The following is a 57,671-nucleotide window of genomic DNA, read 5'->3' as shown; positions in this document are numbered from 1 at the left end:
AAGGATTTGCGGAAGTCTTCCTGCAACCCCGTGTCGCCCAGACAAATGCCCGATAAGCGCGAAGGTTCGGCGATCACCGCACTTTGAATCACCGGCACCGGAATGCTGCGTGGCTGCCCGCGCAACACCGCAAACAGGCTCCGTCCGTCGCGCGTGCGCAACGGCCAACTGGCGCTGGCATTGACGCTGGCGCGGCCGAGCAATTCATCCAGCGAGCAATCGAAAAACGCCTCCACCGGCTTGCCCAGCAACCCACCGCGAATATGCCCCAGCAGGTTCAGCGCACTCTGGTTGACCGCGCTGATCCGCCCTTCCCCGTCAAACGCCAGCAACCCTTCGCTGAACAGCCCAACGGATTCGGCCTGAAGATGAAAACGCAGCAACCACTGATTGTCGAAGTAGCGCAGGAAATAGCAGCTTTCGATCATCTTCGCCGAAAGATTGACCAGGGCCATGGTGTGGAATTGGCTCTGACGCGAGACCTCGTGGCGCGCCGAGGACACGTCGAGCACCGCCAGCAGTTCGCCGTGTGGGTCGAACACCGGGCTCGCCGAGCAGGTCAGGCCGGTGTGACGGCCGCGAAAGTGCTCGTCCTGGTGGATGGTCAGGGACTGACGCTCCACCAGACAGGTGCCAATGCCGTTGGTGCCTTCGCAGGCTTCGCTCCAGTCAGCACCGAGCCAGAGGCCGGCGCGTTCGAAAATCTTCCGCTCGGCAGGCGCGGTGACGCAATTGAGGATCACGCCGCGGGCGTCGGTCAGCAGGACCGCGTGGCCGGCGCCGGAGAGTTGCTGATGAAGGCTGGTCATTTCGCTGCCGGCGATGTGCAGCACCTGCTGCAAGCGCTCGCGGCTTTCCAGGACGCGGCCATGTTCCAGCACCGTCGGGGCCATGGTCAGGGCCGGGTCGAGGTGATAGTCCTCAAGACAGCGCAGCCAGGAACGGGCGATCGACGGGTCGCTGCCGGGGCCGTGCAGGTGGGATTTTCCCTGAGTAACGGTCAGGACCTGCTGGGCATGGCGACTCAAATGGTTGTCGTGCATTTCTTATTGTTCTCCCCGAAAGGTGTACACGGCCCTGTAGGAGCTGCCGAAGGCTGCGATCTTTTGACTTTGATGGTTCGAGATCAAAAGATCGCAGCCTTTGGCAGCTCCTACGGTCCATCACAGGCACCGAGCATCCTCCAGCCATCCATGCTTTGCAATGCTGGCGAGACCGACCCGTCACACGTTGTGCCAGAAGCGGTACAAAGTGTCACGGGGACCGTACCGAAACCGTCACAGATGGAGTCCGCCGGTCCGACAAAAACCGCGTAAGGCCTTGATTTGCCTGACCTGCAAGGCAGTGGCCCGACCTTTGCTCTACGCTTATAGCAGGCGCACATGCGCTCTCCCTTATAAGCACAAAAGCCAAGGAGAAATCACCATGCGTTACGCTCACCCCGGTACTGAAGGCGCTATCGTTTCGTTCAAGAGCAAATACGGTAACTACATCGGCGGCGAGTTCGTCGCGCCTGTTAAAGGTCAGTACTTCACCAATACCTCGCCAGTGAATGGCCAACCGATTGCCGAATTCCCCCGCTCCACGGCCGAAGACATCGAAAAGGCCCTGGACGCTGCCCACGCGGCCGCCGATGCCTGGGGCGCCACGTCCGCCCAGGCTCGCTCGCTGGTGCTGCTGAAAATCGCCGACCGCATCGAACAGAACCTCGAAGTCCTGGCGATCACCGAATCCTGGGACAACGGCAAAGCCGTGCGTGAAACCCTCAACGCCGACATCCCGCTGGCGGCCGACCATTTCCGCTACTTCGCTGGCTGCATCCGCGCCCAGGAAGGCAGCGCTGCAGAGATCGACGGCAATACCGTGGCGTATCACATCCATGAACCGCTGGGCGTAGTCGGGCAGATCATTCCGTGGAACTTCCCGATCCTGATGGCTGCCTGGAAACTCGCCCCGGCCCTGGCGGCCGGTAACTGCGTGGTGCTCAAGCCTGCCGAGCAAACGCCGCTGGGCATCACCGTGCTGATGGAGCTGATCGGCGACCTGCTGCCACCCGGCGTGCTGAACGTGGTGCAAGGCTTCGGCAAAGAAGCCGGCGAAGCACTGGCCACCAGCAAACGCATCGCCAAGATCGCCTTCACCGGCTCGACCCCGGTCGGCTCGCACATCATGAAATGCGCCGCCGAAAACATCATTCCGTCCACCGTGGAGCTGGGTGGCAAGTCGCCGAACATCTTCTTCGCCGACATCATGCAAGCCGAAGAAACCTTCATCGAAAAAGCCGCCGAAGGCCTGGTGCTGGCGTTCTTCAACCAGGGCGAAGTCTGCACCTGCCCATCCCGCGCCTTGGTGCAAGAGTCGATCTACGACGACTTCATGAAAGTCGTGATGAAAAAAGTGTTGTCGATCAAACGTGGCGACCCGCTGGACACCGACACCATGGTCGGCGCCCAGGCGTCCGAGCAGCAATTCGACAAAATCCTTTCGTACCTGGAAATCGCCAAGGGCGAAGGCGCCGAGCTGTTGACCGGCGGCAAGGTGGAAAAACTCGAGGGCAATCTGTCGACCGGGTATTACATCCAGCCGACCCTGCTCAAGGGCACCAACAAAATGCGCGTGTTCCAGGAAGAAATCTTTGGCCCGGTGGTGAGCATCACCACCTTCAAGGACGAAGCCGAAGCCCTGGCCATTGCCAACGACACCGAGTTCGGCCTGGGTGCCGGCCTCTGGACCCGCGACATCAACCGCGCCTATCGCATGGGCCGCGCCATCAAGGCCGGTCGTGTGTGGACCAACTGCTATCACCTGTACCCGGCGCACGCCGCGTTCGGTGGCTACAAGAAGTCCGGCGTCGGTCGTGAAACCCACAAGATGATGCTCGATCACTATCAGCAGACCAAAAACCTGCTGGTGAGCTACGACATCAATCCGTTGGGCTTCTTCTAAAAAGCGTGGGCGATGCAGATGTCTCTGCGTCGCCCTTCAGATGGCCATCGCGAGCAGGCTCGCTCCCACATTGAATTTGGGTCAGCCCCCAAAAGTGGATTCACCACCTAACTCTGTGGGAGCGAGCCTGCTCGCGATGGCGTCCTCAATGACACACCAAACATCGCCCTGCCGCTCTGGCACGGGCTTTGCGTGCCCGTTCCACACGAAACGTCGTACCCGAAAGTCCAACAGATCAAAAAATAATAAAGACAGCGAGGACTTATGACTTCTACTACACAGCTCAAACCCACACTCGGCACCCTGCATTTATGGGGCATTGCCGTCGGCCTGGTGATTTCCGGTGAATATTTCGGCTGGAGTTACGGCTGGGGCACCGCAGGGACCCTGGGTTTCCTCGTCACCGCGTTAATGGTGGCGACGATGTACACCTGTTTCATCTTCAGCTTCACCGAATTGACTACCGCGATTCCCCACGCGGGCGGGCCGTTTGCCTACAGCCGGCGGGCCTTCGGTGAGAAAGGCGGACTGATCGCCGGCATCGCCACCCTGATTGAGTTCGTCTTTGCGCCCCCGGCGATTGCCATGGCCATCGGCGCCTACCTCAACGTGCAATACCCGGAACTGGACCCCAAGATCGCCGCCGTTGGCGCCTATTTCGTGTTCATGGGCTTGAATATCCTCGGCGTCAGCATCGCCGCGACGTTTGAACTGGTAGTCACCGTGCTGGCGGTCGCCGAATTGCTGGTGTTCATGGGCGTCGTTGCGCCGGGCTTCAGCTTCAGTAATTTCGCGCTTAACGGCTGGTCGGGCGCCAACGAGTTCACCATGGGCTCGATTCCCGGCATCTTTGCGGCGATCCCCTTCGCGATCTGGTTTTTCCTTGCGATTGAAGGCGCGGCGATGGCGGCCGAAGAAGCCAAGGACCCGAAACGTACGATTCCCAGGGCTTATGTCAGTGGCATTCTGACCCTGGTGTTCCTGGCCATCGGCGTAATGGTGATGGCGGGCGGCGTTGGCGACTGGCGTCAACTGTCGAACATCAACGATCCGTTGCCTCAGGCAATGAAAGCCGTAGTCGGCAACAATTCGAGCTGGATGCACATGCTGGTGTGGATCGGCCTGTTCGGTCTGGTGGCGAGTTTCCACGGGATCATTCTCGGCTACTCGCGGCAGTTCTTTGCGCTGGCCCGGGCCGGTTACCTGCCTCGCAGTCTGGCCAAGCTCTCGCGTTTCCAGACTCCGCACCGGGCGATCCTGGCCGGCGGCGTGATCGGCATCGCGGCGATCTACAGCGACGGCCTGGTCAACCTGCAAGGCATGACCCTGACGGCTGCAATGATCACCATGTCGGTATTCGGTGCCATCGTGATGTACATCATCAGTATGCTGAGTCTGTTCAAACTGCGTAAAACCGAGCCGAACCTTGAGCGCACCTTCCGCGCGCCGGGTTATCCGATCGTGCCGGGAATTGCGCTGTTTCTGGCGGTGGTGTGCCTGGTGGCGATGGCCTGGTTCAATACGCTGATCGGGTGCGTGTTCCTCGGCTTCATGGCGGTCGGTTACTTGTATTTCCAATTGACCGCCAAGCAGCGCTTCGACGCGCCGGCGGATGCGATGCTCGAAGGCGTCTGAGTTGCACCGGCGCCGGGCCTGTTGCCCGGCGCTTGCCATATTGAAGTGCACGTCGCCCCCTGTAGGAGCTGCCGAAGGCTGCGATCTTTTGATCTTGTTTTTAGGAGGCAAGATCAAAAGATCGCAGCCTTCGGCAGCTCCTACACATGTTAGCCGTGAGTTTGAGTCATAAATAGAATCAGGAGGACCCCGTCCCATGGCCGCATTTGCCCATTCCGTCGGCGCCCAGACCTATCGCTTCGAGAGTCTCAAGGACGTCATGGCCAAGGCCAGTCCGGCGCGCTCCGGGGATTTTCTCGCCGGCGTCGCCGCCCTCAACGATGGCGAGCGTGTGGCCGCGCAGATGGCCCTCGCCAACATCCCGCTCAGCCACTTCCTGCAAGAAGTACTCATTCCTTATGAGTCCGATGAAGTCACCCGACTAATCATCGACACTCACGACAAACAAGCCTTCGCCGCCGTCAGCCACCTCACCGTCGGCGGCTTTCGCGACTGGCTGCTCAGCGATGCCGCCGACGAACAGAGCCTGCGCGCCCTCGCGCCAGGCCTGACCCCGGAAATGGCCGCCGCCGTGTCGAAGATCATGCGCGTGCAGGATCTGGTGCTGGTCGCGCAGAAAATCCGCGTGGTCACCCAGTTCCGCGGCACGATGGGCCTGCGCGGCCGGCTATCCACCCGCCTGCAACCCAACCACCCCACCGACGAACCGGCCGGTATCGCCGCGAGCATTCTCGACGGCCTGCTGTACGGTAACGGGGACGCGATGATCGGCATCAACCCGGCCACCGATAGCATCGCCTCGATCTGCGCCATGCTGGAAATGCTCGACGCGATCATCCAGCGCTACGAAATTCCTACACAAGCCTGCGTGCTGACCCACGTCACGACCTCCATCGAGGCGATCAATCGCGGTGTTCCTCTGGACCTGGTGTTCCAGTCGATCGCCGGCACCGAAGCGGCGAACGCCAGTTTTGGTATCAACCTGAACGTGTTGCAAGAAGGCTACGACGCCGGATTGAGCCTGAATCGCGGCACGTTGGGGCAGAACCTGATGTATTTCGAAACCGGTCAGGGCAGCGCTTTGTCAGCCAACGCCCACCACGGCATCGATCAACAGACCTGCGAAACCCGCGCCTACGCCGTGGCGCGCCATTTCAAACCGTTTCTGGTGAACACCGTCGTAGGATTCATCGGCCCGGAATACCTCTACAACGGTAAACAGATCATCCGCGCCGGCCTCGAGGATCACTTCTGCGGCAAGCTCCTGGGCGTACCCATGGGTTGCGACATCTGTTACACCAACCACGCCGAAGCCGACCAGGACGATATGGACACCCTGCTGACCCTGTTGGGCGTGGCCGGGATCAACTTCATCATGGGCATCCCCGGCTCCGACGACATCATGCTCAACTACCAGACCACTTCGTTCCACGACGCGCTTTACGCCCGCCAGACGCTGGGCCTGAAACCGGCGCCGGAATTCGAACAATGGCTGGCGAGAATGGGCATTTTCACCCAGGCAGACGGCAAGATTCACTTCGGCGACAGCCTGCCACCGGCCTTCCGCCAAGCGATGGGGCAACTGGGATGAGTGTTGAAATGGATAAACCACCTGCTGATCCAGAGAACCCGTTACTGGAACTGCGTCGCCTGACACCGGCACGGATCGCTTTGGGTAGAACCGGCACCAGCATGCCGACCAGCGCGCAGCTGGATTTCCAGTACGCCCACGCTCAGGCACGGGATGCGGTGCACTTGCCGTTTGACCATACGGGGCTCAGCTCACAACTGGCTGAACGCGGGCGTGCCAGTTTGTTGCTACACAGCGCCGCTACGGACCGGAACAGTTATTTGCAACGCCCTGATTTGGGGCGAAAGCTCAATGATGAGTCGGCTCAGACACTGCGCGATTACGCATTGGCCAATCCTGGCGGTGTCGATCTGGCAATTGTCGTTGCCGATGGGTTGTCGGCGCTGGCCGTTCATCGCCATACCCTGCCGTTTCTGACGCGGATGGAAGATCAGATTGTGAATGACGGCTGGTCCGTCTCACCGGTCATTCTGGTGGAACAGGGTCGGGTCGCCGTAGCCGACGAGATCGGTGAGCTGCTGGGTGCGAAAATGGTGGTAATCCTGATCGGCGAACGCCCTGGCCTCAGCTCCCCGGACAGCCTGGGGCTGTATTTCACCTACAATCCAAAGGTCGGGCTGACGGATGCCTATCGCAACTGCATCTCCAACGTCCGACTCGAAGGCCTGAGTTACGGCATGGCGGCACACCGTTTGCTGTATTTGATGCGCGAGGCCTGTCGGCGGCAGTTGTCAGGGGTCAATCTGAAGGACGAAGCCCAGGTTCTGACACTGGAGTCGGACGCAGGAGCGGACATGAAAGGTAATTTCCTACTGAGTCTGCCGGATGCCTGAACCGTTTCCGCATTGCGTTTCTGATTCAGTTTCAGGCAGGATCGAAACACGGCTGCCCGAGTGAGAACCGTTCGCCGTCACAGTACGTGAAGACAGCCACTTGAAGACGAGACCTACCATGCGGATTATTCAAGCGACCCTCGAACACCTGGACCTGTTGACCCCGTTGTTCGTCAAATATCGCGAGTTTTATGGCTCCCTGGCTTATCCGGACTCGTCCCGGGCGTTCCTTGAAAAGCGCCTGCGTCGCAAGGAGTCGGTGATCTACCTGGCCCTGGCCGATGACGACAGCAACAAACTGATGGGTTTCTGTCAGTTGTATCCCAGCTTTTCGTCCCTTTCGCTGAAGCGTGTGTGGATCCTCAACGACATCTACGTCGCCGAAGAGGCCCGCCGCCAATTGGTCGCCGACAATCTCATCCGCACCGCGAAAAAAATGGCCAAGGAAACCAACGCGGTACGCATGCGCGTTTCCACCAGCAGCAATAACGAAGTCGCGCGCAAAACCTACGAATCCATCGGATTCAAGGAAGACACCGAGTTCAAGAACTACGTGTTGCCGATCAGCGACGAGCTCTGATCCGCCTCAATACCTGTGGGAGCGGGCTTGCTCGCGAAGGCGGCCGGACATTCACCATTGATGTCGACTGACAGTCCGCCTTCGCGAGCAAACCCGCTCCCACAGGTCCACACCAACCGTTGATCCTGTCGACATCCCCCGCTACAAACTCAACGCGTTTTTCACTTCTCAGCCCGTATAATGCCGAGCTTCCGCGCTTGTAAGAAAAACTACACCCGCTTGTAGGCTTACATGAAGTCATCCGCACGGGTCTGCTGAGTCGGACCATCACCACAGGTGCCCCCCATGGATTTCAACCCGCTCGACATTATTCTGCATCTCGATGTGTACCTCGATTTGCTGGTAAACAACTACGGGCCATGGATTTACGCCATTTTGTTCTTGGTGATCTTCTGCGAAACCGGCCTGGTGGTAATGCCATTCCTGCCGGGCGATTCCCTGCTGTTCATCGCTGGCGCAGTAGCCGCCGGCGGCGGCATGGACCCGGTGCTACTGGGTGGCCTGCTGATGCTGGCGGCAATCCTTGGCGACAGCACCAACTACCTGATCGGACGAACGGCCGGCGAGCGTTTATTCAGTAACCCGAACTCGAAAATCTTCCGCCGCGACTACCTGCAACAAACCCACGACTTCTACGACAAACACGGCGGCAAAACGGTGACGTTGGCGCGTTTCATGCCGATCATTCGCACCTTTGCACCGTTTGTCGCCGGCGTGGCCAAAATGCCCTACCCGCGTTTCTTCGCCTTCAGTGTTTTTGGCACGATCCTCTGGGTGGGCGGCCTGGTGACCCTCGGTTACTTCTTCGGCAACGTACCGTTCATCAAAAAGAACCTGTCGCTGCTGGTAGTGGGCATCATCCTGCTGTCGCTGGTACCGATGATCATCGGCATGATCCGCAGTCGCCTTGCTAACGCCGCGTCCAAAGCCCAATCGCGCTAACTCACGATGTGGTCCCTGAGCGCCTGGCATCGCCGGCGCACCTTGGCCAAACACCCGATTGCCGACGACATGTGGCAGCGGGTGCGTCATCACTTGAGTTTTCTCGATGGCCTCAGCGCCGCTGAAGACCGGTGGCTGCGCGAAGCCAGCGTGCTGTTCCTCCATGACAAACACCTGACCGCCCTGCCCGGTGTCGAACTCCACCAGGAGCAGCGCCTGCTGCTTGCCGCCCAGGCGCAATTGCCGTTGCTACATCTGGGCGATCTGAACTGGTATCAGGGTTTCCACGAAATCGTCCTCTATCCCGACGACTTCCTCAGCCCCCAGCGCCATCGCGACGCCAGCGGTGTCGAGCACGAATGGGACGGCGAACACAGCGGCGAAGCCTGGCAGCAAGGCCCGATCATCCTCGCGTGGCCCGGCGTGATGGCCAGTGGTGGCTGGGAAGGCTACAACCTGGTGATCCATGAGCTCGCGCATAAACTCGACATGCTCAACGGCGACGCCAACGGCCTGCCGCCGCTGCACGCCGACATGCGGGTCAGCGACTGGGCCAAGGTCATGCAAGAGGCCTACGACGACCTTGATCGGCAACTGGACCGCAATCCCGACGCTGACACCGCCATCGACCCGTACGCTGCGGAAAACCCGGCCGAATTCTTCGCGGTCACCAGCGAATACTTCTTCAGTGCCCCGGATTTGCTACACGAGGCGTATCCTCAGGTCTATGAGCAACTGAAGCTGTTTTATCGTCAGGACCCGCTAACCAGGCTTCGGCAACTTCTAGCCGAAGACCCGGTCTATCAGGCACGCGACTAAGGTCTACACGACCTCTGGTCCATAGCAACGGCGGCGGAATATGCCTATAATCGCCGCCACTTTTTGGTCAATCCGGCCAAGTGTTTTTGGTCAACTAACGGGGGCACCGCCCAATGAGCTACAGCAAGATTCCGGCTGGCAAAGACCTGCCGAACGACATCTACGTCGCGATCGAGATTCCGGCCAACCACGCCCCGATCAAATACGAAATCGACAAAGACAGCGATTGCCTGTTCGTTGACCGTTTCATGGCCACCCCGATGTTCTACCCGGCCAACTACGGCTTCATCCCGAACACCTTGGCTGACGACGGTGACCCCCTCGACGTGCTGGTCGTGACCCCTTACCCGGTTGCTCCAGGCTCGGTCATCCGCGCCCGTCCAATCGGCATCCTGCACATGACTGACGACGGCGGCGGCGATGCCAAAGTGGTTGCAGTACCACACGACAAGCTGTCCCAGCTGTACGTCGACGTGAAAGAGTGCAGCGACCTGCCTCCATTGCTGATTCAGCAAATCGAGCACTTCTTCGCGAACTACAAAGACCTCGAAAAAGGCAAATGGGTGAAGATCGAAGGTTGGGGCGACTCAGAAGCCGCTCGCACCGAGATCATGAAGTCGGTTGCTGCCTATAAAGGCTGATAGCCGCTTCTCATGAACGGCTATAACGAAGAACCCCGGTTGATCCGGGGTTTTTTGTGGGCGTTTGAATATCATGTTCAACAGCACATTTAACGGGTAGGCAAACCGGTTTTTTCTTGTTTAATTTTTACAAAAGACGTCTTACATCAGGACTTAAATTTCACGCCAGATTTGAACGTTTTGTTGAATCAAAGCCTTATGCCGCACGGCTAGACTCGTGTTTATGAAAAAGAACAAAACCTGCGGCCCACGATTCAGAATGCTCCTGAAAGAGTTAAAAATCACGACAACGAGATTTGCCGAATTCCTGGGTATTTCCGATCCTCAAACTGTCCATAACTGGTATACCCGCGGAGTTCCTGACTACCGCATGGAAGATGTCGCCAGAAGACTGTCCGTGAACACTGAATGGCTGAAAACCGGCGAAGGACCGCAAGACGCCAGGGAATTGCATCTGATCGACGCATCCGGCAACACCTTCGACGCCCAGTCAATCCGGGGCACCTATCGGGTCATCGACCCGGTCGATATCGAACTACCCTTTTACAAAGAAGCGGCCACTGCCCCCGGCTCCGACAAAACCCATGTCATCAAAGACCCCAGCGAATCGATCCGCCTGCCGCGCAGCGATCTTGATTCCCTGGAAATCAACCACGCCGATGCCATCTGCGCCCGCATGGTTGGCAACAGCATGGCCGAAAGAATTGAAGATGGCTCCATCGTCGCCATCGACCGCGGGCTCACGCAAATTGTCGACGGAGAGATTTACGCAATCGAGCACGACGGCATGTTGCGCATCAAATACCTGAGCCGGGTACCAGGCAACGCGATACGCATGCGCAGCCACAACAGCTCCGAATACCCGGATGAAGTCTTCAGACCTCCGCAAATCGAAGAACAAAACATAAGGGTGCTGGGATGGGTGTTCTGGTGGTCGACCCTGAATAAACGCAGGCCGCCCGTACCTTTTCTGTAAACACATAACGTTGTAGCAGCTGGCGGAGCCTGCGTTCGGCTGCGGAGCAGTCGTAAAACCATGCAACGTGGTGAATCAGACAGACCGTGCCTGCAGGATTCACGACTGCTCCGCAGCCGAACGCAGGCTTCGCCAGCTGCTACACGTAACCGCAATCGCTCTAGGTCGCACACCATGCTGGGAATTCCCCCAAAAAATCAGTATGCTGCGCCCCACATTTGCGCATAGACCCGCCTCGCGGCGGAGAATCGCACCGACAAGGCAGATGATTTTCTCGCCGAGTCCCACAGCCGGACGCAAGATCCGGGTGTACGTTTTGAAGGCTGGCGCGGTTTACCAAAAATGAACCAAGCCAGTCCCCGAGAAGCCGGCCACAAGCCGGCTTTTTAATGCCTGCGTTTTGAGTCAAGGTCACCATTCAAGCAATTGGTCAGCAACCTGCTGACCAATTTAATAGTCTCAGCACTGCTGAAACTATTTCCCTCACGGATAACTAAACCCCTTAACCAACGTCAATTCCCCCACCGCCCGCATCGGCACCAGAAACGTCTCCATCTTCTCGTTCGGCGTCCCTTCCTCCGTAATCACCGTTACCTGGGCGGTCGTCAGCGGCTGAACCGCCTCCTCCTGCCCCTCATCATCACTGCGATACCCGCCCCCAAAGTAGTTCACATAGACGAGGTATTGGCCTTTGATCGGCGCCGGCATGGCGAATATTTCCGGCCCATAGCCCGTCGTCACGTCAACATCGAGCGCCGCGCCATTGGGCGCAACACGATCGCCGTACCAGATGTGCGCGCCGTCGGGGGTGATGAGGTGCAAATCCAGATCCGTGCCATCGCTGTCCCAGGCCAACAAAACCCGCAACTTCGCCGGAGTGGCTCCGCCGCGGGCGTTGAGGAATTGCGTGCGATGCCGTTGCTGGCCATCGGGGCTGCGGACTTCGACGCTGTTGCTGCCATTGGGGAATGAGAACGGACGATCAAAGCGACCCGCGGGGTCAATCTTCAGTGGCATGCTGACGCCGTTGACGATCAACCGGCCCGGCTCACCAGACTTGGGCGTCGCGTTGATTTGCCCGGTGATGCGTGCAGTGTTGGCCTGCCCCACCGGGGTGTTCACCGAGGAGGCCGGGTAGTTGACGATCTGGCGAAAGTTTTCGCCTTCGCCTTCAGGCGCACCGGTGCGCCAGCCGCCAACGGGTGTATCGAGTTTGGCGGCGAACGTCGTCGGCCATACGCAAAAAGAGCAAAGGAACAGGAAGACCTGTGGATAACGGAGTTTCATGGCCTATTCCAGCAAGAGGTGGCGGGCGAGCCCTTCGATGTAGGTTTCATCCTGGCCGTTGGGGTGTGCTTCGAAGGCCAGGTGCAGGTATTCGTGGGTCAGGTCGAGGCGGTCTTGCAGCGACAACACGCCGCGCACGTAGAGGCGCTGGCGTTCGCGGTCGACATAGGGGCGGCCGAAGGCCAGACGGCAGACGGCGAAGGTGCTGACTTCGTTGTAGCCAACCTCGTTTTCCAACCGCGGACGCCAGCCGAGGCGTTGGTTCAGCAGCCAGTCTTGCGCGGCGGGGAGCGCTTCGCAGGAAGCGACTGGATTGTCCCAGCGGCTGAGGCTCGCGCGGGGGTAGGCGTGTAGCAGGATGGCGTCGTAGCGTTGGCCGGCGTTGGCTTGTTCGACGGCTTGCTGCCAGGAGAGCTTGTCCGGGCCGGGCTGGTCGGAGTGGTAGGTGACGGTGCTGCCGGCGAGGACCAGGTCGCTGGTCCAGGCGGCGATGTGGCGTGATTCGGCCGTGGCTGGACGTGGTGCGACGCGTTGCCGGCTGCTGCTGTCGTCGATGCTCAGGCAGTCGCCGTGGCGGGTGGCGTTTTGCAGCAGATACGTGCGGATGGCGATGGCCAGGGCTTTGGCGGCCTCGGCGGGTTCGGGTCTGGCTTCGCGTTGCAGGACGCGGGCGACGTATTCTTCGCGGTCCAGACGGGCGATCAGTGTGTCTTTCAGCAAAAACAGTTCGCCGTCGCTGTGGATATCGAGTTGGTTGCCGTTGGTGAATTCGACGCGGTAATCGCCCAGCAAGGGCCCGGACTCAACAACACGATCCCCCGCCAGAACGCGCCCGATGGGATAGCGTGAAAACAGCCCCACCTCGACACACCGTCCCGCATCCAAAGGCCAATCCACCGGCAACACCGAAGCCAACGCCCCACCGTAGTGACGCAAGACCATTTGACTGGTCCCACGCCCACCCGCCCAAACCGGCGTGCCATCCACTGTCCACCCGGCAAAACCACCCTGACGCGACGAAGGGTCCTGATCCCCCAACCAGCTCCAGGTTTTCACCCGCAACCGGCCACCGAGTTCGCCCACGACATTGCCGTCAGCCGCATTCAACACCACATCCAGCAACACCCGCCGCGCTTGATCCTGCGCCGGCATCACGGCCAGCATTCGCAGCAACTCAGTCACTGAAACTCGCGTGGAAGGCTGCAACGAAGCCAAATCCAGCAACCACTCCGGTGCCTGCCGCGCCTGCCAATACGTGCGCCAGTCAGCGCCAGCAATGCCCAACCGCTGCGGCTCAAAGTACAACCCGCACGACTTCACCAAGGCCTGATCGCGCTCAATCTTGCCGCCCGCCGTGCAGCAGTAAACTTCCTCTTTCGACTGACCGCGACATTCATAAGCCGGCTCATGGGCATTGGTATCCAACAGCCAGCCGTACACAAACAACTTCCACACACTGCCCAACGGCGTCTGCACATCAGCAGGCAACGGCTCGCGCGCGATCACCTGGGTCCGGCTCAACGACAGTAACTCACCTTTAAAAGCCAGCCGCAGCGGCTCCTCCTGCGCTGTCGCCAGCGCAGGAATCAAGCACAGCAGCCACCAGACCAGAGGTCGGGTCATGTCAGTTGACCGTGACCTGGCCGAGGGCCGGTTTTTGCTCTTGCGCCTGATGCTGTGGCGCATAGACCTGAGTGAAACGCACCGGCGGCAGGTTGAACTGGCCCTTCTGCGAGAAGCGCACCAAATGACGCAGACGCAATTCACCACTCAAGGCATCAACCGGAATGGCATAGGCCATCTGCCCCGGCTCGAAACGCGCCTTCTCCAAAGCGGACGGTTCAGTGCCGGCCTTGCCCATGAGCTTGATGCCCCACGTGGTGCGCTCGACATCGGCGCCCGGTGGCAGCGGCACTTCGAGCATGCCGTAGCGCAGCGGTTTCGCGGCTTTGCTGGTGATGATCACTTCGTCCAGATACAGGCTGTCGCTGGACAACGGATTGGTGCCGACCGCTTCCAGTTTGAAGGTGAAGGCTTCGTCGCCCGGCACCAGACGCGACAGGCGACGGGTGATGGTCACGGCCATCGGATCAACCAGCGGTTGTTTGGTCTGGAAGCTCAAAGCCGCTCGCAACGGACGCTCTTGCACTCCGGTCAGCGACAGCACTGCTGGCACTGGCGAAGCCCCCTGCCACGTCCAATAAGTCTCCCCGGTATCACCGTATTTTTTCTTCCAGCCTTCACCCGGTGCCAGTGCGACAGTGGGCGAAGCCTGCTCGATGCTGCGCTGCAACCAGGTCAGCGCCAATGCGCGTTCCAGGGTCGATTGCTGTGGCAACAGTCGTTGCAACAATGCTTGCGCGTGAGCCTGATCGAAGGCTTGCAGCGACAGGTTCAAGGCTTCGGCAAACGGCTGCGAGCTCACGGCCAGACGTTGTTGCGCATCCGCCAGTTGACGATTGAATGCATCCGGCAGAATCACCTTCGATTGCTTCGCCAACGACGCCGTCAGCGCACGAGCGGCCGCCAGACCCAACGCCGAATCCGGATCGCTCATGACGATGCTGTCTTCGCCATCGTCCATCAGGTTCGCCGCATTGCCTTCGCCCGCTTTCGACAGATCCTCCATCAAACCGCTGAGCAAGGTGTTCACCGGCAATTGCATCTGTTTGGCGAACGACAGAATCAACGCTCGCTGCAACAGCGGCGTGTTTTGGGCCTGCTTCGAATAGACCTCCAGCACTCGCTGCCAATGCTCCGGCGGCAGGCTCAGTTCCAAGGCTTTGCTGGCGTGCCAGTCGGCGTAGTAAGCGTAAGCAGTGAGGAACGCATCCGGTTCACCGTCCATGCCCCACCATGTGAAGCTCGCCGAAGGCCCCGCCATTTGCACCAGGCGCAGACGGCTGTTCTGCATGATCAGGCGCAAGCGATCGCGAATCTGCGGATTCGACGACAAGGTCGGATACGCGATGCTCAGCGGCAGCAAACGACTGGCCGTTTGTTCGACGCCGCCGTACGGATAACTCAACAGATCGTCGAGTGCCGAGCGGAACAGCGCTTGCGGACTGTCATCCAGACGCAGACGAATATCCGTCGCGTCCGCTGGCAGGGTCAGCGGCGTATCACCGCTAGCCACGTCCAGGCTTTGGCTCTGAGTCACCTGCCAACCTTCGCCGGTAGCGATCAGCCGCACAGCCAAGGCATCAGCCGTTTTTCCGTCCTGCACCAGCTCAGCCGCCCACTCGCCACTGGCCAACGCGAACGCTGGCAGCGCGATGTAGTTGATGCCGTTGTTCAGCGTCACGGGGACGCGTTGTTCGGCGCCAGCGTAATGAATCACCAGCTCAGCCTTGACCGGTTTCTCGGCCTGACTGAAAGCGAACACGCCGAGATCCGGTTTGTCGCCTGTGCGGAATTTGGTCGGGCCGCTCCACTTCAGGTACAGCGGTTTTTCCGAGCGTACGAATTGCTTCTTCTGCCCGACCTGACCGTCATCGGCGATGGCCCGGGCGGTGATGCGCCAGCGGGTCAGCGAGTCCGGCATCTTGAAGGTGAAACGGGTTTTGCCGCTGGCGTCGGTGATCAATTCCGGCTGCCACGCGGCAGTGTCGACGTCTTCACGACGCGGCCGCTCCAGCACTTTCACGCCCCGCTCGCTGCGATTGGCTTTGCCCGGCGCGCCAGGGCTGCCCGGCAATGCCACGTCGTAGCTGATGAACGACAGACTGGCGCTGGTGCGCACGTTGTTGCGGCGCGGGTGGTAGAAAAACTGGTCGATGGTCGGCGCGACTTCCGGTTGCAGCGCGTAGACCATTTCGTCCACCACGCTGACCGTCAGGTGCGCTGGAACAGGCTTGCCAGCGAACTGCGTGGTCAAGTCCACCGACACGGTATCGCCCGGCTGATACGCCTCTTTGTCCGTGGCAATCGCTACGTCGATTTGCGGCGCGATCACTTTGATACCGGCGTTCTGGAAGCTGTACTGACCGCCCTTGGTGTAGAGCACGGAGAACGTCAGGTTCGGCGCAAAATTGTCCTTCACCGGGATCCGCGCGCGGTATTGGGTCTCGCTGAGTTTTTCCATCTTCAGCCAGTCGCCGCCCTTGGACAGCAGCGCTGTGGCCTCGACCTTGTCGCGCTCCAGCGACAGCAGTGCATCGCTGATCGGCTCAGGGAACGTGATCAATGCCAGGGCTTCGTCGCCCGCCTTGTACTCGGGTTTATCGAGGACGATTTCCACGGTGCCCGGCACGGCTTTGACGCCGTCGCCCGTGACCGAATGACCGGTGGCGCCCACCACGCGGCCATGGTCATCCTTCAACGTCAGGTTGTAAGTACCCGGACGGTCGAAGGCCAAGGTGAAACCTTTGTCTTTCGCGGCGAGTTTGCCTTCGCCGGTGCTCTGGTCTTCCAGGCGCACCCAGCTATAACTGCTCGGCGTGACCGCTTTGCTTTGCTCGCTGCCGCCTTCATTCAAATAACTGAACGCAACCTTGTCGCCCACCGCGCTAAAACGCTGAGGCACGCGCAGGCTGAAACTCGCCGCGCCGCGATCGATGAGGATTTCCTTGGTGGTCTTGACCCGATACGCCGCGCCATCACTGGCGAACACGGTGAGCATGTAGCGACTCGGCTTCTCGGCCGCCGGCAGATCCAGCGTCGCGTTGCCCTTGGAGTCGGTGGTCAGTTCGGTGCTGGTCAGCTCAACCGGGAATTGCCCGAGGTATTGCAATTCGTTGTCGACCATCGACAGTTGTTGAGCGCGCAGGCTCAGGCTCAACTTGGCATTGGCCACCGGTTTACCGTCCGGGTACAGCAGCACGAGGCTGCCCTTCACGGGTTCGCCGGTGCGGTAATCCTGCTTGGCCAAATTCAGGGAAATTTCGAAGTGCGGCTTGATGTATTCGGCAACACGGAAGGCGCTGCTGTAGGCCTGATCCTTGTAGCTGAAACGCAGCTCGTAACCGCCCGCTACCGCGTTATCCGGCAACTGGAAACGGCCTTGAGTGCCGGCCTTGGAATCGAGTTTCAGCGCCAGCGATTGCAGCGCCGTGCCGGTGGCATCGAGCACGGTCACGTTGACGTCGGCTGCAGTCGGCAGCACAGAGTCGCGGGCGTTCTTGAACTCGCGACCAACGATTTTCAGCGACACCCAATCCCCCGGCCGATACAGCGGCCGGTCGGTGAAGGCATAGAGTTTGGTGTCGTAGATTTCGCTGTCGTAATAGAAGTTTTCGGAGACAAACACCCCGCCCTCTTCGTCCTCGCCAATCACGAACGAACGCTCAGGGCTGACGTGTTTCAGACGCAGCAAACCATCGGCATCGGTGGCGCCACTGCTCATCACGCCGAGGCCATCGGTCCACAGCACATTCACCTTCGGCACCGAACTGCCTTCGTGTTTGCGCGCGGCCCACACCAGCAATTCATCACCGGCAATCTTGCTCACGGCCACGGTGTTGGAGACGAAGACCATGGTGGTCGCACGGTACTTACCGATCAGCGCTTCCACCAGGTACAGACCCGGTTTCAGATTGCCCAACGGGATGTACACGTTGCCCGGTGCAACACTGACGAACTCACTGGAAGATCCGGCCAGGTTCACGCCTTCCGGTGGCTGGATCGGTTTGGCTTGCCACAGCGGATAGCGGAATTGGCTGACCACCGGCAAGCCCGGAATCAGCGCGAATTGCGGCTGAGCATCGTAGGGCGTTGGCGCGACCATCGCGGTGCCCATCTTCAGCTCAGGCACTTCTTCGGTGACTTGCTTACGCGATTCATAGGAGAACGCGCGCTGCATCACCCGACGGGATTTGCGGTACCAGTTGTCCCACAGGTACGCGAGGGTGTTCGACAGGCCTTCACCCTTGAACTGGCCGTCGCTGACCACGCGGTGCAGGTTCTTCTGACGCTTGAGGAAATCCAGCGGCTTGTCGATGCGGTACACGCGAATGTCGGCGCCGCCGTAAGGCTCCATGCGGAACCGACGATAATCGCGACCCGGCGCTTCGAGGCGAACCATCGCCTGTTCGTCGCTGGCAAAACTGCTGTCGGCCAGCAGGAAAAAGCTTTCACCGGCCACCGGCGTGTAGCCACTCGGCTCGACGGTGTCTTCGGCGTTGACCGCCGAAACAGGCAGCACCAAGACCAACAGCAGAGACAGAAAGCGCAGCATGCGGGCACCGATCATTGGGAGAGAAAATTCAGTCGATAGACGCCGATGAAGTTGGGGTTGGCTGCGTCGGGTATCCATCGGGTGTCCTTCCATGTCATGAGTTGCTGCAGGCTTGCGGAGCGCATGCCGTTGTCAGTCGGGGTGGTGGTGCCGGTGTGATAGGCGATGTAGCGGCCCATCCAGATCATCAGGTGCTGGTCATCGCCCTGATCGAAAAACATCAGGTCGCCGGGCCGGGCTTGCGCCAGATCGCGGCCGATCAAATGACTGTTGAACTGAATCAGTTTGATTGCGTTGACGTACGGCCCGACCTTGCCGCCGCCCTGCTGCCATTGCTGGGCGAGGCCGCGTTGGGCCTCGCTCAGTTGCAGCTCTGGCGGCAGATAACGGTTGGACAGGCCATTGCTGCGCAGCCATTTGTCGTCGTGGACTTTCAGCGCTTCGTTGGCGGCGAAACGGACCAGGCCGGCGCAGTCCTGCTGATACCAGCGCGGGCTCGGGCCTTGGGTCAGTTGTTCCTGGGCGATGCGCACGAACCAGGCGCGGAACACCTGGGATTGCTGCACGTCCAGCGGCGGCGCCTCAGTGGCAAAGGCTCGGGTGCCCAGTAGCAACGCCAGCAGGCCGAGGCCTCGGATAAGTGCTGTCACAGGGCTTTCCATTCCAGCGGCAGCCACTGCCAGTGGCCGTCGGGTTCGCTGCCTTCCGGCAAGGTCAGGGCGTATTTGCCGTAGCCGCCGAGCTTGCGCAGTTTCGGGATCAGGTAGGTCTGCGCGGCGTTGTAGAACACCGGCTCCATGTCCTGCGGCAGGCTATCGAGGGTTTCCTGTTGCATCAGTTGCGCCATCGAATCCGGACCGAAGTAGACCGGCATCAGCAGGTCTTTCGGCACCACGTCGGCCATCGGCGGGAAGCGTTTGTCGAGGGTGCCGAGGGCTTTGTCCACGAGCTTGTCGTCGAGGGAAAACAGCAGCGTCGAACCGTGGCGCGCCAGGCTGACTTTCATGAACGCCTTGCCGGTGATCGCGTCCGGTTGCTCGGCCTCTTTGGCCTTGTAAGGACCGAAGTTGGAGCTGACCTGACGCTGCCATTGGTGGGTTGGGCCTTCCTGTTTCTCGATCACCGGGAACGCGTGCTCTTCGACGTTGCCTTCGTAGGCGCCGACCATCGAGCCGAACAGGTTGCCCAGGTCGCCGTCGAGTTTGGCGCTGTCGTCATCGTTCAGGCTGGCCACCAACAGCGGCGTGTACAACCGCGAATCAGCGTACCAGCACAGGCCCGCGGCACCGGCCATGTGTTCGGTCAGGGCCTGAGCCACCGACTCTTCGGCACCGAGTTTCACCAGCAGCGGTTTTTGTTGTTCGGCGGCGAGCGGCAAGGCGACACAGGCACTGGCGCCCATCGGCATGGCTTGCCAGATCGGCTTGAAATCGAAGTCCGGCTGGTTGTCCAGTTCGTCCATGGCAAGGAAGCTGTGCCAGCCCTTGTCGTCCATGTCGAAACGCAGCCCGGCGAAGTTCGGGATGAAACGCTGATACCCCATGGCCAGAACGCTGGAATTGACCGACAGGCGTTGTTTCACCTCAGGCATGCGCGGTGGCAGGCCGAAGGCTTCGGGGAACAGTTTGTCGCCGTTGAGCAAGGCGGCGATGGCCTTGGTCGAAACGCTGCCCGGCTCTTCCGATAAGCCGCTTTCCGGATCGTAGAGTTTGGTCGGGTTGGACAGCACCACCAGTTTGTCGCCATGGGAGGCGAACACCAGGGCTTTGCTGGCGTTGTAGGTGAGTTGATAGAGCGCCACGTCGTCAGCGCCGACCTTCACGTCGCCGAGCTTGGTCAGCTGTGAATCATCCAGCGCCACTTTGGCCAGCGGCTCCAGCACCTTGGCCAGTCCACCGCGATCCATCACCAACAAAAAGTCTTTCAGGCGACCATCCGCCCCACGCCACAGCGCCACGTCTGCCGGTTGATCGAAGAGCTGCTCGATCAGGCTGTCCTGCAATTTCAGGTCATGTTCGTAAATGATCCGCCGCAGACTGCCGATCAAGCCGAGGCGATCGGCATGCGCTTCGTAATAGAAGACGAAATCTTCAGTCAGGGTTTCCTTGAGGAACGGCACCGCCAGCAAGTCCTTGGGCAACTGGCTCAAGGAGTGGGTTTCAAGCAGACCGTCCGGGCGGCTCATGCCCAGTTTGTCGCTGGCCAACTCCGCCGGCGGCGCCTTGGGTTTGTGCATGAACCAGCCCAACCCGGCCACGACGCCAGCCACCAGGACCAGCCCGACCAGCAGCGCCGGCCAGCGGCGAGGAGTTTTGGCTGCAGGCGTTTCGGCGGCCGGAGAAACAGTGTTATCGCTCATGTTCACAAAACCCGATGTCATCCGTGGAGCGGGATGCTTAATAGTTGAAAGTCTTGACCAGCAGCAGGTCACCGATGGCCCGCAGGGGCACGATGAAGGTCTCGCGTTTTTCGTCGACGGTGTTTTCGTTGAGCACCAGGTTGATCTGCGAGGTGATCACCTCGTTCTGGTTGCTGGTCTCATCGAAGTTATAGCCGCCACTGCCGAAGTTGCCCCAATAGTTCACGTAAACCAGATAGGTGCCATGCATCGGCGCGGTCATGGTGAACATTTCCGGGCCGGGGCCATCAACGCCGTCCGGGTCCAGACCGCCACCGTTGGTCAGCGCCGAGTGAGCCCAGAACGCGTGTTGGCCGTCGGGGGTAATGATGTGCAGATCGAGTTCGGCTTTCGGGTCATCCCAACCCAGCACCACGCGAATCCGCGCCGGGGTGCGCAGGTTGTTGGCTTCATAGAATTGAACGCGCTTGAGCGATTGGCCTTCGGAGCTGCGTACTTCAACGCTGTTGGAACCGGCGCCGAACGCATACGGCCGGGCGAAACGCCCTTGGTCGTCGGTGTACAGATTCAGAGGATTGCCGTTGACGGCCAGGGTGTGCGGCCCTCGCTGAGTGCCGATGTCCTTGAGCTGGCCCTGGATCATGGTGCGATTGCGCTGCACACCGCGATCGATCGGTGGCGTGGGATAGGCGACTTGAGGGTTTTCACTGCGGTCCAGCAGGCCGGAATAACGCCAGCCACCCACCGGTTCCGACACCTCGGCCGACGGCTCGGCCCAGGCAGAGGTCGCACAGACGAGCCCCATCAGCAATAGAAGAAATGAACGCATGTGACGCCTCCTGCCATGCATAACGAAACCTTGCGCCCGATCCTCGGCGCATTACAGATCCAGAAACTGCGTTTCGTCAGAAAGACCCATGACTATCGGGTCGTAGAAGGCGCGAAGATTAGCCATTCGGCGGTTTTTTAACAATCGGATACATCTATATTTGCGGTGGCAATCACGGTGATTGTTGGGCGTGAGCCGAATAGCGAGGTTATTCGGCTCACCAAATGAGCCGAATAAACCGTTCCGTTAAACCGTAATGCGATTTGTAGCAGCTGGCGAAGCCTGCGTCCGGCTCGGGCCGCGTTCGGACGCAGCAGTCGTAAAACCAGAACTCGCGGTACATCAGGCATACCGTGCACGCAGGATTGACGACTGCTGCGTCCGAACGCGGCCCGAGCCGGACGCAGGCTTCGCCAGCTGCTACATAGAGTGTGTTGCGGCTGAAATCAGTGGCCGAAACACCCCGCTGATTTGCCCATACCCCCCATGTCTGCTAGTGTCGCGCCGGTTTAACGTCAACCGGAAATAGCCGCCATGGCCCGCAAAAAAGCTGCACTGGATTTCGAACAATCTCTCGCTGACCTGCAAACGCTGGTGGAGCGTCTGGAGAACGGCGAATTGTCGCTGGAAGACTCGCTGACGGCTTTCGAGCAAGGCATCGGTCTGACCCGCGATTGCCAGGCGGCGCTGGCCCAGGCCGAGCAAAAGGTTCAGGTGCTGCTCGAGCGTGATGGCGAACTGGCCGAGGAACCCTTCGACGCGGATCAGCCAGAATGATTGCAGCGTATTCGGCGACCAGCCAGGCCCGCGTCAATGCTGCACTGGAAACCCTGTTCAACGCGCCGAGCCCTGAGCTCGCGCGTCTATACGAAGCCATGCGCTACAGCGTGATGAATGGCGGCAAACGGGTCCGCCCGCTGCTGGCCTACGCCGCGTGCGAAGCGCTGGGCGGCAAGGCCGAGGACGCCAACGGCGCGGCGTGCGCGGTGGAGCTGATTCACGCTTATTCCCTGGTGCACGACGATTTGCCGGCGATGGACGACGACGATCTGCGTCGCGGCCAGCCGACTACGCACAAAAAATTCGATGAAGCCTGCGCGATCCTTGCCGGTGACGGCTTGCAGAGCCTGGCCTTCAGCGCCCTGCTCGACCCGCGCCTGAGCACCTCGGACGCCGAAACCAAGCTGCAAATGGTCAGTGCCCTGGCGTTGGCGGCGGGCCCGGCGGGCATGGTCGGCGGTCAAGCCATCGACCTCGGCTCGGTTGGCCTCAAGCTTGATCAGAAAGCCCTCGAATACATGCACCGGCACAAGACCGGCGCGCTGATCGAGGTCAGCGTCAAACTCGGCGCCCTGGCCAGTGGTCGGGCCGAGAAAGATGAACTGAAGTCATTGCAGACTTATGCACAGGCCATCGGCCTGGCGTTTCAGGTGCAGGACGACATTCTCGACGTCGAAAGCGATACCGAAACCCTCGGCAAACGCCAGGGCGCCGACATCGCTCGCGATAAGCCGACCTACCCGGCCCTGCTCGGTCTCGATGCGGCCAAGGCTTACGCCCTGGAACTGCGCGATCAGGCCCTGCATGCGCTGCGACCGTTTGACGCGGCAGCCGAGCCATTACGCGATCTGGCCCGCTATATCGTCGAACGCCGCAGCTGACAGCGTATCCGCCAAAAAAGAGCAACGCGTGGGCAGGGGCCGATGCATCAGGTAAACTGCCGCCTCTTCTATACCTATAACGATTCGCCTGATGCCCACGACGTTTCATGAGATTCCCCGCAAACGCCCGACCACGCCCCTGCTCGACCGTGCCAACACGCCGGATGGGCTGCGGCGGTTAGGCGAAGCCGAGCTGGAAACCCTGGCCGATGAGTTGCGCCTGGAATTGCTCTACACGGTCGGTCAGACCGGTGGGCATTTCGGTGCCGGCCTGGGCGTCATCGAGCTGACCATCGCGCTGCATTACGTGTTCGACACCCCGGACGACCGGCTGGTGTGGGACGTGGGTCATCAGGCTTATCCGCACAAAATCCTCACCGGCCGTCGTGAGCGCATGGGCACCCTGCGCCAGAAGGACGGCGTCGCGGCCTTCCCGCGTCGTTCCGAGAGCGAGTACGACACCTTTGGTGTCGGCCACTCCAGCACCTCGATCAGCGCAGCGCTGGGCATGGCCATTGCCGCCCGCCTGCAGAACAGTGATCGCAAGGCGATTGCCGTGATCGGCGACGGCGCATTGACTGCCGGCATGGCCTTCGAGGCGCTGAACCATGCGCCGGAAGTGAACGCCAACATGCTGGTGATCCTCAACGACAATGACATGTCGATCTCGCGCAACGTCGGCGGGCTGTCGAACTATCTGGCGAAAATCCTTTCCAGCCGCACTTACGCGAGCATGCGCGAAGGCAGCAAAAAGGTCCTGTCGCGCCTGCCCGGCGCCTGGGAAATCGCCCGTCGCACCGAAGAATACGCCAAAGGCATGCTGGTTCCCGGCACGCTGTTTGAAGAGCTGGGCTGGAACTACATCGGCCCGATCGATGGCCACGACCTGCCGACCCTGATCGCCACCCTGCGCAACATGCGCGATCTGAAAGGCCCGCAGTTCCTGCACGTCGTCACCAAGAAAGGCAAAGGCTTCGCCCCGGCGGAAGTCGACCCGATCGGTTACCACGCGATCACCAAACTCGAACCGCTGAACGCTCCGGCCGCCGCGCCGAAGAAAGCTGGCGGACCGAAGTATTCCGGTGTGTTCGGTGAATGGCTGTGCGACATGGCCGCTGCTGATCCGCGCTTGGCCGGGATCACCCCGGCGATGAAGGAAGGCTCCGATCTGGTGGCCTTCAGCGAACGCTTCCCGCTGCGCTACTTCGACGTGGCGATTGCCGAGCAACACGCTGTGACCCTCGCTGCCGGCATGGCCTGCGAAGGCGCGAAACCGGTGGTGGCGATTTATTCGACGTTCCTGCAACGTGGCTACGACCAATTGATTCATGACGTCGCGGTGCAAAACCTCGATGTACTGTTCGCCATCGACCGCGCGGGTCTGGTGGGCGAGGACGGCCCGACTCACGCGGGCAGCTTCGACCTGTCGTTCCTGCGCTGCATCCCCGGCATGCTGGTGATGACCCCGAGCGACGAAAACGAACTGCGCAAAATGCTCACCACCGGCCACCTGTTCAACGGCCCGGCGGCGGTGCGTTATCCACGCGGCTCTGGCCCGAACGCGACGATCGAGAAAAACCTCGAGCCGATCGAAATCGGCAAAGGTGTGGTTCGTCGCCAGGGCAGCAAAGTCGCCCTGCTGGTGTTCGGCGTGCAACTGGCCGAGGCGCTGAAAGTCGCCGAGACGCTGGATGCAACCGTGGTCGACATGCGCTTCGTCAAACCGCTCGATGAAGCACTGGTTCGCGATATCGCCGGCAGCCACGAGCTGCTGGTGACCATCGAAGAGAACGCGATCATGGGCGGTGCCGGTGGCGCCGTCAGCGAGTTTCTCGCTCGCGAAAACATTCTCAAGTCGATGCTGCACCTGGGCTTGCCGGACAGTTACGTCGAGCACGCCAAGCCCGCGCAAATGCTGGCCGAATGCGGGCTGGATGAGGCCGGGATCGAAGCTTCGGTGCGTGAGCGTTTGCAACTGCTCAACATCTGACCTTCTGGCTACATACAAAACCCTGTGGGAGCGAGCCTGCTCGCGAATGCGGTCTGACAGTCAATTTAGATGTTGACTGACACACTGCCATCGCGAGCAGGCTCGCTCCCACAATGGTTTTTGTGCCTTTCAAAATTTTGTTCGCTTCAAAGCGCCAACGGGTTGCCCATGAAACTCTCTCCCCTCGCCCTGACGCTGACTATGCTGCCGGCCGGTCAACTGCTGGCCGACACCTTCGAACGCGATCAGGCCCTGAAGCTTCCCGACGTGCTGATCAGCGCCAACCGTCAGGTCGAAGCGCGCAATGACAGCAGCGCCGCCAACACCGTGTTCACCCGCGAAGACATTGATCGTCTGCAACCGAGCAGCGTCACTGACTTGCTACGTCGCGTGCCGGGCGTACAGGTCGGGCAAACTGGTGGGCGCGGGAGTCTGCCGGGGATTTACATTCGCGGCACCAAATCAGCCCAAAGCCTGGTGTTGGTCGACGGCCAACGCATCGGCAACTCCACCTCCGGCGATAGCAACCTGCAACACATCAACATCGAACAGGTCGAGCGCGTGGAAGTGTTGCGCGGCTCCCGCTCGGTGATTTATGGCAGCGACGCGATTGGTGGGGTGATCCAGATCTTCACTCGTCGCGGCGGCAAGCAAGGCCTGCAACCGCGAATGCACGTGGGCTTTGGCAGCAACCAGACCTGGGAACGCAGCCTCGGGCTGTCCGGCGGCGACGAGCAGACCCGATTCAACCTCGGCGCCAGCCTCGATGAATCCGCCGGAATCAATCGCACTCACGAGTCCTATCCCAGCGACGGCGATCATGACGAATACCGCAACAAATCGATGAGTTTGAGCCTGAGTCACGCCCTCACCGACGACATCGAAATCGGCGCCAACCTGCTAGATAACCGTGGCAAAAGTGAGTTCGACAATCCGTTTGGCCGCTTCGACATGGACACGTTCGAGTCAGTCCAGCAGCAGCCCTACAGCGACTTTGCGGTGAGCAGCGTCAGCAGCTACGTCGATGCACGTATCAATGACCTGTGGAAAACCCGCGTCGAGTTCGGCCACAGCGAAAACCGCGAGAAGACGCTCGACAAGCTCAGCGCGGAGCGCAGTGTGTTCAACACCTATCGCGACTCGGTGAACTGGCAGAACGACCTGACCCTCGACGAGCGCAACAGCCTGATCCTCGGCGGCGACTGGTACGAGGACCGGATCAACAGCAGCACGCCATTCGACGAGGACAGCCGCTGGAACCGTGCGGCGTTCATTCAACATCATTACCAGTCGGAGAGTTTCTCCACCGAACTGGGCCTGCGCCGTGATCAAAACCAGCAGTTCGGCGGCCAGAACAGCTGGAGCGGCACCTTCACCCTGCCGCTGAATCCGGACAACGATGTGCTGCTGACCTACAGCGAAGGCTTCCGCGCGCCGACGTTCAATGATCTGTATTACCCCGACTTCAGTAATCCAGACCTGAAACCTGAGACGTCGAAAAGCTATGAGCTGCAATGGCGCAGTCAACTGACCGACACCGCTCGCCTGGAAGCTTCTCTGTACCGAACGGACCTGGAAGACGCGATTATTTTCGGTAGCAACTCACGGCCGCAGAACGTCGCCTCGGCACGGATCAACGGATTCGAAGCGGCATTGAAACAGGAACTGTTCGGCTGGCAGAGCAACCTCGGCGTGGCGATCATCGACCCGCGGGATCGCGACAGCGGCCACACCCTGGCTCGGCGTGCGCGGCGGACCTTGAGCCTGGATCTGGATCGCCAGTTCGACCGGCTAGGGCTCGGCATCAGCTGGCAAGCGGTGAGCAGCAGCTATGACGATGAGAACAATCTGCAGCCGTTGGGCGGGTACGCGTTGCTGGGGTTGCGCAGCAGCTGGGAATTGAATCGTGAGATCAAGCTTGAGCTGAAGGTCGATAACCTGCTGGACAAGGGTTACAGCCGGGCGCTGTACAGCCATGACGACAGTCAGTATGGGTATCGTGAGGAAGGTCGGGTGTGGATGTTCGGGGTGACGTGGACGCCGGAGCTCTGATCTGAAACCAGCGGTGTTTGGGCTGGCCTCTTCGCGAGCAGGCTCGCTCCCACAGGGGGGGGGTGTGTCGCACAAAGATCCAATGTGGAAGCGGGCTTGCTCGCGAAGCAGGCACCTCGGTCTCAGCGCTCAGGCGCGATCAGCTGGCACAACTTGGCTGTCGCCTCGACCATCTGCCCGCTCGGCCGCTCCAACCCTTTATCCGTCACCAACAACAAACGCCTCTGCGCCACCGCTGCCACCTGCGGCCAGGTTTTCCAGGCATCGAGCTGCGCCTGATCACTGGCCAGAATCACCTCGGGATTACGCTGCAACACCGCTTCGACACTGACCTGCGGCGCTGGCAGCGTCAGGTCGGCAAACACATTGCGCGCTCCGCACACCTCAAGCGCATCGCTGATGATCTGCCCGCCGCCGACGGTGTACAGCGGTCGATCCCAGATCTGATAAAACACCTGCAATGGCTTGTCCCGTCGATAGCGCTGGCGCAGGTTATCCAGTTTCTGGCGTAAATCAGCCGCCAACGTTACGCCCCGCTCTGGCCGTCCAAGCTGGATGGCGATCGCTTCAATCTGCGCAGTGAGTTGTTCGAGGCTGTGAGGTTCGACCACGTAGGTGGGCATATTCAACCGTTTAAGCTGCTCACGCTGGGCCGGGCCGACGCTGCCGGGCCAGAGCAGCAACAGATCGGGCTTGAGGCTCAGCAAACGTTCCATATCCAACTGACCGTAGCGGCCAACGGAAGGAAGATCCTTTAGCGCGGCAGGACGCTCGCCCGCATCCAGCACACCGACCAACAAGTCGGCTGAACCCAGCTCTACAACGATTTCAGAAAGGGACGGCGCCAGGCTGACAACGCGTTCGACCGCAGCCGCCGGGACACTGATGGCCAGCAGCAAAACCGCCAGCCAGACGGGTCGCATCAGCCGAGTTGACGCGGAATACGATAGAGGTAGAAAAGCACCAGGGTCGACAACGCCAGCAGCATCAACGGTACGGCTTCGAGGCCGACGAATACCGCCAGCGCACCGATCCAGGCCGGCAAGCCGGCAGCCAGGAACGCCGTGCGGCGCTTGGCAGCCAGGGCGATCCAGGCGGCAGGCTCTTCAGGGGTGTCGAGGGCTTTTTGAGTGGCGATCAGTGCGTGTTTGTAGCCGCCAAAGAATTTCAGGCTGACAAACATCGACGCCACACCCGCAATGAACAACGGCATCGCCAGCACCGGCAGGATCGCCTCGCTCTGGCCAAATACGCCGTTGATCACAAACAGCGGCACCAAGGCCAGCGCCAGGTATTGCCACCAGTTGACGGACAGTCGCCGCCGCACCTGACCGCGAGTCACGCCCGGTCTGCCTCACCCTGATGCTCATTGCCCATCATGTGGTCGAGCTTGCTGGCCTTGGTAGCCAGGTAGAGTTTGTTGTGCGGATTATGGCCGGTGTGCAGCGGCACGCGCTCGGCGACCACGATGCCCATGTCGGTCAAGGCTTTGACCTTGCGTGGGTTGTTGGTCATCAATCGCAGGGATTTCACGCCCAGGTGCTCCAGCATCGGCAGGCACATGGCGTAGTCGCGTTGATCGGCGGCAAAACCCAACTGTTCGTTGGCTTCAACGGTATCGGCGCCGCCATCCTGCAATTCATAGGCGCGAATCTTGTTCAGCAGGCCAATGCCGCGACCTTCCTGACGCAAGTACAGCAACACACCACGACCTTCACGGGCGATAGCCTGCAAGGCAGCCTCGAGTTGCGAGCCGCAGTCGCAACGCTGGCTGAACAAGGCATCGCCGGTCAGGCATTCGGAATGCAACCGGCCGAGTACCGGGGCACCGTCGACGAACTCACCCAGGCTCAGCACAACGTGCTCGCGCCCGTTTTCTTCATCGAGAAAGCCGTGCATGGTGAATTGCGCAAAAGGCGTTGGCAGCTTGGAAGCGGCGACAAAAACGACAGGCACCGGTGTGCTCCTGATCAATAAGTACTGGAGATTCGCAGACGCGGCATTGTAACAGCACGTTCCGACAGACGCTTAGGCTGAATTATGGGGCATAACAATCAAAAAGTTAGATCTCAAGCCACCACAGCCCCCTGTGGGAGTGAGCCTGCTCGCGATAGCGGTCTGTCTTGAACCATTGATGTCGACTGATACACCGTCATCGCGAGCAGGCTCGCTCCCACAAGGTTAATCAAGCGCTACAGGGTTCGCGCTTAGTTCGGGTCAAACGGATAGGGTTGTTTCCAGCGCTCGAAGATCGGTTTCAGCTGGCCGTTTTTCACCAGTTGCTCCATGCGTTGGTCGAAAAGCACCATCAGTGTCCGGGCCTTGGCGGTCTTGGCAAAGCACAGATACAGCGGCAATTCCGCGATGTGAGTGCGACGGAACTGCGACGGATCCTTGGCCCATTTGAGGACATAGTCGACCTCGGTCAGTGCGTCGATGTAAAAGTCGGCGCGGTTGCGGGTCAACATCGACAAAATCCCGGTACGCCGCAGTACTTCGTTATAGCGGCGCACGTTGGGCAGGTAATCCTGGTAGTCGTAGCCGCGAACCCAGGCCAGTCGATAGTTGCCCAGGGTTTCCGGGGTCGGTGCGGGGTTGCTGGCCAGCCCTAGGGCATAGATGTGATCGGTATCGAAGTTCCAGCGCGGATAGAGCAGATCGCTGGACTCATCAAGATAGGAGCCGACACAGGCATCCACTTCGCCGCGCTGGGCCAGGCCCATGGAGCGCACGTACGGTTCGCTGCGGATGTCCAGTTTGACCCCCGCTGGCTCGAAGACTTCCCGCAACACGTCCCAGCCCAGACCGTGACCATCGGCGGCGGTGTAGTCTTCCCAGTCTTCGCTGGCCAGATGAATCACCGACGGCGTTGTACCCTCGTCACTCGCCTGGGCGAGCGAGCAAAATATCGCGAAAACCATCACAGCCAACCAGCGTCGAGCCATCCCTAGTCCCCTGTTTTGCCCGTCAGGCAAAAATCCATACCAGCCCCTGCATCGCCAACCACGCAAACACCCCGGCCAACACGTCATCGAGCATGATCCCGACGCCGCCATGCACATGCCGGTCGATCCAGCGAATCGGCCACGGCTTGAGGATGTCGAAGAAGCGGAACATCAAAAATCCCGCCAGCAACCAGTACCAACCTTCTGGCACCAGCCACAAGGTGATCCACATCCCGACCATTTCATCCCAGACGATGCCTTCGTGGTCGTGCACCCGCAAATCGTCGGCGACCTTGCCGCACAGCCAGAAGCCAAACAGCATGGTGATGCCGAGCATCAGCCAGTAACCCCAATCGGGCAGCATCTGCCACAACGGGATAAAGGGTAGCGCAACTAACGAACCCCAGGTGCCCGGTGCTTTTGGCAAAGTGCCCGAGCCGAAGCCGAACGCCAGGAAGTGCCACGGATTGCGCCAGACCGACGGCGGTACGAATTCCGCCGGAACCTGTTTGGGATGATCTGTCACGGTGTCTCCCGAAAATGTTGATAGCCCCGGGTTTGCGGGGTGATGTCTTGTCCATCGGCGTCCAGCAGCACCACGCCCTGCCCCGTCACTACACGCCCAACCACATGGATCGGCCAGCCGTCGCTCAACAATTGCGGCAACTCGACGGACGGCAAGGTAAAGGCCAGCACGTAATCATCACCGCCGCTCAGGGCCGCGATTTCTGCACCCGATTGACCGAGGAAGGCGACCAAAGCGTTCGACAATGGCAGCGTGTCCCGTTCAACCTGAATGCCGACCTGTGACGCAAGGGCAATATGCCCGCAGTCCGCGAGCAGGCCGTCGGAGATGTCCAGCGCCGAGGTGGCTTTACCGCGCAGCGCCATTCCCAGCCCAAGCTGCGGCTGCGGCGACCAGTAATGCGCCAGCAGCGGATCGGCGATGGCGGCTTCAGCCGTCCGCTGACCGAGCACCAGCGGCAATGCCCCCGCCGCGTTGCCAAGCTCACCGCCAACGCACAGCAAGTCGCCAGGCTGCGCACCGCTGCGGGTCAACGCCAAACCTGTCGGCACACGACCGAACACGGTCATCGTCAGGCTCAATGGCCCACGGGTGGTATCACCGCCCACCAGCGCCACACCGCAGCGCTGCGCCATGAGGTTCAAACCACGGGCGTAGGCGTCCAGCCAATCGGCGGTCACCGTCGGCAAGGTCAGGGCAAGGGTAAAGGCAATGGGGGTGGCGCCCATGGCAGCCAGATCGCTGACAGCCACGGCCAGCGAGCGCTGACCGAGCAGAAACGGGTCGCAAGGATCTGCGAAATGCACACCGGCAACCAGTGTGTCGGTGGAAATGGCCAACTGCTCCCCGGGGGGAACAGCCAGCAAGGCGCAATCATCGCCAATCCCAAGGGCAACGCCCTCGCCGCCTTGCGCACAGGGCGCGGCGGCGAAGAAATTGCGGATCAGCTCAAACTCGCCCATTGGGTGTCCTGTCTCACCAATACTGTTCATTTTTTAGCGGCGGCTGGTGTCGCCATACTGCGTTGCCGCTCCTCGCCATAGCCAGCTATGACTCGTCGCGGCGCCTTGTCTGGCAACACCAGCCACTCGCTAAAAAACGAACGTATCGGCGAGACAGGACACTGCAAACGCCGATCAGCGCTTGAACGCCTTCACTTCAGCTTCACGCAGACGCGGGGCCAGCTTGTCGAGTACACCGTTGACGAACTTGTGGCCGTCGGTGGAACCGAAGACTTTCGCCAGCTCGATACCTTCGTTGATCACAACGCGGTACGGCACGTCGACGCGCTTGAGCAGTTCCCAGGTCGACAGGCGCAGAACGGCCAGTTCAACCGGGTCCAGCTCTTCGATGGTGATGTCCAGGCACGGCGTCAGTGCAGCGTCGATTTCCGGCTTGTGAGCCGGAACGCCGTGCAGGATATCGTGAAAGTAAGCGGCATCGACATCGCTGAAATCGTTATCGACCCGAAACTGCGCTTCGATCTCGTTCAAAGATTGCTTGGCCATGTGCCATTGGTACAACGCCTGAGTCGCGAGCTGACGGGCTTCGCGACGCTTGACGCTTTTCGATGGCTTGCCGGCATCCGCAGGCTTTGGATCGCGCGGGTTGAAACGATCGCTTTCGTCGCTAATCACTTGGCCTCCAACTGCGCCAGCAGGCTGACCATTTCCAGAGCGGACAGGGCAGCTTCAGCACCTTTGTTACCGGCCTTGGTGCCGGAACGTTCGATGGCTTGCTCGATGGAATCAACGGTCAGCACGCCAAATGCGACTGGAACGCCGAACTCCATGGACACCTGGGACAGGCCTTTGGTGCATTCGCCAGCCACGTATTCGAAGTGCGGAGTACCGCCACGAATGACCGCGCCCAAGGCGATGATTGCCGCGTACTCGCCCTTCTGAGCGACTTTCTGCGCAACCAGCGGGATTTCGAAGGCGCCAGGTGCGCGGATGATGGTGATGTCGCTTTCGCTCACGCCGTGGCGAACCAGGGCATCAACTGCACCGCTGACCAGACTTTCAACGACGAAGCTGTTGAAACGGCCTACTACCAAAGCGTAGCGGCCTTTAGGGGCGATGAAGGTACCTTCGATGGTCTTCAGGGTCATTCGTTAGATCTCTTAAAGAGCCGGGACGCGCTTTCTACGCGTCCCTCAGTGATGTGTTAACCGCGAATCAAGGACTGGAAACAACCGGTCATTATTCGGAGGGCACGTATTCTACAACTTCCAGATCGAAACCGGATATCGCATTAAATTTCATTGGCGCACTCATCAGGCGCATTTTGCGCACGCCCAGGTCCCGAAGGATCTGCGAACCGGCACCGACGATGCTGTAAGTGGTCGGTTTTTTCGCCGGTACGTGCTCCGCGGTTTCGCGGATATGCGCCAGCAACACGTCGCCATCGAGCGGGTGGCCGAGCAACAGCACCACGCCGCTGCCAGCCTCGGCAACCGCGGCCATCGCGGCGCGCAGACTCCAGCGACCAGGCTGCTTGACCATCAACAGGTCGCGCAGCGGGTCCATGTTGTGCACGCGAACCAGGGTCGGCTCTTCGGCGCACACGGTGCCCAGGGTCAGGGCCATGTGCACGTCGCCTTCCACGGAATCACGATAGGTCACCAGGTTGAATTGGCCCAGTTCGCTGTCCAGTGGCTGCTCGGCAATCCGCTGAACGGTACGTTCGTGGATCATCCGGTAGTGAATCAGGTCGGCGATGGTGCCGATCTTGATGTTGTGTTCGGCAGCAAACGCTTCCAGTTCCGCGCGGCGGGACATGGTGCCGTCGTCGTTCATCACTTCGCAGATCACGCCGCTCGGTTCGAAACCGGCCATGCGCGCCAGGTCGCAGGCGGCTTCAGTGTGACCGGCGCGAGCGAGGGTGCCACCGGCCTGGGCCATCAGCGGGAAGATGTGGCCGGGGCTGACGATGTCTTCAGCCTTGGCGTCTTTTGCGGCAGCGGCCTGCACGGTGCGCGCACGGTCGGCAGCGGAAATGCCGGTGGTCACGCCGGTGGCTGCTTCGATGGACACGGTGAACTTGGTGCCGAAACCGGAACCGTTGCGCGGCGCCATCAAGGGCAGCTTCAGCAGTTCGCAGCGCTCGCGGCTCATCGGCATGCAGATCAGGCCACGGGCGTGCTTGGCCATGAAGTTGATGTGTTCAGGCTGGCAGCACTCGGCGGCCATGATCAGGTCACCTTCGTTCTCGCGGTCTTCGTCATCCATGAGGATGACCATCTTGCCTTGGCGGATGTCTTCAACCAGTTCTTCGATGCTATTGAGCGCCACAAGGCACCCCCTTGGGTCAGGATTTGAGGTAGCCGTTGGCGGCCAGAAAGCTTTCGGTGATGTTACTGGACGTAGGCTCTGCAGCCTTATCGCCCAACAACAGGCGTTCCAGATAACGTGCCAGCAAGTCAACTTCAAGATTCACCCGGCGACCTGGCTGGTAAGACGCCATGATGGTTTCGCTCAGGGTGTGCGGAATGATCGTCAGCAAGAACTCGGCGCCATCGACCGCGTTCACGGTCAGGCTGGTGCCGTCGACGGTGATCGAGCCTTTATGGGCGATGTACTTGGCCAGCTCTTTGGGGGCGCGGATGCGGAACTCCACCGCGCGAGCATTCTCGGTGCGGGCGACCACTTCGCCCACGCCATCGACGTGACCACTGACCAGATGCCCGCCGAGGCGAGTGGTCGGAGTCAGGGCTTTTTCCAGGTTGACCGGACTGCCGCTTTTCAGATCATTCATCGCGGTGCAGTCGAGGGTTTCGCGACTGACGTCCGCCGCAAAGCCGTTGCCTGGCAACTCAACTGCGGTCAGGCACACGCCGTTGACCGCGATGCTGTCGCCCAGTTTGACGTCGCTCAGGTCGAGCTTGCCGGTTTCTACGTGTACCCGCACATCTCCGCCTTTTGGGGTCAATGCACGAATACTGCCGATGGATTCGATGATGCCGGTAAACATGGAGTCCTCCTCGAGAACAGGGCCGTCGCGTGGCGCAGGCCCGGAATTATACGCTCGCCGCTGGCGAAGGAATGGCGATGACTCGCCAGTCATCGCCAACAGCGCGAATTTCGGTGATTTTGAGTTCAGGCGCATCCTTCATTTGCGCGAGCGGCCAATCCAGCAACGGACGCGCAGACGAACCTAAAAACTTGCCAGCGATGAAAATCTGGAACTCGTCCACCAGCCCTTGCTGAGCGAAAGCCCCGGCCAGACGCGGTCCCGCTTCAACCAGCACCTCGTTGACCCCACGGGTGGCGAGTTCGACCAGCAGTTTGCGCAGGTCGACCAAGCCGTCCTCGCCCGCGACAATCAAGCATTCCGGACCGTTGGCGTATTGCTCCTCGATCGCCATGCACGTGGCGACCAATGCAGGCCCGGCCTTGAAGAACGGCGCGTCCAGCGGCACGCGCAGACGACCGTCGATCAACACACGCAGCGGCGGACGGCTCATGGCCAAGGCAGTTTGCTCAGGATCCAGGCCCAACTCATCGGCACGCACGGTGAGACGGGCGTTGTCTGCCAGCACCGTGTCGGCGCCGGTCAACACTACGCTGGCCTGAGCGCGCAGGCGTTGCACCGCCGAACGCGCCGCGGGACCGGTGATCCATTGGCTTTCGCCGCTTTCCATCGCCGTACGACCGTCGAGGCTCATGGCCAACTTGACCCGCACGAACGGCAAGCCGTGCTCCATGCGCTTGAGGAAACCTTCATTGAGCTTGCGCGCTTCGCCTTCCAGCACGCCGCTTTCGGTAGCGATACCGGCCTGGGTCAGGCGCTGCATGCCACGACCGGCAACCGACGGGTTCGGGTCTTGCATCGCCGCCACTACCCGAGCCACACCCGCATGTACCAGCGCATCCGCACAAGGCGGCGTACGTCCGTGGTGGCTGCAAGGTTCGAGGGTCACGTAAGCGGTGGCGCCTCGAGCCTTATCGCCGGCAGCGCGCAGGGCGTGGACTTCGGCATGGGGTTCGCCGGTGCGCACGTGCCAGCCTTCGCCGACAATTTGCCCGTCACGCACGATCACGCAGCCCACCCGAGGGTTGGGGTGTGTCGTGTAATGACCTTTGCGCGCCAGTTCCAGGGCACGGGCCATGTAATGGGCGTCGAGGATGGCAAGTTCTACAGAGGTGGTCATTCTTTCACCGGCTCTCTGGCCAGGCGATCGATCTCTTCGCGGAACTCGTTGAGGTCCTGGAAGCGCCGATACACGGAGGCGAAACGAATGTAGGCGACTTCGTCGAGCTTTTGCAGCTCGGCCATCACCAGTTCACCGACGACGAGGGATTTAACCTCTCGCTCACCGGTGGCGCGCAGTTTGTGTTTGATGTGCACCAGCGACGATTCCAGGCGCTCGACACTCACCGGGCGCTTCTCCAGCGCACGCTGCATGCCGGCGCGGAGTTTTTCTTCGTCGAACGGCTGGCGGCTGCCGTCGGTTTTGATCAGGCGCGGCAACACCAGTTCGGCCGTCTCGAACGTCGTGAAACGCTCGCCGCAGGCCAGGCATTCGCGCCGGCGGCGCACCTGTTCGCCCTCGGCGACCAGACGCGAGTCGATGACCTTGGTGTCGTTGGCACCGCAGAAGGGACAGTGCATGGTGGCAGGCAACAAAAAAAGGGAGGGCCATGGTAGCGCATCCCCGTGGCAAGACAAGCCATAGGGTTTGCGGTATACAGACGGGCTATAGAGCTAGATCCATGGATTTCACCTTGCTGGAGCCGAAAATGTCCCTAAGACCGCTCGTTTTGCTCAGTCTTTTCAGCCTGCTGGTGGCCTGTAGCAGCGATGCGCCCAAGCCCCAGCCACCGACGCCAGGGCCTGCCCCGCAGGCGGCACAGAAGAAAGCCAAGGAGTCGGCCAACCTCGGCCCGCTGCCCGCCTATCAGCGTGAGTTGAGTGGCACCCTGCAAGGCGTGCCGACCGGCGCCGAAGTCGAACTGGCGCTGCTGGTGATCGATGACAAGGGCCGCCCGCAACAATTGTTGGCCAGCTCCAGCCTGATCGGTACCAATCAGGTTCTGCCGTTTCACCTGCGATTCAACCCGGAATCCTTTCCGGTCGGTGCCCGCGTTGAACTGCGTGGCCGCGCCAGCCAGTCCGGCCAGCTGATTTTGCATCTGCCGTCGCAGGTCGTCACGCAGCCAACGACGCAGGTGCTGGGTCAACTGCAATTCGTCAAAGCGCCATGATTGCACCGCTCGACCTGCAACAGGCGTTAGGCGAACTGCTTGGTGACGCACAGCTGGTTGCCTGCGAATTGCCGGACACCGATCTGAGTCTGTGGCTGATCGACGGCGACAACATGGACCGCGCGTTCAGCCCGGAAGAAACCCGGCGGATTCTCCATGAGCCGCCCTATTGGAGTTTCTGCTGGGCCAGCGGCCTGGCGGTCGCCCGTTATCTCGCCGAATTCCCTGAGTGGGTCAAAGGCAAACGGGTACTGGATTTCGGCGCCGGTTCCGGGGTGGCTGGGATCGCAGCCGTCAAGGCCGGAGCGCTGGAAGTGGTGGCTTGTGACCTGGACCCGCTGGCGATTGCCGCGTGTCGGGCGAATGCCGAACTCAATGACGTACACCTCAACTACTCGACGGATTTTTTCGCCGAGGCGGATCGGTTTGATCTGATTCTGGTGGCCGACGTGCTGTACGACCGGGCGAATCTGCCGTTGCTCGATGAATTCCTGAGTCGCGGCCAGGAAGCGTTGGTGGCGGATTCCCGAGTGAGGGATTTCAGGCACCCGCTTTATCAACGCATCGAGATGCTGGAAGCAATGACCTTGCCCGATCTGGCCGAGCCCGAAGAGTTTCGGCATGTGAGCCTGTACCACGCGCGGCGCGCTTAAAAGCTTCGCGAGCAGGCTCGCTCCCACAGGGGATTTGTGACCGCCACGGATCAATGTGGGAGCGAGCCTGCTCGCGAAGACGGACTGCGAGGCGAAACACCTCTCAACCGCCACCCCGCTTCCGGCCACACCCCGCCAAGTCGTATAGTTGCCCCATTAACGCTTTTACGAGATCCCCCATGAGTCAGGAAACGCCGTACATCTTCGACGCCACGACTGCCGATTTCGAGCAGTCGGTGATCGAGAACTCTTTCCACAAACCGGTGCTGGTGGATTTCTGGGCCGAATGGTGTGCGCCGTGCAAGGCCTTGATGCCGATGCTGCAAACCATCGCCGAGAGCTATCAGGGCGAGTTGCTGCTGGCCAAGGTCAACTGCGACGTCGAGCCGGACATCGTTTCGCGCTTCGGCATTCGCAGCCTGCCGACGGTGGTGCTGTTCAAGGACGGTCAGCCGGTGGATGGTTTCGCCGGTGCACAGCCTGAATCTGCGGTACGCGCAATGCTCGAACCTCACGTGCAAATGCCGCCGCCCGCTGCTTCCGACCCGTTCGAACAGGCTCAGGCGTTGTTCGATGACAACCGCTTTGCCGACGCAGAAGCCACACTGAAAGTGCTGCTGGGCGAAGACAACACCAATGCCAAGGCGCTGATTCTCTACGCCCGCTGCCTCACCGAACGTGGCGAGCTGGGTGAAGCGCAAACCGTCCTCGACGCGGTCAAGAGCGACGAGCACAAGGCCGCCCTCGCCGGCGCCAAGGCGCAGATCCAGTTCCTCGGTCAGGCCAAGGACCTGCCGGATGCGGCAGACCTGAAAGCGCGTCTGGCAAAAAATCCGCAGGACGATGAAGCGGTTTATCAGCTGGCGATCCAGCAACTGGCCCGTCAGCAGTACGATGCGGCGCTGGATGCATTGCTCAAGCTGTTCGTGCGCAATCGCAGCTACAGCGAAGGCCTGCCGCACAAGACCTTGCTGCAGGTGTTCGAACTGCTGGGCAACGATCACCCACTGGTGACCACGTACCGCCGCAAGTTGTTTGCCGCGCTGTACTGATCGGATCGGGCCGTGTGAACCCAATCCGTAGGAGCTGCGGCACGCTGCGATCTTTTGATCTTGTTTCTGCGACGCTGAAACGGCCTGAAGAACAAAAGATCGCAGCCTTCGGCAGCTCCTACGCTGGCTCGACCCAGCTGTAGAGCGGCGTATCCCCGCCGCTCGTCACCTTCACATCAGTGCAATGACGCAGGCGCACCAACAGGCGTTTTCCCGACGCCGCGCTGCCGGTCAAACCTTCCAACTGATCGAGCAAGTCCGGCCCGCTCAATTGCCCGGCCTTGCGCAGCAAATCCTTGGCGATCTGCCACAGCGCATCATCCTGATTGATCGGTTTTGCCGGCGTGGCACTGGCCTCGGGGTTCACCACCTGCAACTGCGCACCGAGCCGTGCCCAGTCGCTGTCATCCATCTCCAGCGTCAAATCCACCGGCCAGTCGCCGATGCTTCCGCGTATACGCAACATAAGTCTGCTCCTGCACATTTCTGATTCGCATGCTCCCATGGGACTTGTGCAACGCCAAGCAGGCGGTCAAACTCTCGGCACTTACGTTATAAGATCACATAACAAATTCTTCATTTTACTTTCCGGAGATCCGCCATGCGCCGTCTGCTTCTCGCTCTGCCGTTTGCCCTGTTGCCGCTGGCCGTCGCCCACGCGGCCGATGAACACGACCATGAGCACGGCAGCCTCGGCGCCCACGAACATGGTGTCGGTCGCCTGAACGCAGCGCTGGACGGTCAGACCCTGGAGCTGGAACTGGAAAGCCCGGCGATGAACCTGGTGGGTTTCGAACACGCCGCCACCACCGACGCCGACAAAGCCAAAGTCGCCGCCGTTCGTGCGCAGCTTGAGAAACCGCTGGTGTTGTTCAACCTGCCCAAAGCCGCCGGCTGCGTGGTCGCGACTCAGGAACTGGAAAGTCCGCTGTTCGGCGACAAGCCCGGTGCCGATGATGATCACGATGAGGAAGGCAAGGACGAGCATCACCACGACCACAGCGAAATCCACGCCCATTATCAATTCAGCTGCTCGGCACCTGGCGCGCTGAAAACCCTGGACCTGGCTAACATCTTCAACACGTTCCCGGCGACCCAGAAGATTCAGGTACAACTGATCAGCCCGAGCGGGCAGCAAGGGGTTGAAGTGACGGCCAAGGCGGCAGCCCTGAAATTCTAATCCCCCCGATCCCTGTCGGACTGTAGGAGCTGTCGAGTGCAACGAGGCTGCGATCTTTTGATTTTAAAGATCCAGATCAAAAGATCGCAGCCTCGTTGCACTCGACAGCTCCTACAGGGTCCTCAACATTCATGAAATCGGCGCTATGACCCAAGCACTCATCGAACTGTCCGACCTGGGCTTCAGTTGGCCCGGTCATCCGCCGCTGCTGGATATCCCGGCGTTTCGCCTGGAGCCCGGCGAAACCCTGTTCCTCAAAGGCCCCAGCGGCAGCGGCAAGACCACCCTGCTCGGCCTGCTCGGCGGTGTGCAGAAGCCCAATCGCGGCAGCATCCGATTGCTGGGCCAGGAACTGACCGAACTCTCGGCCGGTGCTCGCGACCGCTTCCGGGTCGATCACACCGGCTACATCTTCCAGCAGTTCAACTTGCTGCCGTTTCTCTCGGTGCGCGAGAACGTTGAGTTGCCTTGCCACTTTTCCAAACTGCGCGCTGAACGGGCGATCCAGCGTCACGGCAGCGTCGATCAGGCGGCGGCCACCCTCCTCGCCCACTTGGGTTTGAAAGACCAAAACCTGCTCGGCCGCCGCGCCGATTCGTTGTCCATCGGCCAACAGCAACGGGTGGCCGCTGCGCGCGCGTTGATCGGTCAGCCTGAATTGGTGATTGCCGACGAACCGACCTCGGCCCTGGATTACGACGCCCGCGAGAATTTCATTCGCTTGCTGTTCGCTGAATGCCGCGAAGCCGGGTCGAGCCTGCTGTTCGTCAGCCATGACCAGAGCCTGGCACCGCTTTTCGATCGCCACCTGTCGCTGGCCGATCTCAATCGCGCCGCCACCCCGTCCGAGGTCTGAGATGTATTTGTTTCGTCTAGCCATGGCCAGCCTGGCTAACCGCCGCTTCACCGCGATCCTCACCGCGTTCGCCATTGCCCTGTCGGTCTGCCTTCTACTGGCCGTGGAACGGGTGCGCACCGAAGCCAAGGCCAGTTTCGCCAGCACCATCAGCGGCACCGACCTGATCGTCGGCGCACGTTCCGGCTCAGTGAACCTGTTGCTGTACTCGGTGTTCCGCATCGGCAATGCCACCAACAACATTCGTTGGGACAGCTTCGAACACTTCGCCAACAACCCGAAAGTGAAGTGGGCAATCCCGATGTCCCTCGGCGACTCTCATCGCGGTTACCGCGTGATGGGCACCACCGAGGCGTACTTCGAGCATTACCAATACGGTCATCAGCAACACCTGGAACTGGCCGACGGCCGCGCCTTCGCCACCGATCCGTTTGAAGTGGTACTCGGTGCCGAAGTGGCCGATGCGCTGCACTACAAACTCGGCGACAAACTGGTGCTGGCCCACGGCGTGGCGGTGATCAGCCTGGTCAAGCACGACGACAAGCCCTTCACCGTGGTCGGCATTCTCAAACGCACCGGCACCCCGGTGGACCGCACGTTGCACATCAGCCTCGGCGGTATGGAAGCGATTCACATCGACTGGCACAACGGCGTGCCGGCGCGGGGTAACGGTCGGATCAGTGCCGATCAGGCACGCAACATGGACCTGACGCCGCAAGCGATCACCGCGTTCATGCTCGGCCTCAACAGCAAGATTTCGACCTTCGCGCTGCAGCGTGAGATCAACGAATTTCGGGGTGAACCGATGCTGGCGATCCTGCCGGGCGTGGCGCTGCAAGAGCTGTGGAGTTTGATGAGCACGGCAGAAAAGGCCTTGTTCGTGGTCTCGCTGTTCGTGGTGCTGACCGGGTTGATCGGCATGCTCACGGCGATCCTCACCAGCCTCAACGAACGACGTCGGGAGATGGCGATTCTGCGTTCGGTGGGTGCCCGGCCGTGGCACATCGCGACGTTGCTGGTGCTGGAGGCGTTTGCCTTGGCGCTGTCGGGCGTGATTGCCGGGGTGGGTCTTTTGTATGTGGGCATCGCCCTGGCCCAAGGTTATGTGCAAGCCAATTACGGCTTGTACCTGCCGCTGGCCTGGCCGAGCGAATATGAATGGACGCTGCTCGGTGGCATCCTGATCGCCGCGTTGCTGATGGGCAGCGTGCCGGCCTGGCGTGCGTATCGCCAATCCCTGGCCGATGGCCTGTCGATCCGTTTATGAGGACGTTGAACATGCCCCGCGCTGTACTTGCGCTGTTGATGCTGGTCGCCTTGCCCCTGTGGGCGGCTGAGCCGAAAGACCTGACGTGGTCGGAAATGATCCCGCCGGACGCCGCACCGGAAGTGCCGAACATGACGCCGCTGCACGACCTGTCGCAGATGGGCAACGCGTTGGCCGCCGAGTCGGCGCCAGCGGCCAAGCAAGACATGCCCAATGCACCGGTGGTGAAAAGCCTCGACGGTCAGAACATTCGTTTACCGGGCTACATCGTGCCGCTGGAAGTGAGTGAAGAAGGTCGCACCACCGAGTTTCTGCTGGTGCCTTATTTCGGCGCCTGCATCCACGTGCCGCCACCGCCGTCGAACCAGATTGTGCACGTCAAAAGCGAGGTGGGTGTGAAGCTCGACGAGTTGTATCAGCCGTACTGGATCGAGGGTGCGTTGCAGGTCAAGGCCTCGACCAGCGAGTTGGCGGATGCCGGGTATCAGATGGAGGCGGACAAGATTTATGTGTATGAGCTGCCGGAGTGAAACCGGTAGTTATTCTTACCGTTGATATCGCCAAGATCGCGGCCTTCGGCAGCTCCTACCTTGACCGCGTGCAAACCCGATCCTGTAGGAGCTGCCGAAGGTTGCGATCTTTTGGGGCCATCACTGTTTCATTGAGCTGAGTCAAAAGACCGTATCAGACGCCTCCGTACCATTGGACATCGAACATTTTTAACGTCCTTTGGAGCCTCCATGCACAAGTCCTTGCTCAGCGCTTCGCTGTTTGCCGTCGCGCTCGCAGCCCCACTCGCTTACGCCCACGAAGCGGGTGACATCATCCTTCGCGCCGGTGCAATCACCGTCAACCCAGAAGCCGACAGTTCCAGCGTCAAGGTTGATCAAGGCCCGCTGGCCGGTACGGACCTGGGTGGCAAGGCCACCATGAGCAGCGACACGCAGCTAGGTCTGAACTTCGCTTACATGCTCGACAGCCACTGGGGGATTGAGCTGCTCGCGGCCACCCCGTTCGAGCATGACGTGAAGATCAAAGGCACCGCCCTGCCCGCGGCCAACGGCAAACTCGGTTCCCTGAAACACCTGCCGCCGACCTTGAGCGTTGTGTACTACCCATTGGACGCGAAGTCCGCATTCCAGCCGTATGTCGGCGCCGGTATCAACTACACCTGGATCTACGACGAGCACGTTGGCAGCGAAGCCAGCGCCAACGGCTTCAGCAATTTCAAGGCGGATAACTCCTGGGGCATGGCGTTCCAGGTCGGCGCCGACTACATGCTGACCGACAACATCCTGATCAACGCCCAGGTGCGTTACATCGACATCGACACCACCGCGACGGTGGACAATAACGCAGTGGCTCCGGGCACTCGCGCCAAGGTCGATGTGGACGTGGACCCGTTCATCTACATGGTTGGCCTGGGTTACAAGTTCTAAACCCCTTCGCGAGCAGGCTCGCTCCCACATTGGAATGCGTACTCCTGTGGGAGCGAGCCTGCTCGCGAAGACTTCAGCCCAGACAACAAAAAATCGGGAAACAAAAAAGGCGCCTCGACAGGCGCCTTTTTTATGATCAGCGCCCCAACAACCGCGCCAGGCCGACATGCATCGGTGTCTGCTCCGGGTAGGTAAAGCGCTCCAGCAAACGCTGATTGTTCGCTCGCGAGTGGCGGATGTCACCGGAGCGCGCCGGGCCATAGCTCACCGGCGGCAATTGACCGACCACCGCTTCAAGGGCTTCAAGCATTTGCTTGAGGGTCGTGGCCTGGTTCCAGCCGACGTTCACCGCGCCGACTTCGACCTGCGGTTTCTCGATGGCTTGCACCAGCAAGTCGACCAGGTCTTCGACGTAGACGAAATCGCGAGTCTGCTCACCGTCACCGAACACTGTGATCGGCAGGCCCTTCTGCGCACGCTCGCTGAAAATGCTGATCACCCCGGAGTACGGCGAGGACGGATCCTGGCGTGGGCCGAAGATGTTGAAGAAGCGGAACACCACCGGCTCCAGACCATGCTGGCGACGGTAAAAATCGAAGTAATGCTCGCTCGCCAATTTATCCGACGCGTAGGGCGTTAACGGTGCCTTGGGCGTGTCTTCATCGATCGACTCGCCTTCGCCATTGTTGCCGTAGACCGCTGCACTGGACGCATACAGCACACGTTTGACGCCGCCCTGGCGCATGGCTTCACAGACATTCAGCGAACCAATGAAATTGCTCTGGTGGGTCTTCACCGGATCATCCACCGACGCCTGCACCGACGCCACCGCGGCCAGGTGCGCCACAGCGCTGCAACCGACCATCGCCTGCGCGACCAGCGCGGCATCGGCGACATCACCCACGATCAGTTCGACGCCGGGATTGTCCAGCGGCAAATTGCTGCGCTTGCCGGTGGAGAGGTCATCGAGAATGCGCACCGAATGGCCCTTGGCGAGTAAGGCATCGGTGAGGTGCGAGCCGATGAAACCGGCGCCGCCGGTGATTAAAACAGGGCCGTCAGCCATGGCGATAAAACCTATCCAGTAAGCCCGGGAGTGCCGCGCGCCAGGCGCGGGGCTTGATCCCGAAAGTGTGCAGAATTTTCTTGCAGGCCAGCACCGCGTGTTGCGGCTCTTCGGCGGCGTCGGGCCGGGCGGCGTGAGCCTGGGCGGTCGGCGCTTCGATGGCCAGCGGGTGCAGCGCGCGTGCTTCGGTGAGGATCGCCTGCCCAAGTGCCAGCGGCGTGGTCGCCTCATGCCCGGCGTAATGGTAGGTGCCCCACAGCGGCGCCGAGCAATCGAGTTGCTTGAGGACCGAGATGATCACCCGGGCGGCGTCATCCACCGGCGTCGGATTGCCCCGACGGTCATCAGCCATCAGCAATTCTTCAGGCAGTTCGGCACGACCGAGGAAACGCCCGAGGGTGCCGTCGGGGCTGTCATCCAGCAGCCAGCCGAATCGCAGCAACACGTGTTGCGGGCAAGTGGCGCGGACGCTTTGTTCGATCCGCCACAAGGCCTGACCGCGCAGGCCCAAGGGCACCGGTTCGTCTTTTTCGCTGTAGGCTGTCGCCCGGGAGCCATCGAACACGCGATAGCTCGACGGTTGCAGCAGCACGATGTTGTGATGCTGGCACAGTTCGGCCAGACGCTCGATCGCCCGCTCCTGCCCGGCCAGACGTTGTTCGCTGACCGTCTCCGCCTGAAACCAGTCGAAGTAATAGGCGAGGTTGATCAACGCGTCTGGACGAGTGTCGTCGAGCAGTTGCGTCAGGCTCGCGGCATCCCAGCCGTCTTGCGGTGGGCGGGGGGCGAGGAAGCCGATGTCTTCCTCCGCACCGAGGCGAATCAGCGCCTGCCCAAGGGCATTTCCGCCGCCCAGTAACATAAGGCGCATTCGCATAGAGTCAGCAGGCCCAGTCTGATTGAAACAATGGCTTTATCGACACCGCTCGCGGGCGATGCCGTCGATAGTTGCCGGAATCGTTGCATTTTGCGGGTTTAGTGCGCAACCGTCATCCGTAAAGTGTAGATCCCTGAGATATGCGCCGCCTGTTCCGGCCCCTTCGCGAGCAAGCCCGCTCCCACATTGGATCTCCTGTGTACACACATCTAGTGACCGACACAGATCAAATGTGGGAGCGGGCTTGCTCGCGAAGGGGGCCTAAAGACCACCAGAGGTCTTGAGCGGTACTTGCATCTTCCCCGCCCCGCCCGCATAAATTACAGCATGAACCTGCCCATCCCCGCAGACAGTGCCCTGGCAGGCTTCCACCCCGCCGTCAGCGCCTGGTTCAGCAGCACCTTCCCGACGGTCACCGCCGCCCAGGCCCGGGCGTGGCCGTTGATCCGCCAGCACCGTTCGACCCTGGTCGCCGCACCCACTGGCTCCGGCAAGACCCTCACCGCATTCCTCGCGGTCATCGACGACCTGGTCCACCGCGCAATGGCCAACGGCGGCCATCTGCCGGATGAAACCCTGGTGGTCTACGTTTCGCCGCTCAAGGCCTTGTCCAACGACATCCAGATCAACCTGCAAAACCCGCTGGTCGGCATCACCGAGCAGTTACGCGTGATGGGCCTGCCCGAACTGCAGATCAACACCGCCGTGCGCACCGGTGATACGCCGCAAAAAGACCGCTCGGCGATGCGCAAGACCGCCCCGCACATTCTGGTGACCACCCCGGAATCCCTTTACGTGCTGCTCGGCTCCGACTCCGGTCGGCAAATGCTCAGTACCGCCCGCACGGTGATCGTCGACGAAATTCACGCGATCGCCGCCAGCAAGCGCGGCAGTCACCTGGCCCTGAGCCTCGAGCGACTGCAAGCGTTGTGCGTGCAACCGCTGATGCGGATCGGCCTGTCTGCCACGCAAAAACCCATTGAAGCCGTCTCGCAATTTCTGGTTGGCCGTGATCGCGCGTGCGAAATCATCGACATCGGCCACGCCCGCCCGCGGGATCTGGACATCGAAGTGCCGCCCGTGCCGTTGTCGGCGGTGATGGCCAACGACATCTGGGAACTGGTCTACGACCGCCTCGCCGCCCTCGCCCGCGAACACCGCACCACGCTGATTTTCGTCAACACCCGACGCCTCGCCGAACGCCTGAGCCGTCACTTGAGCGAACGCCTCGGCAAAGACGCGGTGGCCGCCCATCACGGCAGTCTGGCGAAGGAGTTTCGTCTCGACGCCGAACAGCGGCTCAAGCGCGGTGAGCTGCAAGTATTGATTGCCACGGCGTCCCTGGAACTGGGGATTGATATCGGCGATGTCGACCTGGTCTGCCAGATTGCCTCGCCACGCTCGATCGCCGGGTTTCTGCAACGGGTCGGCCGTTCCGGGCACCAGGTCGGCGGCACGCCCAAGGGCCGTTTGTTCGCCACCACCCGCGACGACCTGATCGAATGCGCCGCCCTGCTCGACTGCGTGCGGCGCGGCGAACTCGACACGTTACTGATCCCCAAGGCACCGCTAGACGTACTCGCGCAACAAATCATCGCCGAGGTGAGCTGCCAGGAATGGCAGGAGCAGGCATTGCTGGAGATGTTCCGCAACGCCTCGCCTTACAGCGAACTCGACGAAAAACACTATCAAGCGCTGCTGCAGATGCTCGCCGAAGGCTACAACGGTCGCCTGGGCATCCGCAGCGCTTACCTGCACCGCGACGCCGTGACCCGCACCTTGCGCGGTCGTCGGGGCGCCAAGCTGACGGCCGTGACCAGCGGCGGGACGATCCCGGACAACGCCGACTACAGCGTTTTGCTCGAACCCCAAGGGCTGAACATCGGCAGCGTCAACGAAGACTTTGCAGTGGAAAGCATCGCCGGGGATGTCTTCCAATTGGGCAACACCTCCTACCGAATTCTGCGGGTCGAAACCGGCAAGGTCCGGGTCGAAGACGCTCAGGGCCAACCGCCGACCATTCCATTCTGGCTCGGCGAAGCGCCGGGCCGCAGTGCGGAACTGTCATTCGCCGTGGCCCGCCTGCAAGCGCAACTCGATGAGCTGCTCGGCGCCACCCCCGGTCACTTGCAGCCCGCGATCGACTGGCTGACCGACACCCTCGGTCTGAACCTGGCCAGTGCCGAACAATTGGTCGATTACCTGGCCCGTGCGCGCCTGACATTGGGCGCCCTGCCGTCACAAGACACGCTGCTGATGGAGCGTTTTTTCGACGAGTCCGGCGGCACGCAATTAATCATCCACACGCCGTTCGGCAGCCGCATCAACCGCGCCTGGGGCCTGGCCCTGCGTAAGCGCTTCTGCCGCACCTTCAACTTCGAATTGCAGGCCGCCGCCAGCGAAGACGCCATCGTCCTGTCGCTGTCGACCAGCCACAGTTTTGAACTCGATGATGTCTGGCGCTACCTGCACAGCAACAGCGCCGAGCACACCCTGATTCAAGCCGTGCTCGATGCGCCGCTGTTCGGTGTGCGCTGGCGCTGGAATGCCGGGGTCGCGTTGGCGCTGCCACGCTACAGTGGCGGACGCAAAGTCCCGCCGCAGATCCAGCGAATGAAAAGCGAAGACCTGATCGCCAGCGTATTTCCCGACCAGATGGCCTGCGTGGAAAACCTCGGCGGCGAACGGGAAATTCCCGACCATCCACTGGTGGAGCAAACCCTCGACGACTGCCTGCACGAAGCCATGGACAGCGAAGGCTGGCTGGCGTTGTTGCGGCGCATGGAACGTGGCGACATCCGCTTGATCAGCCGCGACTTACCCGCCCCCTCGCCGCTGGCAGCGGAAATTCTCAGTGCCCGCCCCTACACTTTTCTCGATGATGCGCCGCTGGAAGAGCGCCGCACTCAAGCAGTGCTCAACCGCCGCTGGAGCGATCCCCAGTCCACCGACGACCTCGGTGCGCTGGATGCGGACGCGATTCAAGCCGTGCGTGAGGAAGCCTGGCCAACGCCGACTGCCGTCGATGAAATGCATGAGGCGTTGATGAGCCTCGCCTGCATCTCCGACGCCGAGGCCCTGGCTAATCCAGACTGGCTCGATTGGCTAAACGCCCTGGCTGACAGCGGTCGCGCCAGCCGCCTGTCAATCAATGCCGGGCAAGCGTTATGGCTGGCACTGGAGCGACTGACTTGCCTGCAAGCGATTTATCCACAGGCGATTTTGCAGCCACCGTTGGCGGCGTTACCCGGGTTCGATGACGTCTGGGAAACGGATGAAGCGGTGCTGGAGGTGATTCGTGCGCGGCTCAGCGCGTTCGGTCCGCTGCCGCTGAACGCGATTGCCGAACCGCTCGGACTACCGGCGACTCAAGTCACCCAGGCGTTGGCGCAACTGGAACGCGAAGGCTATGTGCTGCGCGGTCAATTCACGCCCGGCTCAGCGGAGGAAGAATGGTGCGAGCGGCATCTGCTGGCGCGAATTCACCGCTACACCGTCAAGCGTCTGCGGCGCGAAATCGAGCCCGTGGCGTTGCAGGATTTCATGCGTTTCCTGTTCGACTGGCAGCATCTGTCCACCGCGACCCAAGGTCAGGGCAGCGCAATATTGCCCGCCATAGTCGGTCAGTTCGAAGGGTACCCCGCCGCCGCTTCAGCCTGGGACAGCGATATTTTGCCGGCGCGAATAAAAGACTATTCCGCGAGTTGGCTGGATGACCTGTGTCGCAGCGGAAAACTGGTCTGGACTCGCCTGACCGCGCGCAACAAGAGCGCCAGCACGGCGCTGCGCAGCACACCGATTCTGCTGTTGCCACGCAGTCAGGTCGGGTTGTGGAGCGGGTTGACCGAGCAGACGCCGGTCAGCGAACTGTCACCCAAAACGCAAAAAGTCTACGAAGCCCTCAGCCAACACGGCGCGTTGTTTTTCGATGAGCTGACTCACGAGGCTCATCTGCTGCGCTCGGAACTGGAAATCGCCTTGCAGGAATTGGTAGGCGCCGGGCTGGTGAACGCCGACAGCTTCGCCGGTCTGCGAGCGCTGATCACCCCGGCCAGCAAGCGACAGAATCGCAGCAGCCGACGCGGGCGCGGAGCGTTTGTCGGCGGCATGGACGATGCCGGGCGCTGGGCCTTGCTGCGACGCGGGGCGCCTGCACCGGTTGTGGATAACAAACGACCGGCGCCCACGCCGACTGACACCCTTGAACATATCGCCATGACCTTGCTCCGGCGCTACGGCGTGGTGTTCTGGCGCTTGCTGGAACGTGAAGCGGAGTGGTTGCCGAGCTGGCGAGAATTGTTGCGCACGTTCCATCGCCTGGAAGCTCGAGGCGAGATTCGCGGCGGGCGGTTTGTCAGTGGCTTGGCCGGTGAACAGTTTGCGTTGCCCGAGGCCATACCGTTACTTCGTGAGGTGCGACGACGGCCGCATGACGGGAGTTTGATTGCCGTGTGCGGGGTGGATCCGCTGAACCTCGCCGGGACGCTTTTACCGGGCGCGAAGGTGCCGGCGTTAGCGAGTAATCGATTGGTGTATCGCGATGGACTGCCCGCCGCTGCAGAGATTGCCGGCAAACAGACTTTCTGGCTGGAGCTGGATCAGCAATCAACTGCCGAACTGCACAACAAACTCACCCGACACTGATGTTGTCGGCACCGGCCTCTTCGCGAGCAGGCTCGCTCCCACAGGGAATGCGATCAAATGTGGTAGCGAGCCTGCTCGCGAAGAGGCCAATAAGCGCACCAAAATTATTGAGTGCGCGGCTGATCCGGCAAGAACACCGATGAATGCTCCGATACAAGCCCATCGCTTTGCGGCGGTTCAACAGCCTGCCTGGGCATCAAGACCTGCTGTGGATAAGTCTGCGCGAAATGCACCCACGGACTGTTATCCACAAGCTTTTTCAAACGCTGATTGAACGCCCGACTCACCGCGTATTGCCCACCTGACACGGTGCGGAACTGTGCCGTCAGCACCACGCCGTTGAGGTCCATCTTGTCGACACCAAACACATCCAGCGGCCCTTGCAGGTTGTACTTGAGGAACGCATCGTCGCGGATGGAATCCCCTGCCTCGCGGATCAACTCGATAGCCTTGTCGACATCGGTGTCGTAGGTGAATTGCACCGAAAAGAACGCATAGGCGAATTGCCGCGATTGATTGGTCACGGCCTTGATCTGACCGAACGGCACCGAGTGCACAAACCCCTTGCCGTCGCGCAGGCGCAAGGTGCGAATAGTCAGGCCTTCAACGGTGCCGGCGTGGCCAGAGTCGAGCACCACCCAATCGCCAATCGACAACGTGTCTTCGATGATGATGAACAACCCGGTGATCACGTCCTGCACCAATTGTTGGGAACCGAAACCGATGGCCAGCCCCACGACTCCGGCACCGGCCAAAAACGGTGCAACGTTGATCCCCAGGTTCGCCATGGTGGTGATGGCGCAGATCACCACCAGGATGATTTTTATTGCGTTGCGCAGCAGCGGCAGGATGGTTTTGGTTCGGGTACTGGGTTGGCGCGCCGAGCGTTTGTTAACGGGTGGTTTCAGGGCTTCCTGAATCGCCGTGTCCAACACCACCCAGCCCATCCAGGTCACCAGGAAAATCAAACCGATACGGCTCAGGGAATCACTGATCGCCCGGCCGACCGAATTGCTCACCGCAAATTCAAACAGCGACACGCCCCAGATGCGCCCCAGGACATCGATGAACACAATCGCCAGGGCGATGCGCAGCAACGCATGGGACAGGCTGAGAAAGCGTTCTTTGTAGGCACTGCTGCGGCGCACGGCCAACTCACTGCGCGACTTGAACAGGTGATGAAGCGACGTGCTGAGAAACACCGTCGCAATCAGCAACACCGTGGTAAACAGCGCACAGCGCAGTACTTTCTGGTTGTCATCGCCAATGCCGATCAGGTTGATCACCGACACCAGCACCATCAACAAAATCGGCCAGTACCAGAGCCCGGAAAAGATCCGCAGCATTTCACGCAAGGCCGGCTGACTGAGGCGCTGGGATGACGGCAAAATGCGGATCAGATGGGCGACCGGACGGCGCATCTTGATCACCAAAAAGCCAAAGGTGACCGAGGCCGCCACCCCGGTGAACACCGCGACGCTGCTGGTGAGATTGCCACCGAGCAGGCGGGCGATCTGCGGGCTGGTCAAGGCGTCGCTCAGCGCCACGAGGAAGCCCATCAAAAAGAGCGGTCGTGGGCTGTATTGACGAATAATCTGCACCGCCCGACGCTTGTGGCCGGCATTGAAGAGCACCACCAGCGACAACAGCAACGACGCGGCGAAAATGCCGCTGCTGGTGGCATAGGCGAAACACAATGCCAGCGCCCGGCCGGCGGACACTTGCAGGAAGTGGCTGACATACAGCGTCAGCGGCAGACTGATCAGCGCCGGAACGGTGTAGGGCAACACATAACCCAGTAATGCCTGACCGCGCTCGCGAGTGAGCAGCAGGCGGTTCTGGCACAGACGTTTGGCGAGCAGTCCGCCAAGCAACCAGAGCAGCGCGAAAACGCCGATCCACACACCGGACAACAGCAGGAAATCCCCCGCCACGCTCCAGCTCGAGCGGGACGACGGATGATTGACCAGTTGATCCACCTCAACGGCCGCCCGGTCTGCACGCAGACGCCATGCGTCCAACAGGTCCTCGTTGAGATCGAGTTTTCCCTGGACTTGATCAATGCTCGAACTGATGGCCCCCAGCAAACCACCCTGTACCAGCGGTTCGGGGTGGGCCAGTGGTGTCGTGGCGGTGGCCGGCACACCCGGCAGTGCGGCAGCCTCCAGCTCGTTGCTACCCAGAATCAGCAATGCCCCCAGTAGTATCGCGGTCTTGAACTTGAACAAACGCGGCGCTCCTGCATAAGGGTCTGTAAGGAACTGATCGGGGAATTGTAGGCAAGTTCGGTTTTAGCCTGGAGATAACCAGCTAACGCGGCCATAACGCAATCCGTGTAGCAGCTGGCGAAGCCTGCGTCCGGCTGCGCAGCAGTCGTAAAGTCAGACACTGCGGTGTGTCAGATTCACCGTGCACTCAGGGTTCACGACTGCTGCGCAGCCGGACGCAGGCTTCGCCAGCTGCTACCTGGTCTGCGTTGCAGCTGAAAAACCTTTAACCCTTTCGATATTTGATCTATACGCAAATATCAAATGCCCATCCCTCTATTTTTCCACACAACCCAAACCCGGACACTGCGCTCCATCAATCAATCCACCGGAGTTGCAGCCATGCCCATTGCCTTGCTCGCGCTGACCCTCAGCGCCTTCGCCATCGGGACGACCGAGTTCGTCATCGTTGGCCTGTTACCCACCATCGGCGCCGACCTTGGCGTCAGCCTGCCGTCCGCCGGCCTGCTGGTCAGCCTTTACGCATTGGGCGTTGCCATTGGCGCCCCGGTGCTGACCGCCCTCACCGGCAAAGTCCCGCGCAAAATGCTGATGTTGTCGCTGATGGTGCTGTTCACCCTCGGCAACCTGCTGGCCTGGAAAGCGCCGAGTTACGAGTCGCTGATCATTGCGCGGATCGTCACCGGCCTGGCCCACGGGGTGTTCTTTTCGATTGGCTCGACCATCGCCACCAGCCTTGTGCCGAAGGAAAAAGCCGCCAGCGCGATCGCCATCATGTTCACCGGCCTGACCGTGGCACTGGTCACCGGCGTGCCGCTGGGGACCTTTATTGGTCAGCATTTCGGCTGGCGTGAAACCTTCCTCGCGGTGTCTGCACTGGGTGTGATCGCGTTCATCGGCAGTCTGCTTTACGTGCCGAAAAACATTGCCCACAGCAAACCAGCTTCACTGTTGCAGCAATTGCAGGTGCTCAAGCAACCCCGTCTGCTGCTGGTGTACGCCATGACCGCGGTCGGTTACGGCGGCTCGTTCATCGCGTTCACCTTCCTGGCACCGATTCTTCAGGATATTTCCGGCTTCAGCGCCAGCACCGTCAGCCTGGTGTTGCTGGTCTACGGCATCTCGGTGGCCGTCGGTAACCTCTGGGGCGGCAAACTGGCAGACAAACGCGGCCCGATCAGCGCCCTGAAAATCATCTTCGCCCTGCTCGCTGCCGTGTTGTTCGTACTGACCTTTACCGCTGGCAACCCATGGCTGGCCCTGGCCACCGTGCTGGTCTGGGGTGCGGTTGCGTTCGGCAACGTGCCGGGCCTGCAGGTTTACGTGGTGCGTCAAGCCGAACATCACACGCCGCATGCGGTGGACGTGGCGTCGGGCCTGAACATCGCCGCGTTCAACCTCGGCATCGCCGGTGGCGCGTGGGGCGGTGGCTTGATCGTTGCGCACCTGGGCCTGATCCACACCGCATGGATTGGCGGTCTGGTGGTGTTGGTCGCGTTGGCATTGACCATGTGGAGCGGTCGTCTTGATCGGTTGGGCCCGGTGTATGCCGAACCCGCTGAAGGTTTAACCCGAGTAGTCACAGGCCACTGATGAACCCTGTGGGAGCGAGCTTGCTCGCGATAGCGGACTTTCAGTCGATTGAGATGCTGACTGACACTCCGTCATCGCGAGCAGGCTCGCTCCCACATTTGATTTGTGTGGTCTATTGAGCATTAACCGTCCGTAGTCCCGTCGAAACTTTCTCGTCCGCCCCGCAGTCATCAAAAGACAGGGGCAGTCCGAAGACCATTAGACGGGAGGCGACATGGCGGCGATCCACATCGGTATTTCAGGCTGGCGCTACACGCCCTGGCGGGGGGATTTCTACCCAAAGGGGCTGACCCACAAGCGCGAATTGCAATTCGCCTCTCGGGCGGTCAACAGCATCGAAATCAATGGATCGTTTTACGCCCTGCAACGGCCCGAACGTTATGCCCAGTGGTACGCCGAAACCCCAAGGGGCTTCGTTTTCAGCGTCAAAGCCCCGCGTTTCATCACCCACATCAGGCGACTGCGAGACATCCGTAAACCTTTGGCAAATTTCTTCGCCTCCGGGGTGCTTGAACTCAAAGAAAAACTCGGCCCGATCCTCTGGCAATTCCCGCCCAACTTCAAATTCGATGCCGAGTTGTTCGAGACCTTTCTGGAGCAGTTACCCCACAACACCGAAGAGGCTGCCGCCCTCGCCCGCCAGCATGATTCCCACGTGAACGGTCACGCCAGCCTGAAGGCCTACGGGAAAAAGCCTTTGCGCCATGCCGTAGAAATCAGAAACGAGAGCTTCGTCGACCCCGCCTTCATCCGCCTGCTCAAACGCCACAATGCTGCGCTGGTTATCGCCGACACCGCCGGTAAATGGCCGTACCGCGAAGACCTCACCAGCGACTTCGTTTACCTGCGCCTGCACGGTGCCGAAGAGCTCTATGCCAGCGGTTACACCCCCGAGGCGCTGAAGCGTTGGGGTGACCGGATCGAAGCCTGGTACCACGGCCAGCAACCGCCCGACCCGCAGCTGATCGCCCCCCGGCAAAAGCCCAAGGCGCGCAAGTCCCGTGAGGTGTTCTGCTATTTCGACAACGACATCAAAGTCCGCGCGCCCTTCGATGCCCGCCGCTTGCTGGAGCGCTTTCATCTGGATAAAGACCTCGCTACCCGACCCGGTGAACGGGCCGCCGAAGGAGTGCTGTCATGAGCATTTCCGAACCGGTCGGCACCACCGACGAACAGCAACCCATCATCACCGCCGTGCGCCGCTTTACCGTGCTGACGGTCAATACGCACAAGGGGTTCACCGCGCTCAACCGGCGTTTCATCCTGCCCGAATTGCGCGAAGCGGTGCGCAGCGTGTCCGCCGACGTGGTGTTTTTGCAGGAAGTCCACGGCACCCACGAGCATCACCCCCAGCGCTACAGCAATTGGCCGGCGATGCCGCAATATGAGTTCCTCGCCGACACCCTGTGGCCGCAGTTTGCCTATGGCCGCAATGCGGTATATCCGGCGGGCGATCATGGCAATGCACTGCTGTCGAAATTCCAGATCATTCGCCACGACAACCTCGACGTCTCCATCAGCGGTCACGAGAACCGCGGCATCCTGCACTGCGTGCTACGTCTGCCCGGTGACGGCCAGGAAGTGCATGCCATTTGTGTGCATCTGGGCCTTCGCGAAACCCACCGCACCGAACAACTCAAGTTGTTGGCCCAGCGCCTTGAAGAACTGCCCAGCGATGCCCCGGTGATCGTTGCCGGTGACTTCAACGACTGGCGCCAGCGTGCCGACGCACTGCTCAAACCCTGTGGTTTACGGGAAGTTTTCGCCGAACTCCACGGCAAACCGGCGCGCAGTTTTCCAGCGCGCTTGCCGGCGTTGCGCCTTGACCGCATCTATGTGCGCAACCTCAAGGCCAGTCAGCCGCAAGTGCTGGCCGCGCGACCCTGGTCGCACCTTTCCGACCATGCACCGCTATCGGTGGAGATCGAGCTATGAGCAGCCCGCCGATGGATAAAGCCGATGTGGAGCACTTATCCACAACCCCGCCGATCCGTGAGCCGGGCGTGGTCGACGTCGAATATGGCTGGCAAGGCAACAACCGCTTAGAGCTGCTGGAAAACGGCGAAGCGTATTTCCCTCGGGTGTTCGAGGCCATGCGTCAGGCGACGACTGAAATCCTGCTGGAAACCTTCATTGTGTTTGAGGACAAGGTCGGTGATGAGCTGCAGGAAGTCCTGATTGCCGCCGCTCAACGCGGCGTGCGGATCACCGCCAGTCTCGATGGCTTTGGCTGCGGTGAACTGAGTACGGGGTACCTCACCGCCCTGAGTGAGGCCGGCGTGCGCATCCAGATTTTCGACCCGGCGCCCAAACATCTGGGCATCCGCACCAACTGGTTCCGCCGCCTGCACCGCAAGATCGTGGTGGTCGATGGCACGATTGCGTTCATCGGCGGCATCAACTTTTCGGCCGACCATCTGGCTGACTTCGGCCCTGAGGCCAAGCAGGATTATTCCGTTGAAGTGCAAGGCCCGGCGGTGGCTGACATCCATCACTTCGCCTTGCTGCAAAGCGGTCGCCCGGCTCGCGCCAAATACTGGTGGCAACGCCGCACGCAACGGCGCTCGGAGCTGGCGTTCACCGATCATGACGGCCAGGTTCGCCTGGTGTACCGCGACAACGGCGAACATCCGACCGACATCGAAGAGGTTTACCGACAGGTGCTGCGCAGTGCCCAGCGCCGGGTGGTGATCGCCAATGCCTACTTCTTTCCGGGCTATCGCCTGCTGCGCGAGATCCGCAACGCGGCGCGCCGTGGCGTCGATGTGCGACTGATCCTGCAAGGTCAGCCAGACATGCTGGCGGCCAAACTCGCCGCGCGCATGACCTATGACTACCTGCTCAAATCCGGCGTGCAGATTTACGAATATTGCGACCGTCCGCTGCACGGCAAAGTCGCGCTGGTGGATGAGGATTGGAGCACGGTCGGTTCGAGCAACCTCGACCCGTTGAGCCTGTCCTTGAACCTGGAAGCCAATGTGTTGATCCGCGATCGCGCCTTCAACCGCGACCTGTTCGAGCGCCTCGAAGACCTGAGTAACAACCATTGCAAGGTCATGTCCACAGAAAAGTCCCCGCGCGGGCGGGTCTGGCACATGACCGTCGGCTTTCTGGTGTTTCACTTTCTGCGGCACTTCCCGGCCTGGGCCGGTTGGCTGCCGGCGCACAAGCCGCGCCTGAAACCCTTTTCCCATTCCGCCGGGAGTGACACCCGATGAGCCACTCTGATACACAACCGGCGACCCACGCCGACAACCCGACCAAATCCCGTTGGAGCCGCTGGAAACGGCCGCTGACAATGCTGTTTTTCCTGGCGCTGATCGTACTGTTCACGATGCTTGCCCAGCGCATCGAATGGGATGAAGTGTTCGACAACCTCGCAGATTTCAAAGTGCGCACGCTGATCATCGCGTCCGCTCTGACTTTGGTGAGTTTTCTGGTCTATGCCTGCTTCGACCTGATCGGCCGTACCTACATTCGCCAGGACCTGACGTGGAAGCAGATCCTGCCGGTGGGGATTATCAGCTATGCCTTCAACCTCAATCTGAGCGCTTGGGTCGGTGGCATTGCCATGCGTTATCGCCTGTATTCACGACTCGGGGTGAGCAAGGGCAACATCGCGAAAATTCTCGGGTTGAGCCTGGCGACCAACTGGTTCGGCTACATGGTGGTTGCCGGTGCGGTGTTCAGCAGCGGGCTGGTGCGAATGCCGCCAGGCTGGAAGCTGAGCAGCGACGCCTTGCAAGGTGTAGGCGTGTTGCTGTTGCTGCTGAGCGCGGGGTATCTGGCAGCGTGTCAGTTTTCCAAGCGACGGGAGTGGGCA

51 protein-coding genes (2 of these 51 only partly in view) are annotated in these 57,671 nt (G+C 60.7%); 28 read left to right on the top strand and 23 right to left on the bottom strand.

The window, feature by feature from the left end; all coding sequences use genetic code 11:
- Positions 1–1,043: the 5' portion of a sigma-54-dependent Fis family transcriptional regulator gene (locus tag EAH74_RS21195; protein WP_140680865.1), read on the bottom strand. It extends 871 nt beyond the left edge of the window; only the first 1,043 of its 1,914 coding nucleotides appear in the window; it begins with the start codon at positions 1,041–1,043; its stop codon lies off the left edge, out of view.
- Positions 1,044–1,425: 382 nt separating this feature from the next.
- Between EAH74_RS21195 and exaC the strand changes: the two genes are divergently transcribed.
- From exaC to EAH74_RS21140, 9 genes are all read left to right on the top strand, one after another.
- The gene (gene exaC / locus EAH74_RS21190) at positions 1,426–2,946 is read left to right on the top strand and encodes an acetaldehyde dehydrogenase ExaC (RefSeq protein ID WP_140680863.1); all 1,521 of its coding nucleotides are present in this window, start codon (positions 1,426–1,428) and stop codon (positions 2,944–2,946) included.
- Between the two features lie 264 nt (positions 2,947–3,210).
- Positions 3,211–4,581: an ethanolamine permease gene (eat, locus tag EAH74_RS21185; RefSeq protein ID WP_123367675.1), complete on the top strand. Its 1,371-nt coding sequence runs from the start codon at positions 3,211–3,213 to the stop codon at positions 4,579–4,581.
- A gap of 196 nt (positions 4,582–4,777) precedes the next feature.
- Positions 4,778–6,172: an ethanolamine ammonia-lyase subunit EutB gene (locus tag EAH74_RS21175; RefSeq protein ID WP_140680861.1), complete on the top strand. Its 1,395-nt coding sequence runs from the start codon at positions 4,778–4,780 to the stop codon at positions 6,170–6,172.
- An 8-nt stretch (positions 6,173–6,180) separates the two neighbouring features.
- On the top strand, positions 6,181–7,005 hold the full coding sequence (eutC, locus tag EAH74_RS21170) for an ethanolamine ammonia-lyase subunit EutC (protein ID WP_170206213.1): 825 nt from the start codon (positions 6,181–6,183) through the stop codon (positions 7,003–7,005).
- Positions 7,006–7,123: 118 nt separating this feature from the next.
- Positions 7,124–7,585, top strand: coding sequence for a GNAT family N-acetyltransferase (locus tag EAH74_RS21165; RefSeq protein ID WP_008153569.1), 462 nt, complete (start codon positions 7,124–7,126; stop codon positions 7,583–7,585).
- A gap of 285 nt (positions 7,586–7,870) precedes the next feature.
- The gene (locus EAH74_RS21155; RefSeq protein WP_056743613.1) at positions 7,871–8,527 is read left to right on the top strand and encodes a DedA family protein; all 657 of its coding nucleotides are present in this window, start codon (positions 7,871–7,873) and stop codon (positions 8,525–8,527) included.
- A 6-nt stretch (positions 8,528–8,533) separates the two neighbouring features.
- On the top strand, positions 8,534–9,346 hold the full coding sequence (locus tag EAH74_RS21150) for a zinc-dependent peptidase (RefSeq protein ID WP_140680855.1): 813 nt from the start codon (positions 8,534–8,536) through the stop codon (positions 9,344–9,346).
- A gap of 113 nt (positions 9,347–9,459) precedes the next feature.
- On the top strand, positions 9,460–9,987 hold the full coding sequence (gene ppa / locus EAH74_RS21145; RefSeq protein ID WP_123367670.1) for an inorganic diphosphatase: 528 nt from the start codon (positions 9,460–9,462) through the stop codon (positions 9,985–9,987).
- A gap of 223 nt (positions 9,988–10,210) precedes the next feature.
- Entirely contained in the window at positions 10,211–10,963 is a 753-nt protein-coding gene (locus EAH74_RS21140) for a S24 family peptidase (RefSeq protein ID WP_140680853.1), read from the top strand.
- A 483-nt stretch (positions 10,964–11,446) separates the two neighbouring features.
- Here EAH74_RS21140 and EAH74_RS21135 read toward each other — a convergent pair whose 3' ends face one another.
- The 6 genes from EAH74_RS21135 to EAH74_RS21110 are packed head-to-tail and all read right to left on the bottom strand — an operon-like array spanning position 11,447 to position 21,613.
- The gene (locus EAH74_RS21135; RefSeq protein ID WP_140680851.1) at positions 11,447–12,250 is read right to left on the bottom strand and encodes a YfaP family protein; all 804 of its coding nucleotides are present in this window, start codon (positions 12,248–12,250) and stop codon (positions 11,447–11,449) included.
- A 3-nt stretch (positions 12,251–12,253) separates the two neighbouring features.
- Entirely contained in the window at positions 12,254–13,873 is a 1,620-nt protein-coding gene (locus tag EAH74_RS21130; RefSeq protein WP_140680849.1) for a DUF2300 domain-containing protein, read from the bottom strand.
- Between the two features lies 1 nt (position 13,874).
- Positions 13,875–18,440 (bottom strand): alpha-2-macroglobulin family protein, encoded by a 4,566-nt coding sequence (locus tag EAH74_RS21125; RefSeq protein WP_140681144.1) that lies wholly within the window; start codon positions 18,438–18,440, stop codon positions 13,875–13,877.
- Positions 18,437–19,087, bottom strand: coding sequence for a DUF1175 domain-containing protein (locus EAH74_RS21120; RefSeq protein ID WP_140680847.1), 651 nt, complete (start codon positions 19,085–19,087; stop codon positions 18,437–18,439). The genes EAH74_RS21125 and EAH74_RS21120 overlap by 4 nt, the downstream gene beginning before the upstream one ends.
- Entirely contained in the window at positions 19,072–20,784 is a 1,713-nt protein-coding gene (locus EAH74_RS21115; RefSeq protein WP_140680845.1) for a DUF2138 domain-containing protein, read from the bottom strand. Before EAH74_RS21115 ends, EAH74_RS21120 begins: the two co-directional genes overlap by 16 nt.
- 37 nt (positions 20,785–20,821) lie before the next feature.
- Entirely contained in the window at positions 20,822–21,613 is a 792-nt protein-coding gene (locus EAH74_RS21110; protein ID WP_140680843.1) for a YfaP family protein, read from the bottom strand.
- Between the two features lie 15 nt (positions 21,614–21,628).
- On the opposite strand from EAH74_RS21110, the gene EAH74_RS33625 reads away from it, so the two are divergent.
- The 5 genes from EAH74_RS33625 to EAH74_RS21090 all read left to right on the top strand — a co-directional run bounded on the left by EAH74_RS33625 (position 21,629) and on the right by EAH74_RS21090 (position 27,316).
- Positions 21,629–21,754, top strand: coding sequence for a hypothetical protein (locus EAH74_RS33625; RefSeq protein WP_275671802.1), 126 nt, complete (start codon positions 21,629–21,631; stop codon positions 21,752–21,754).
- Positions 21,755–22,147: 393 nt separating this feature from the next.
- Positions 22,148–22,390, top strand: a complete 243-nt coding sequence (locus tag EAH74_RS21105) for an exodeoxyribonuclease VII small subunit (RefSeq protein WP_007894317.1) — start codon at positions 22,148–22,150, stop codon at positions 22,388–22,390.
- Positions 22,387–23,274, top strand: a complete 888-nt coding sequence (ispA, locus tag EAH74_RS21100; protein WP_140680841.1) for a (2E,6E)-farnesyl diphosphate synthase — start codon at positions 22,387–22,389, stop codon at positions 23,272–23,274. Before EAH74_RS21105 ends, ispA begins: the two co-directional genes overlap by 4 nt.
- A gap of 91 nt (positions 23,275–23,365) precedes the next feature.
- Entirely contained in the window at positions 23,366–25,264 is a 1,899-nt protein-coding gene (dxs, locus tag EAH74_RS21095) for a 1-deoxy-D-xylulose-5-phosphate synthase (RefSeq protein ID WP_140680839.1), read from the top strand.
- A 168-nt stretch (positions 25,265–25,432) separates the two neighbouring features.
- A complete protein-coding gene (locus tag EAH74_RS21090; RefSeq protein WP_140680837.1) occupies positions 25,433–27,316 on the top strand; it encodes a TonB-dependent receptor domain-containing protein in 1,884 nt (627 codons plus the stop codon).
- Between the two features lie 122 nt (positions 27,317–27,438).
- Here the strand turns inward: EAH74_RS21090 and EAH74_RS21085 are convergent, their stop codons facing one another.
- From EAH74_RS21085 to nrdR, 12 genes are all read right to left on the bottom strand, one after another.
- Entirely contained in the window at positions 27,439–28,239 is an 801-nt protein-coding gene (locus tag EAH74_RS21085) for a cobalamin-binding protein (RefSeq protein WP_140680835.1), read from the bottom strand.
- Positions 28,239–28,658, bottom strand: coding sequence for a hypothetical protein (locus EAH74_RS21080; protein ID WP_033059418.1), 420 nt, complete (start codon positions 28,656–28,658; stop codon positions 28,239–28,241). The genes EAH74_RS21085 and EAH74_RS21080 overlap by 1 nt, the downstream gene beginning before the upstream one ends.
- Entirely contained in the window at positions 28,655–29,272 is a 618-nt protein-coding gene (ribA, locus tag EAH74_RS21075) for a GTP cyclohydrolase II (protein WP_123367655.1), read from the bottom strand. The genes EAH74_RS21080 and ribA overlap by 4 nt, the downstream gene beginning before the upstream one ends.
- 251 nt (positions 29,273–29,523) lie before the next feature.
- On the bottom strand, positions 29,524–30,261 hold the full coding sequence (locus EAH74_RS21070) for a substrate-binding periplasmic protein (protein ID WP_140680833.1): 738 nt from the start codon (positions 30,259–30,261) through the stop codon (positions 29,524–29,526).
- A gap of 22 nt (positions 30,262–30,283) precedes the next feature.
- A complete protein-coding gene (locus tag EAH74_RS21065; protein ID WP_003228639.1) occupies positions 30,284–30,787 on the bottom strand; it encodes a phosphatidylglycerophosphatase A family protein in 504 nt (167 codons plus the stop codon).
- On the bottom strand, positions 30,784–31,749 hold the full coding sequence (gene thiL / locus EAH74_RS21060) for a thiamine-phosphate kinase (RefSeq protein WP_140680831.1): 966 nt from the start codon (positions 31,747–31,749) through the stop codon (positions 30,784–30,786). Before thiL ends, EAH74_RS21065 begins: the two co-directional genes overlap by 4 nt.
- Before the next feature lie 174 nt (positions 31,750–31,923).
- On the bottom strand, positions 31,924–32,424 hold the full coding sequence (gene nusB / locus EAH74_RS21055) for a transcription antitermination factor NusB (protein ID WP_008153530.1): 501 nt from the start codon (positions 32,422–32,424) through the stop codon (positions 31,924–31,926).
- The gene (gene ribH, locus EAH74_RS21050) at positions 32,421–32,897 is read right to left on the bottom strand and encodes a 6,7-dimethyl-8-ribityllumazine synthase (protein WP_074871273.1); all 477 of its coding nucleotides are present in this window, start codon (positions 32,895–32,897) and stop codon (positions 32,421–32,423) included. The genes nusB and ribH overlap by 4 nt, the downstream gene beginning before the upstream one ends.
- Positions 32,898–32,988: 91 nt before the next feature.
- Positions 32,989–34,080, bottom strand: a complete 1,092-nt coding sequence (ribBA, locus tag EAH74_RS21045) for a bifunctional 3,4-dihydroxy-2-butanone-4-phosphate synthase/GTP cyclohydrolase II (RefSeq protein WP_033059428.1) — start codon at positions 34,078–34,080, stop codon at positions 32,989–32,991.
- Positions 34,081–34,096: 16 nt separating this feature from the next.
- Positions 34,097–34,759, bottom strand: a complete 663-nt coding sequence (locus EAH74_RS21040) for a riboflavin synthase (protein WP_008033746.1) — start codon at positions 34,757–34,759, stop codon at positions 34,097–34,099.
- Positions 34,760–34,805: 46 nt separating this feature from the next.
- Positions 34,806–35,939, bottom strand: coding sequence for a bifunctional diaminohydroxyphosphoribosylaminopyrimidine deaminase/5-amino-6-(5-phosphoribosylamino)uracil reductase RibD (gene ribD / locus EAH74_RS21035; RefSeq protein WP_140680829.1), 1,134 nt, complete (start codon positions 35,937–35,939; stop codon positions 34,806–34,808).
- Positions 35,936–36,400 (bottom strand): transcriptional regulator NrdR, encoded by a 465-nt coding sequence (nrdR, locus tag EAH74_RS21030; protein WP_003228656.1) that lies wholly within the window; start codon positions 36,398–36,400, stop codon positions 35,936–35,938. The genes ribD and nrdR overlap by 4 nt, the downstream gene beginning before the upstream one ends.
- A 128-nt stretch (positions 36,401–36,528) precedes the next feature.
- On the opposite strand from nrdR, the gene EAH74_RS21025 reads away from it, so the two are divergent.
- From EAH74_RS21025 to trxA, 3 genes are all read left to right on the top strand, one after another.
- Positions 36,529–36,993, top strand: a complete 465-nt coding sequence (locus tag EAH74_RS21025) for a hypothetical protein (protein WP_140680827.1) — start codon at positions 36,529–36,531, stop codon at positions 36,991–36,993.
- On the top strand, positions 36,990–37,646 hold the full coding sequence (locus tag EAH74_RS21020) for a class I SAM-dependent methyltransferase (RefSeq protein WP_140680825.1): 657 nt from the start codon (positions 36,990–36,992) through the stop codon (positions 37,644–37,646). The genes EAH74_RS21025 and EAH74_RS21020 overlap by 4 nt, the downstream gene beginning before the upstream one ends.
- A 179-nt stretch (positions 37,647–37,825) precedes the next feature.
- Entirely contained in the window at positions 37,826–38,698 is an 873-nt protein-coding gene (gene trxA / locus EAH74_RS21015) for a thioredoxin (RefSeq protein ID WP_140680823.1), read from the top strand.
- 118 nt (positions 38,699–38,816) lie between these two features.
- Here trxA and EAH74_RS21010 read toward each other — a convergent pair whose 3' ends face one another.
- Positions 38,817–39,164, bottom strand: a complete 348-nt coding sequence (locus tag EAH74_RS21010) for a hypothetical protein (protein ID WP_140680821.1) — start codon at positions 39,162–39,164, stop codon at positions 38,817–38,819.
- Between the two features lie 135 nt (positions 39,165–39,299).
- Between EAH74_RS21010 and EAH74_RS21005 the strand changes: the two genes are divergently transcribed.
- The 5 genes from EAH74_RS21005 (at position 39,300) to EAH74_RS20985 (ending at position 43,440) form a co-directional block, all read left to right on the top strand.
- Positions 39,300–39,878, top strand: coding sequence for a DUF2796 domain-containing protein (locus tag EAH74_RS21005; protein ID WP_140680819.1), 579 nt, complete (start codon positions 39,300–39,302; stop codon positions 39,876–39,878).
- A gap of 145 nt (positions 39,879–40,023) precedes the next feature.
- Positions 40,024–40,734, top strand: a complete 711-nt coding sequence (locus EAH74_RS21000) for an ABC transporter ATP-binding protein (protein ID WP_140680817.1) — start codon at positions 40,024–40,026, stop codon at positions 40,732–40,734.
- A 1-nt stretch (position 40,735) separates the two neighbouring features.
- Positions 40,736–42,001: an ABC transporter permease gene (locus EAH74_RS20995; RefSeq protein ID WP_140680815.1), complete on the top strand. Its 1,266-nt coding sequence runs from the start codon at positions 40,736–40,738 to the stop codon at positions 41,999–42,001.
- Positions 42,002–42,012: 11 nt separating this feature from the next.
- Complete coding sequence (locus EAH74_RS20990; protein WP_140680813.1) at positions 42,013–42,531, top strand: DUF3299 domain-containing protein; 519 nt, start codon at positions 42,013–42,015, stop codon at positions 42,529–42,531.
- Between the two features lie 210 nt (positions 42,532–42,741).
- The gene (locus EAH74_RS20985) at positions 42,742–43,440 is read left to right on the top strand and encodes an OmpW/AlkL family protein (protein WP_140680811.1); all 699 of its coding nucleotides are present in this window, start codon (positions 42,742–42,744) and stop codon (positions 43,438–43,440) included.
- A gap of 136 nt (positions 43,441–43,576) precedes the next feature.
- Here EAH74_RS20985 and EAH74_RS20980 read toward each other — a convergent pair whose 3' ends face one another.
- Positions 43,577–44,506 carry an NAD-dependent epimerase/dehydratase family protein gene (locus EAH74_RS20980; protein ID WP_140680809.1) on the bottom strand — a complete coding sequence of 310 codons (930 nt, stop codon included), beginning with the start codon at positions 44,504–44,506 and terminating at the stop codon, positions 43,577–43,579.
- Entirely contained in the window at positions 44,499–45,383 is an 885-nt protein-coding gene (locus tag EAH74_RS20975) for a sugar nucleotide-binding protein (RefSeq protein WP_046047341.1), read from the bottom strand. The genes EAH74_RS20980 and EAH74_RS20975 overlap by 8 nt, the downstream gene beginning before the upstream one ends.
- Positions 45,384–45,710: 327 nt before the next feature.
- On the opposite strand from EAH74_RS20975, the gene EAH74_RS20970 reads away from it, so the two are divergent.
- Positions 45,711–50,027: an Lhr family helicase gene (locus EAH74_RS20970; protein ID WP_140680807.1), complete on the top strand. Its 4,317-nt coding sequence runs from the start codon at positions 45,711–45,713 to the stop codon at positions 50,025–50,027.
- A gap of 104 nt (positions 50,028–50,131) precedes the next feature.
- Here EAH74_RS20970 and EAH74_RS20965 read toward each other — a convergent pair whose 3' ends face one another.
- Positions 50,132–52,255 carry a mechanosensitive ion channel family protein gene (locus EAH74_RS20965; RefSeq protein WP_140680805.1) on the bottom strand — a complete coding sequence of 708 codons (2,124 nt, stop codon included), beginning with the start codon at positions 52,253–52,255 and terminating at the stop codon, positions 50,132–50,134.
- Positions 52,256–52,636: 381 nt separating this feature from the next.
- On the opposite strand from EAH74_RS20965, the gene EAH74_RS20960 reads away from it, so the two are divergent.
- The 5 genes from EAH74_RS20960 to EAH74_RS20940 form a co-directional block, all read left to right on the top strand.
- Positions 52,637–53,848 (top strand): MFS transporter, encoded by a 1,212-nt coding sequence (locus EAH74_RS20960; RefSeq protein WP_140680803.1) that lies wholly within the window; start codon positions 52,637–52,639, stop codon positions 53,846–53,848.
- A 214-nt stretch (positions 53,849–54,062) separates the two neighbouring features.
- A complete protein-coding gene (locus EAH74_RS20955; protein WP_140680801.1) occupies positions 54,063–54,989 on the top strand; it encodes a DUF72 domain-containing protein in 927 nt (308 codons plus the stop codon).
- Complete coding sequence (locus EAH74_RS20950) at positions 54,986–55,783, top strand: endonuclease/exonuclease/phosphatase family protein (protein ID WP_140680799.1); 798 nt, start codon at positions 54,986–54,988, stop codon at positions 55,781–55,783. Before EAH74_RS20955 ends, EAH74_RS20950 begins: the two co-directional genes overlap by 4 nt.
- Positions 55,780–57,066, top strand: a complete 1,287-nt coding sequence (clsB, locus tag EAH74_RS20945; RefSeq protein ID WP_140680797.1) for a cardiolipin synthase ClsB — start codon at positions 55,780–55,782, stop codon at positions 57,064–57,066. The genes EAH74_RS20950 and clsB overlap by 4 nt, the downstream gene beginning before the upstream one ends.
- Positions 57,063–57,671, top strand: the 5' portion of a protein-coding gene (locus EAH74_RS20940; protein WP_140680795.1) for a lysylphosphatidylglycerol synthase domain-containing protein. Its footprint extends 378 nt past the window's final position; only the first 609 of its 987 coding nucleotides appear in the window; its start codon is at positions 57,063–57,065; its stop codon lies off the right edge, out of view. The genes clsB and EAH74_RS20940 overlap by 4 nt, the downstream gene beginning before the upstream one ends.

Source organism: Pseudomonas mandelii (assembly GCF_006438925.1).
GTDB lineage: Bacteria > Pseudomonadota > Gammaproteobacteria > Pseudomonadales > Pseudomonadaceae > Aquipseudomonas > Aquipseudomonas mandelii_C.
This window is presented reverse-complemented; position numbering and strand designations above follow the sequence as displayed.

What these genes read in the sequence shown, in the direction of transcription:
- exaC (WP_140680863.1), top strand. Translation starts at nt 1,426, where the DNA reads ATGCGTTACGCTCACCCCGGTACTGAAGGCGCTATCGTTTCGTTCAAG.
- eat (WP_123367675.1), top strand. Translation starts at nt 3,211, where the DNA reads ATGACTTCTACTACACAGCTCAAACCCACACTCGGCACCCTGCATTTA.
- EAH74_RS21175 (WP_140680861.1), top strand. Translation starts at nt 4,778, where the DNA reads ATGGCCGCATTTGCCCATTCCGTCGGCGCCCAGACCTATCGCTTCGAG.
- eutC (WP_170206213.1), top strand. Translation starts at nt 6,181, where the DNA reads ATGGATAAACCACCTGCTGATCCAGAGAACCCGTTACTGGAACTGCGT.
- EAH74_RS21165 (WP_008153569.1), top strand. Translation starts at nt 7,124, where the DNA reads ATGCGGATTATTCAAGCGACCCTCGAACACCTGGACCTGTTGACCCCG.
- EAH74_RS21155 (WP_056743613.1), top strand. Translation starts at nt 7,871, where the DNA reads ATGGATTTCAACCCGCTCGACATTATTCTGCATCTCGATGTGTACCTC.
- EAH74_RS21150 (WP_140680855.1), top strand. Translation starts at nt 8,534, where the DNA reads ATGTGGTCCCTGAGCGCCTGGCATCGCCGGCGCACCTTGGCCAAACAC.
- ppa (WP_123367670.1), top strand. Translation starts at nt 9,460, where the DNA reads ATGAGCTACAGCAAGATTCCGGCTGGCAAAGACCTGCCGAACGACATC.
- EAH74_RS21140 (WP_140680853.1), top strand. Translation starts at nt 10,211, where the DNA reads ATGAAAAAGAACAAAACCTGCGGCCCACGATTCAGAATGCTCCTGAAA.
- EAH74_RS21135 (WP_140680851.1), bottom strand. Translation starts at nt 12,250, where the DNA reads ATGAAACTCCGTTATCCACAGGTCTTCCTGTTCCTTTGCTCTTTTTGC.
- EAH74_RS21130 (WP_140680849.1), bottom strand. Translation starts at nt 13,873, where the DNA reads ATGACCCGACCTCTGGTCTGGTGGCTGCTGTGCTTGATTCCTGCGCTG.
- EAH74_RS21125 (WP_140681144.1), bottom strand. Translation starts at nt 18,440, where the DNA reads ATGATCGGTGCCCGCATGCTGCGCTTTCTGTCTCTGCTGTTGGTCTTG.
- EAH74_RS21120 (WP_140680847.1), bottom strand. Translation starts at nt 19,087, where the DNA reads ATGGAAAGCCCTGTGACAGCACTTATCCGAGGCCTCGGCCTGCTGGCG.
- EAH74_RS21115 (WP_140680845.1), bottom strand. Translation starts at nt 20,784, where the DNA reads ATGAGCGATAACACTGTTTCTCCGGCCGCCGAAACGCCTGCAGCCAAA.
- EAH74_RS21110 (WP_140680843.1), bottom strand. Translation starts at nt 21,613, where the DNA reads ATGCGTTCATTTCTTCTATTGCTGATGGGGCTCGTCTGTGCGACCTCT.
- EAH74_RS33625 (WP_275671802.1), top strand. Translation starts at nt 21,629, where the DNA reads ATGCATAACGAAACCTTGCGCCCGATCCTCGGCGCATTACAGATCCAG.
- EAH74_RS21105 (WP_007894317.1), top strand. Translation starts at nt 22,148, where the DNA reads ATGGCCCGCAAAAAAGCTGCACTGGATTTCGAACAATCTCTCGCTGAC.
- ispA (WP_140680841.1), top strand. Translation starts at nt 22,387, where the DNA reads ATGATTGCAGCGTATTCGGCGACCAGCCAGGCCCGCGTCAATGCTGCA.
- dxs (WP_140680839.1), top strand. Translation starts at nt 23,366, where the DNA reads ATGCCCACGACGTTTCATGAGATTCCCCGCAAACGCCCGACCACGCCC.
- EAH74_RS21090 (WP_140680837.1), top strand. Translation starts at nt 25,433, where the DNA reads ATGAAACTCTCTCCCCTCGCCCTGACGCTGACTATGCTGCCGGCCGGT.
- EAH74_RS21085 (WP_140680835.1), bottom strand. Translation starts at nt 28,239, where the DNA reads ATGCGACCCGTCTGGCTGGCGGTTTTGCTGCTGGCCATCAGTGTCCCG.
- EAH74_RS21070 (WP_140680833.1), bottom strand. Translation starts at nt 30,261, where the DNA reads ATGGCTCGACGCTGGTTGGCTGTGATGGTTTTCGCGATATTTTGCTCG.
- thiL (WP_140680831.1), bottom strand. Translation starts at nt 31,749, where the DNA reads ATGGGCGAGTTTGAGCTGATCCGCAATTTCTTCGCCGCCGCGCCCTGT.
- ribH (WP_074871273.1), bottom strand. Translation starts at nt 32,897, where the DNA reads ATGACCCTGAAGACCATCGAAGGTACCTTCATCGCCCCTAAAGGCCGC.
- EAH74_RS21040 (WP_008033746.1), bottom strand. Translation starts at nt 34,759, where the DNA reads ATGTTTACCGGCATCATCGAATCCATCGGCAGTATTCGTGCATTGACC.
- ribD (WP_140680829.1), bottom strand. Translation starts at nt 35,939, where the DNA reads ATGACCACCTCTGTAGAACTTGCCATCCTCGACGCCCATTACATGGCC.
- nrdR (WP_003228656.1), bottom strand. Translation starts at nt 36,400, where the DNA reads ATGCACTGTCCCTTCTGCGGTGCCAACGACACCAAGGTCATCGACTCG.
- EAH74_RS21025 (WP_140680827.1), top strand. Translation starts at nt 36,529, where the DNA reads ATGTCCCTAAGACCGCTCGTTTTGCTCAGTCTTTTCAGCCTGCTGGTG.
- EAH74_RS21020 (WP_140680825.1), top strand. Translation starts at nt 36,990, where the DNA reads ATGATTGCACCGCTCGACCTGCAACAGGCGTTAGGCGAACTGCTTGGT.
- trxA (WP_140680823.1), top strand. Translation starts at nt 37,826, where the DNA reads ATGAGTCAGGAAACGCCGTACATCTTCGACGCCACGACTGCCGATTTC.
- EAH74_RS21010 (WP_140680821.1), bottom strand. Translation starts at nt 39,164, where the DNA reads ATGTTGCGTATACGCGGAAGCATCGGCGACTGGCCGGTGGATTTGACG.
- EAH74_RS21005 (WP_140680819.1), top strand. Translation starts at nt 39,300, where the DNA reads ATGCGCCGTCTGCTTCTCGCTCTGCCGTTTGCCCTGTTGCCGCTGGCC.
- EAH74_RS21000 (WP_140680817.1), top strand. Translation starts at nt 40,024, where the DNA reads ATGACCCAAGCACTCATCGAACTGTCCGACCTGGGCTTCAGTTGGCCC.
- EAH74_RS20995 (WP_140680815.1), top strand. Translation starts at nt 40,736, where the DNA reads ATGTATTTGTTTCGTCTAGCCATGGCCAGCCTGGCTAACCGCCGCTTC.
- EAH74_RS20990 (WP_140680813.1), top strand. Translation starts at nt 42,013, where the DNA reads ATGCCCCGCGCTGTACTTGCGCTGTTGATGCTGGTCGCCTTGCCCCTG.
- EAH74_RS20985 (WP_140680811.1), top strand. Translation starts at nt 42,742, where the DNA reads ATGCACAAGTCCTTGCTCAGCGCTTCGCTGTTTGCCGTCGCGCTCGCA.
- EAH74_RS20980 (WP_140680809.1), bottom strand. Translation starts at nt 44,506, where the DNA reads ATGGCTGACGGCCCTGTTTTAATCACCGGCGGCGCCGGTTTCATCGGC.
- EAH74_RS20975 (WP_046047341.1), bottom strand. Translation starts at nt 45,383, where the DNA reads ATGCGAATGCGCCTTATGTTACTGGGCGGCGGAAATGCCCTTGGGCAG.
- EAH74_RS20970 (WP_140680807.1), top strand. Translation starts at nt 45,711, where the DNA reads ATGAACCTGCCCATCCCCGCAGACAGTGCCCTGGCAGGCTTCCACCCC.
- EAH74_RS20960 (WP_140680803.1), top strand. Translation starts at nt 52,637, where the DNA reads ATGCCCATTGCCTTGCTCGCGCTGACCCTCAGCGCCTTCGCCATCGGG.
- EAH74_RS20955 (WP_140680801.1), top strand. Translation starts at nt 54,063, where the DNA reads ATGGCGGCGATCCACATCGGTATTTCAGGCTGGCGCTACACGCCCTGG.
- EAH74_RS20950 (WP_140680799.1), top strand. Translation starts at nt 54,986, where the DNA reads ATGAGCATTTCCGAACCGGTCGGCACCACCGACGAACAGCAACCCATC.
- clsB (WP_140680797.1), top strand. Translation starts at nt 55,780, where the DNA reads ATGAGCAGCCCGCCGATGGATAAAGCCGATGTGGAGCACTTATCCACA.